Origin of the sequence: Psychrobacter sp. SHUES1 (assembly GCF_001652315.1) — a bacterium.
Classification (GTDB): domain Bacteria; phylum Pseudomonadota; class Gammaproteobacteria; order Pseudomonadales; family Moraxellaceae; genus Psychrobacter; species Psychrobacter faecalis.
Genome location: NZ_LXWA01000027.1, coordinates 1 through 55,326, shown reverse-complemented (window position 1 = coordinate 55,326; position 55,326 = coordinate 1). Strand labels below are relative to the sequence as shown.

At 40.2% G+C, this 55,326-nt stretch carries 45 protein-coding genes; 37 read left to right on the top strand and 8 right to left on the bottom strand.

Annotation, left to right across the window (positions count from 1 at the left end; genetic code table 11):
• Positions 1–244: 244 nt before the first annotated feature.
• Positions 245–1,120: a mechanosensitive ion channel family protein gene (locus A7325_RS02020; protein WP_068404162.1), complete on the top strand. Its 876-nt coding sequence runs from the start codon at positions 245–247 to the stop codon at positions 1,118–1,120.
• A 15-nt stretch (positions 1,121–1,135) separates the two neighbouring features.
• On the opposite strand, the gene ybeY is transcribed toward A7325_RS02020, so the two are convergent.
• Positions 1,136–1,792 (bottom strand): rRNA maturation RNase YbeY, encoded by a 657-nt coding sequence (gene ybeY, locus A7325_RS02015; RefSeq protein ID WP_068404160.1) that lies wholly within the window; start codon positions 1,790–1,792, stop codon positions 1,136–1,138.
• Positions 1,793–1,919: 127 nt separating this feature from the next.
• Positions 1,920–3,020 carry a PhoH family protein gene (locus tag A7325_RS02010; protein WP_180952488.1) on the bottom strand — a complete coding sequence of 367 codons (1,101 nt, stop codon included), beginning with the start codon at positions 3,018–3,020 and terminating at the stop codon, positions 1,920–1,922.
• A 619-nt stretch (positions 3,021–3,639) separates the two neighbouring features.
• Between A7325_RS02010 and A7325_RS02005 the strand changes: the two genes are divergently transcribed.
• From A7325_RS02005 to A7325_RS01990, 4 genes are all read left to right on the top strand, one after another.
• A complete protein-coding gene (locus A7325_RS02005; protein WP_197488857.1) occupies positions 3,640–4,887 on the top strand; it encodes an FAD-dependent monooxygenase in 1,248 nt (415 codons plus the stop codon).
• A 97-nt stretch (positions 4,888–4,984) separates the two neighbouring features.
• Positions 4,985–6,277 carry an FAD-dependent oxidoreductase gene (locus A7325_RS02000; RefSeq protein ID WP_068404158.1) on the top strand — a complete coding sequence of 431 codons (1,293 nt, stop codon included), beginning with the start codon at positions 4,985–4,987 and terminating at the stop codon, positions 6,275–6,277.
• A gap of 39 nt (positions 6,278–6,316) precedes the next feature.
• Positions 6,317–6,952 carry an OmpA family protein gene (locus A7325_RS01995; protein ID WP_068404156.1) on the top strand — a complete coding sequence of 212 codons (636 nt, stop codon included), beginning with the start codon at positions 6,317–6,319 and terminating at the stop codon, positions 6,950–6,952.
• Positions 6,953–7,018: 66 nt separating this feature from the next.
• Positions 7,019–7,711, top strand: a complete 693-nt coding sequence (locus A7325_RS01990; protein ID WP_082894253.1) for an OmpA family protein — start codon at positions 7,019–7,021, stop codon at positions 7,709–7,711.
• Between the two features lie 25 nt (positions 7,712–7,736).
• Here the strand turns inward: A7325_RS01990 and A7325_RS01985 are convergent, their stop codons facing one another.
• Positions 7,737–8,645 carry a lysine exporter LysO family protein gene (locus A7325_RS01985; RefSeq protein WP_068404168.1) on the bottom strand — a complete coding sequence of 303 codons (909 nt, stop codon included), beginning with the start codon at positions 8,643–8,645 and terminating at the stop codon, positions 7,737–7,739.
• Positions 8,646–8,868: 223 nt separating this feature from the next.
• Here A7325_RS01985 and A7325_RS13355 point away from each other — a divergent pair, with 223 nt between their 5' ends.
• Genes A7325_RS13355 through A7325_RS01970 form a run of 3 tightly spaced genes read left to right on the top strand, consistent with a single transcriptional unit; the run spans position 8,869 to position 13,659 of the window.
• Positions 8,869–11,640, top strand: coding sequence for an alpha/beta fold hydrolase (locus tag A7325_RS13355; protein WP_082894252.1), 2,772 nt, complete (start codon positions 8,869–8,871; stop codon positions 11,638–11,640).
• Positions 11,633–12,835: a patatin-like phospholipase family protein gene (locus tag A7325_RS01975; RefSeq protein WP_068404152.1), complete on the top strand. Its 1,203-nt coding sequence runs from the start codon at positions 11,633–11,635 to the stop codon at positions 12,833–12,835. Before A7325_RS13355 ends, A7325_RS01975 begins: the two co-directional genes overlap by 8 nt.
• Positions 12,836–12,843: 8 nt before the next feature.
• Positions 12,844–13,659 carry an SDR family NAD(P)-dependent oxidoreductase gene (locus A7325_RS01970; protein ID WP_180952560.1) on the top strand — a complete coding sequence of 272 codons (816 nt, stop codon included), beginning with the start codon at positions 12,844–12,846 and terminating at the stop codon, positions 13,657–13,659.
• 7 nt (positions 13,660–13,666) lie between these two features.
• Here A7325_RS01970 and A7325_RS01965 read toward each other — a convergent pair whose 3' ends face one another.
• The 3 genes from A7325_RS01965 to nadA all read right to left on the bottom strand — a co-directional run bounded on the left by A7325_RS01965 (position 13,667) and on the right by nadA (position 17,682).
• Positions 13,667–14,527 carry a phosphatidate cytidylyltransferase gene (locus A7325_RS01965; protein WP_227514918.1) on the bottom strand — a complete coding sequence of 287 codons (861 nt, stop codon included), beginning with the start codon at positions 14,525–14,527 and terminating at the stop codon, positions 13,667–13,669.
• Positions 14,528–14,639: 112 nt separating this feature from the next.
• On the bottom strand, positions 14,640–16,541 hold the full coding sequence (nadB, locus tag A7325_RS01960; RefSeq protein WP_068404145.1) for an L-aspartate oxidase: 1,902 nt from the start codon (positions 16,539–16,541) through the stop codon (positions 14,640–14,642).
• Between the two features lies 1 nt (position 16,542).
• On the bottom strand, positions 16,543–17,682 hold the full coding sequence (gene nadA, locus A7325_RS01955) for a quinolinate synthase NadA (protein WP_068404144.1): 1,140 nt from the start codon (positions 17,680–17,682) through the stop codon (positions 16,543–16,545).
• 331 nt (positions 17,683–18,013) lie between these two features.
• Between nadA and A7325_RS01950 the strand changes: the two genes are divergently transcribed.
• From A7325_RS01950 to A7325_RS01925, 6 genes are all read left to right on the top strand, one after another.
• Entirely contained in the window at positions 18,014–19,048 is a 1,035-nt protein-coding gene (locus A7325_RS01950; RefSeq protein ID WP_068404142.1) for an NUDIX hydrolase, read from the top strand.
• A 203-nt stretch (positions 19,049–19,251) separates the two neighbouring features.
• Positions 19,252–20,112 (top strand): carboxylating nicotinate-nucleotide diphosphorylase, encoded by an 861-nt coding sequence (gene nadC / locus A7325_RS01945; RefSeq protein ID WP_068404140.1) that lies wholly within the window; start codon positions 19,252–19,254, stop codon positions 20,110–20,112.
• Positions 20,113–20,281: 169 nt separating this feature from the next.
• Positions 20,282–20,893 (top strand): IS607 family transposase, encoded by a 612-nt coding sequence (locus A7325_RS01940; protein ID WP_068404139.1) that lies wholly within the window; start codon positions 20,282–20,284, stop codon positions 20,891–20,893.
• Complete coding sequence (locus tag A7325_RS01935) at positions 20,890–22,044, top strand: RNA-guided endonuclease InsQ/TnpB family protein (RefSeq protein WP_068404137.1); 1,155 nt, start codon at positions 20,890–20,892, stop codon at positions 22,042–22,044. Before A7325_RS01940 ends, A7325_RS01935 begins: the two co-directional genes overlap by 4 nt.
• Before the next feature lie 352 nt (positions 22,045–22,396).
• Positions 22,397–23,038 (top strand): MarC family protein, encoded by a 642-nt coding sequence (locus A7325_RS01930; RefSeq protein ID WP_082894251.1) that lies wholly within the window; start codon positions 22,397–22,399, stop codon positions 23,036–23,038.
• A 335-nt stretch (positions 23,039–23,373) separates the two neighbouring features.
• A complete protein-coding gene (locus tag A7325_RS01925; protein WP_068404135.1) occupies positions 23,374–24,756 on the top strand; it encodes an NAD(P)-binding domain-containing protein in 1,383 nt (460 codons plus the stop codon).
• Between the two features lie 88 nt (positions 24,757–24,844).
• Here A7325_RS01925 and A7325_RS01920 read toward each other — a convergent pair whose 3' ends face one another.
• Complete coding sequence (locus A7325_RS01920) at positions 24,845–25,447, bottom strand: LysE/ArgO family amino acid transporter (protein WP_068404134.1); 603 nt, start codon at positions 25,445–25,447, stop codon at positions 24,845–24,847.
• On the opposite strand from A7325_RS01920, the gene A7325_RS01915 reads away from it, so the two are divergent.
• From A7325_RS01915 to A7325_RS01900, 4 genes are all read left to right on the top strand, one after another.
• Complete coding sequence (locus A7325_RS01915; protein ID WP_068404133.1) at positions 25,446–25,637, top strand: hypothetical protein; 192 nt, start codon at positions 25,446–25,448, stop codon at positions 25,635–25,637. The genes A7325_RS01920 and A7325_RS01915 overlap by 2 nt on opposite strands.
• A gap of 3 nt (positions 25,638–25,640) precedes the next feature.
• Positions 25,641–26,411, top strand: coding sequence for a hypothetical protein (locus A7325_RS01910; protein WP_227514917.1), 771 nt, complete (start codon positions 25,641–25,643; stop codon positions 26,409–26,411).
• Between the two features lie 323 nt (positions 26,412–26,734).
• Positions 26,735–27,388, top strand: a complete 654-nt coding sequence (locus A7325_RS01905) for a hypothetical protein (protein ID WP_068404129.1) — start codon at positions 26,735–26,737, stop codon at positions 27,386–27,388.
• A 71-nt stretch (positions 27,389–27,459) separates the two neighbouring features.
• Entirely contained in the window at positions 27,460–28,020 is a 561-nt protein-coding gene (locus A7325_RS01900) for a hypothetical protein (RefSeq protein WP_068404128.1), read from the top strand.
• Between the two features lie 98 nt (positions 28,021–28,118).
• Here A7325_RS01900 and rluB read toward each other — a convergent pair whose 3' ends face one another.
• Positions 28,119–29,045 (bottom strand): 23S rRNA pseudouridine(2605) synthase RluB, encoded by a 927-nt coding sequence (rluB, locus tag A7325_RS01895; RefSeq protein ID WP_068404127.1) that lies wholly within the window; start codon positions 29,043–29,045, stop codon positions 28,119–28,121.
• Positions 29,046–29,412: 367 nt separating this feature from the next.
• Between rluB and A7325_RS01890 the strand changes: the two genes are divergently transcribed.
• From A7325_RS01890 to A7325_RS01800, 19 genes are all read left to right on the top strand, one after another.
• Positions 29,413–30,519, top strand: a complete 1,107-nt coding sequence (locus A7325_RS01890; protein ID WP_068404126.1) for a polysaccharide biosynthesis/export family protein — start codon at positions 29,413–29,415, stop codon at positions 30,517–30,519.
• A 34-nt stretch (positions 30,520–30,553) separates the two neighbouring features.
• A complete protein-coding gene (locus A7325_RS01885) occupies positions 30,554–30,985 on the top strand; it encodes a low molecular weight protein-tyrosine-phosphatase (protein WP_068404123.1) in 432 nt (143 codons plus the stop codon).
• Positions 30,986–31,030: 45 nt separating this feature from the next.
• Complete coding sequence (locus tag A7325_RS01880) at positions 31,031–33,295, top strand: GNVR domain-containing protein (RefSeq protein WP_068404121.1); 2,265 nt, start codon at positions 31,031–31,033, stop codon at positions 33,293–33,295.
• Between the two features lie 52 nt (positions 33,296–33,347).
• A complete protein-coding gene (locus A7325_RS01875) occupies positions 33,348–35,309 on the top strand; it encodes a polysaccharide biosynthesis protein (RefSeq protein ID WP_068404119.1) in 1,962 nt (653 codons plus the stop codon).
• Between the two features lie 64 nt (positions 35,310–35,373).
• Positions 35,374–36,651, top strand: coding sequence for a Vi polysaccharide biosynthesis UDP-N-acetylglucosamine C-6 dehydrogenase TviB (gene tviB / locus A7325_RS01870; protein ID WP_068404118.1), 1,278 nt, complete (start codon positions 35,374–35,376; stop codon positions 36,649–36,651).
• A gap of 23 nt (positions 36,652–36,674) precedes the next feature.
• Complete coding sequence (locus tag A7325_RS01865; protein ID WP_068404117.1) at positions 36,675–37,718, top strand: NAD-dependent epimerase/dehydratase family protein; 1,044 nt, start codon at positions 36,675–36,677, stop codon at positions 37,716–37,718.
• Positions 37,719–37,728: 10 nt separating this feature from the next.
• On the top strand, positions 37,729–39,528 hold the full coding sequence (locus A7325_RS01860) for an ABC transporter ATP-binding protein (protein ID WP_068404115.1): 1,800 nt from the start codon (positions 37,729–37,731) through the stop codon (positions 39,526–39,528).
• A 448-nt stretch (positions 39,529–39,976) separates the two neighbouring features.
• A complete protein-coding gene (locus A7325_RS01855; RefSeq protein ID WP_068404113.1) occupies positions 39,977–41,029 on the top strand; it encodes an NAD-dependent epimerase in 1,053 nt (350 codons plus the stop codon).
• Positions 41,030–41,312: 283 nt separating this feature from the next.
• On the top strand, positions 41,313–42,119 hold the full coding sequence (locus A7325_RS01850; protein ID WP_082894250.1) for an ATP-grasp fold amidoligase family protein: 807 nt from the start codon (positions 41,313–41,315) through the stop codon (positions 42,117–42,119).
• 84 nt (positions 42,120–42,203) lie between these two features.
• On the top strand, positions 42,204–43,244 hold the full coding sequence (locus A7325_RS01845) for a glycosyltransferase (RefSeq protein WP_068404111.1): 1,041 nt from the start codon (positions 42,204–42,206) through the stop codon (positions 43,242–43,244).
• A 318-nt stretch (positions 43,245–43,562) separates the two neighbouring features.
• A complete protein-coding gene (locus tag A7325_RS01840; protein WP_068404110.1) occupies positions 43,563–44,396 on the top strand; it encodes a hypothetical protein in 834 nt (277 codons plus the stop codon).
• A gap of 75 nt (positions 44,397–44,471) precedes the next feature.
• Positions 44,472–45,638, top strand: a complete 1,167-nt coding sequence (locus tag A7325_RS01835; RefSeq protein WP_068404109.1) for a nucleotide sugar dehydrogenase — start codon at positions 44,472–44,474, stop codon at positions 45,636–45,638.
• Between the two features lies 1 nt (position 45,639).
• Positions 45,640–46,599 (top strand): glycosyltransferase family 2 protein, encoded by a 960-nt coding sequence (locus A7325_RS01830; RefSeq protein ID WP_197488855.1) that lies wholly within the window; start codon positions 45,640–45,642, stop codon positions 46,597–46,599.
• Between the two features lie 52 nt (positions 46,600–46,651).
• Positions 46,652–47,692: an EpsG family protein gene (locus A7325_RS01825; protein WP_068404106.1), complete on the top strand. Its 1,041-nt coding sequence runs from the start codon at positions 46,652–46,654 to the stop codon at positions 47,690–47,692.
• A gap of 2 nt (positions 47,693–47,694) precedes the next feature.
• Positions 47,695–48,564, top strand: coding sequence for a glycosyltransferase family 2 protein (locus A7325_RS01820; protein ID WP_068404105.1), 870 nt, complete (start codon positions 47,695–47,697; stop codon positions 48,562–48,564).
• A gap of 460 nt (positions 48,565–49,024) precedes the next feature.
• On the top strand, positions 49,025–50,611 hold the full coding sequence (locus A7325_RS01815; RefSeq protein WP_068404104.1) for a hypothetical protein: 1,587 nt from the start codon (positions 49,025–49,027) through the stop codon (positions 50,609–50,611).
• Between the two features lie 65 nt (positions 50,612–50,676).
• Complete coding sequence (locus A7325_RS01810) at positions 50,677–51,816, top strand: glycosyltransferase family 4 protein (protein WP_068404103.1); 1,140 nt, start codon at positions 50,677–50,679, stop codon at positions 51,814–51,816.
• Positions 51,817–51,876: 60 nt separating this feature from the next.
• The gene (locus A7325_RS01805; RefSeq protein ID WP_068404101.1) at positions 51,877–53,397 is read left to right on the top strand and encodes a hybrid nucleoside-diphosphate sugar epimerase/sugar transferase; all 1,521 of its coding nucleotides are present in this window, start codon (positions 51,877–51,879) and stop codon (positions 53,395–53,397) included.
• A 237-nt stretch (positions 53,398–53,634) separates the two neighbouring features.
• Positions 53,635–55,113, top strand: coding sequence for a capsule assembly Wzi family protein (locus A7325_RS01800; protein WP_068404099.1), 1,479 nt, complete (start codon positions 53,635–53,637; stop codon positions 55,111–55,113).
• Positions 55,114–55,326: the final 213 nt, after the last annotated feature.

The following is a 55,326-nucleotide window of genomic DNA, read 5'->3' as shown; positions in this document are numbered from 1 at the left end:
GCGGTAAAGGTCGCCCGTTGAAACAGAAAACTTGTGACATTCGTGAGAAAGTCGCCTAAGAGCGTTTGCTTTTAGAATTCCCCACTTGAGCTTGGCGAAAGTGGTGGGAGTATGTCAATAACTTTGTTTAAATTTAGTGCCGGTCTTATATAGTTATTATGCATTTTTTAAAAAAGGTTAAATGATAATAAACATTAAAAAGACAAAAATTAATGATAAAACAGTTTGGGAATAAAGAGCCAGTATGGAATTTTTAGGTTTTACCGTCGATCTTGCTACCTTAACAGAAAATGCGATTAGCATTGCGCTTAAAATCGCATTTGCCTTATTAATATTTATGATAGGGCGCTGGTTAGCAAAGAAAATCGTCGCCATTAGTAATCGCATTATGCTACGCAGCCATTTAGAGGCGACAGCGGCCAATTTTTTAAGCCGCGTATTATATGGCATGTTATTGGTCATCGTGATTTTGGCTGCGCTTAGCAAAGTCGGCGTGCAGACTACTTCGGTCGTTGCTATCTTGGGCGGCGCGGCGGTGGCGATTGGTTTGTCACTGAAAGACCAGCTATCGAATTTTGCCGCTGGTATCATGATTGTGACCTTTCGTCCGTTTGTGCGCGGCGATTATGTACAAATTAGCAGCTATACTGGTACGGTCACCGAGATTACCTTGGTCAATACCCACTTGACGACCATCAATAATCACGACATTATCATTCCAAATGGTGATATCACTACCTCGGCGGTGATTAACTATACGGCGTTACCCAACCGCCGCGTCGATATCACTGTTGGTATTGGTTATGACGCCGATATCAAAACTGCCAAAGATATTATGCTAAATTTGGCAAAAAACAATCCAATGGCCTTTACGGATCCAGCGCCTGTGATACGCGTGACCAATTTGGGCGATAATTCAGTCGATTTAACCTTGAATGTCTGGACCACCAATGATGATTGGTGGGCGATGCAGTGTGATTTATTAGAACAATTCAAAAACGCGCTTGATGATAACAAGATTGACATCCCATTCCCGCAGCGCAGTGTGCATGTCAAAGGCTTAGATCAGATGATTAATCAGATGGATCAAGCGCAAAAAACCATGTTAAAGAAAGGTTAAACAAGGCTAAAAATCTTAGAGATAAGGGTTTGGTAGGCCTAGCCCTGCCAAAATAGCAATCTCAAAGCTTTCCATCTCATCTTGCTCAGCTTGTCCGAGCTCATGGTCAAAGCCCAGTAGGTGCAGTATACCGTGTATCAATAAATGGCTGATATGCTGTGCCACGGTCTTTTTTTGCTCAGCCGCTTCACGTACCACCACAGCATGACAAATCACCAGCTCGCCTAGCGGCAACGTTGGCATCAGCCCAATGATTGCCGCTGGCAAGTCGCTTGGGTAGGATAAAATATTGGTGGCATAATCTTTGCCGCGCGCCTCTAAATTTAGCTCTTGACCTTCGAGGGCATCGGTAATATAAATATCGAGCGCTTTGGTTTTTTCCTGCCATATCTCACTATCGATATCAGCAAAGTAAGGTAGCGTCAGACCATGGTTAATACGCTCATCGATATAATCCAATGTCGCCATCATGACTTTTAACAGTTTTTCGCGATTATAAAAGCTCTCAAGTATCTCGTCATCGATGCTATCGGCGGCGCTAATATCAAGCACGGCTAAGTTCTCATCATTATTAAATGCGGCTAATTTTTCATCGTTCTCATTATTATTAAAACGGCTATTGATGTTCTCGTCTAAGTGATTGTCAGTATCATTATGTTCGGCTGGGCTCATGCCACCCTCCTTTTTATGTCAATGTGAAAATATCTGAGATTGATTAACTAGCAATAAATGATTAACACTAAAAAACCGGATATCAAATCCGGTCTTTTCGTATATAAATATGTATTTTTAAAATAGATTATAACTTTGCGGCGGCATCAGAAATGGCTTGTTTACGCTCTTGTTCTTTCATGCGCTCAAACTTACGCTTTTCTTGTAAGGCAAGTTGCTCTTCATCAAAGACATCATAAGCTTCAACGATTTTTTGCACCAACTGATGGCGCACGACGTCTTTTGAGTCAAACTTAGTGATATGAATCTCTTCAATACCGCTTAAGATATCCATCGCTTGCGCCAGACCTGATTTGTGCCCACGCGGCAAATCGACCTGAGTAATATCACCAGTAATAACTGCCCGCGAGCCGAAACCTAAGCGCGTCAAAAACATTTTCATTTGCTCAGGCGTGGTATTTTGCGCTTCATCTAAGATAACAAACGAATTGTTTAGCGTACGACCGCGCATATAAGCAAGGGGGGCGACCTCAATGATTTGCTTTTCGAGCATTTTACCGACTTTATCAAAGCCAAGCATCTCATACAGGGCATCATATAAAGGGCGCAAATAAGGGTCAATTTTTTGAGTCAAATCCCCAGGTAAAAAACCCAGTTTTTCGCCAGCTTCTACCGCTGGACGCACCAATAAAATACGCTCAATCTCGTTGCGCTCAAGCATATCGACCGCACAAGCAACAGCAAGGTAGGTCTTACCCGTACCAGCAGGCCCAATACCAAACGACACATCAGAGGCTAAAATATCTCTGACATAACGCTGCTGATTACCACCGCGCGGAATGATTTTACCTTTACGGGTACGCAGACTAATTGGGGTAAAGTCAGTAGCGGCTTCCAAATTATCAGCATCTTCCTCGGCAGCCGATTGCTTATCAGCCTCTAAGTCTTCATCACGGGCGATGCTCGATTGAATGATTAAGTGCAGCTCTTCGGCGCTGATATCTTTGGTGTTTTGCGCTTCATCGACCATTTTATAAATGATGCGTTCGCCGCGCTCAACGCCCAAAATATCGCCACTTAAACAGAAGTCGCCTTGGCGTTGGCTGATTTTAATATCGAGGCGTTCTTGGATGTATTTCATGTGGTTATTATATTCGCCGAGCACGGTTTTCAGCTGTGCTGGGGTCAACGATTCAAAATGTATACGGCGGCTTATGGAATCAGTCAAGCGATTATCCTTGTATTTGGTTGCCCGCTGCTATGGCTGCTTCTGTACATCATTACTTTTATGCATGATAGTCGAGCGGGCTTTAGAGATAAAATTGTGAGTCGTGTTTCAATACTTTTTAATGGCGTTTATAACGGTTATGTAAATACTAAAAGTCGTACTAATAAATATGACGGTAAAATTTTGCTAAAAATAGTTGTTGATAAGATGACAGTAATAAGTAAATGCCCTGTCTTCATTATGGTAGATAGAATTTAAAATTCAAGCCATTTACAGGCGGGCAGGGCTTTGTTTTTGTATGGTGATTGCAACTGTAGATGATACACCTTACACCGGAAACGGCAACAAAACTGTTTAGCCACTATGGTTATGGTCGGGGGCACAGAACAAGGGATAATTTGTGGTAATCTAGAGCTTAGATAATGGCGCTGTAAAAGCTAAGTTTGTAAAGGTAGAAGAACAAGATATTTTTTAGAAAAATAATATTTTTTGAATGTAAAGTCATCGCGTCTAAATACATGCTAAATGGGTCATAATAGGAATAATAACCATGCAACATACTGAAGCAACTTTATCAACAACCAGTCATGTTAAATCTAGTCTTGCTAATAAAGCGGCTATGACTGAGCAGCAAGTCCTTATCGCCGGCGGCGGCCATGTCGGTTTGTCATTTGCGCTGTTACTTGCTCATCATGGTATCGCCAGTACCTTGCTAGAAAAGAACAGCTATCCAACCATCAGCCCCAATGACGACGCTAAACGCACGCACTATTTAGACAGTCGCAATACTGCCCTGTCACGGCGTACGGTACAGATTTATCAAGAGATTGGGCTATGGTCTGAGCTGCAAAGCCATGCTTGCCGAATTGATGCGGTAAAGATCAGTGAGCAAGGTAGCTTTGGGCGCGCGCAATTAAATAAAGCTGAGGAGCAAGTCGAGTCATTTGGGCAAGTGATGGAAAACGCGTGGCTTGGACGCAAGTTGTTATTGGCTGCCCAGCAAGAACCGCTGATTACCCTAATTGATAATGCCAATGTAATAGCCGTTAGCCAACAAAACGACGGCGTGACGCTAAGCTTTAGCTATTACGGTGAAGAAGAGCATGAGCAGCAATTGCAAGCCAGCGTATTAGTCGCTTGTGATGGTCGTGATTCTACCGTGCGTCAGCTATTAGGTATCAGCACTACGACTTATGATTATAAACAAACCGCTATCGTTGGCGTGGTAGAAACCGATCAGCCACACGAGCATATCGCCATTGAGCGATTTAGTCCGGCAGGGCCGCTTGCAGTGTTGCCATTGACCGATCCAGAAGGCGACGGCAATGATGAGTATCAAAAAGGCTATAGACGCTCAGTGGTTTGGGTTTGTCCAACGGGTGAAGAGACACAATATCTAGAAGATGATGTGCATTTCTTGGCAACCTTGCAGCAAGCCTTTGGCGCGCGCGCTGGCACGTTTAAAAAAGCCGGTCGCCGCGGCGCTTATCCACTGACACGGGTACTAGCAGATAAACAAGTCGATGGTCGCTGCGTCATCATGGGTAACGCGGCTCATACCTTGCATCCAGTCGCTGGACAAGGTTTTAATCTATGTATGCGTGATGCCCATGTACTGGCACAAATGATGAGTCGGCAGGTGCTAAAAGGTGAAGATATCGGTAATCCTACTTTGCTAAAGCGCTATGAAAAAGCCCGTCAAACCGATCAAAAACGCGTGATTCGCTTTTGTGATGCCGTTGTTCATGGCTTTACCCATCCAAATCCAGCGGTGAAGCTGGCACGTAACGTGGCTTTGGTAGCCTTTGATAAACTGCCAAATATTAAGCCATTGATTGCCAGCTATGCGATGGGCTTGAAATCTTAGTATTTATCAGCCTTTAAAAATAAAATCCAACATTTCAGCTGCTGCTAAATCCTATCAATATGGCAGATAGCATGAATAACGCGACAAAGGATGTTTTATGAAAAATAACCATACGCTCATTATCGGCGGCGGTATCGTCGGTGCAACCCTGGCGCTAAAACTGGCACAAGCTGAGATGCCAGTGACGCTTATTGATGCGCGCCCTAAACGTAGCGAGGCAAATTGGCAACAAGTGCTTGGCAAGCGGGATGCGCGCGTTTATGCTTTAAGCCTTGCCAGTATTGGTTTGCTGAAAGACGTGGGCGCTTGGCAAAAGATAGCGGCATCAGAGCGTAAAGCCGATTATACCCAAATGCAGGTTTGGCAGTTAAACGGTCGCGGCGAGTTACTGTTTGGTGATAGTGATGATGCTAATAATAGTAATGACGGCAATAACAGCAATCAAAACTCTGAGCCAAAAATGCTCGGTAGTATGGTTGAGCCAGCAGTCATTGAGCACGCATTATGGCAGCGTTTATCTGCATCTGATGTCAGTCAATATTTAACCGTTATCGATGGGCACAAGGTTGTCGACATGGACTGGCTTGGCAGCGCACAAGGTTACCGTGTGACGCTAGACAATGGCAGGGTGATTGACGCGCGTCTATTGGTTGGTGCTGACGGTCGCGGCTCGTTTGTGCGTAAGCAAGCAGGTATTGAGCTCGATGTGCTTGATTATAACCAAACCGCGATTTGCTGTGCCATTCAAACCGACAAGCCGCATCTGGCTACTGCTCGCCAAGCGATGCTACCGACCGGTACATTGGCATTGTTGCCGTTAGCCGATATCACGGATGAAGATAACGCCAATCCAGAGCACTGGCAGTCGATTGTATGGACACTGCCGCGCAATCAAGCATTGGCATTGTTGGAAGAAACGCCGCGCTATATCGCTGATAAACTGGCTGCTGCTAGCAATTATGAGCTGGGCGCTATCCGCGAGATTGAATCCATCGCCAGCTTTCCATTAGCTGCGCAGCAAGCAAAAAGCTACGTCGCCGATAATTTAGTCTTAATTGGGGACGCCGCCCATGGTGTGCATCCGCTGGCAGGTCAGGGGCTAAATTTGGGCATGCTTGATGTAAAGGCATTAAGTGAGCAACTCACCCATGACTATGCGCGCAGTGGCAATAAGCTGTGGGGTACGAACCAAACCTTGCGTAGCTATGAGCGTCTGCGTCGTCCGCATAATAGTCTGATGATGCACAGTTTTTCGGCGCTTAATTGGCTGTTTGCCGGCTCGCTTGCGCAGATGCGTCCGATTCAACAAATTCGTAATGAAGGTATGTATCGCGTCAGCAAAATCAAACCATTGATGCGTCTGTTTGCTAAGCAAGCGAGTGGGGTTTAGCGTTTTAATTGAAGCTAATAATTGAACTAAGGATGGCGTATGAAAACTAAGTTATGGATGACGATAAGAGTGGTAATAGCTAGTTTTATGTTAACTTCTTGCCAATCCGTACCAACAAAAGGTTTAATCCACAAAGAATCATATAACATCCCTAAAGTCATGATAGAGCCACATGCAGATACAGACAATGATGGTGTCCCTGACATCATAGATAATTGTCCGAACACTCCTGAAGGGGTCAAGGTTGATCCGTATGGTTGTCCTCTTACCACTATTGGAACTGGCTTACAAATGGAGTATCGTGCCTTTTTTGCTAAAGGTAGCAGTGAACTAACCTCTAAATATCAGGCTGAACTGGATAAAGTAGCCGCAAGAATGAAAGAGTATGATACCGCTATTTTTAAAATTGAAGCGCACATTTCAGAGGATGAAATTAATAAAGAGTTAAGCTCATTACCTAAAAACAGAGCACTGATAATCAAAAACTACCTTTTATTAAAGCATAGTATAGAATCTAGTCGATTGATGACTTTAAATTGTGACGCTAGAGCGCCCATTGCACCTAATGAGACTGAGGAGGGCAGAGCTTTTAATCGTCGGGTTTATGGTTTATTAACTGAGCCTGACAGTGACTATCCTATCAATTTAAAAGACGGAATCTGCGTTGAATTTTAATGATAAATAGCTGTCATCTCAACATAAACAAAGAATTGTTTTTGAAGGTATTCAGAGAGGGTAACCATGCGAATGAATAACTGTAGCACTTTATTGCTGCTAGCAACATCTATAGCGTTAGCTGGCTGCCAAACCACTTCAACTGCGCCGTCTAAAGAGTTACCTCAACATGAAAACATCAGGACGATGCAAGCAGCGATTGATCCAGATGGCGATGGAGTGCTTGATGATATAGACGAGTGCCCTGACACGCCACCTAACGTAGTGGTCGATGCGAAAGGCTGTCCAGTAGAGGTTTATACAGGTTCGCTAGAAATGCAGTTGCAAGGATTTTTTGAACCGATGAGCAGTCAATTATCTGACGAATATGATCAAGCATTTGCAATAATTGAAGAAAACCTTCATGAGCAACCAGATGCCAAGGTTTTTATTTTTGGTCATGTAGCATCAAACGAGCTTGCGATAACGCCTAATAAAAATAATTTATCGCGTAACCGTGCCATTAATATCAGGAATAGGTTAGTAGAAAAGCATCACATTACCTCTGATCGTATCTCCACTTATGATTGCTCAGATAGATATCCGTTTATAGCTACAGACTTTAGCGAAAGTGATCTTGCAGGTATAGAGTCGAAAGATAGAAGGGTAACTGTCAAAGCAAGTACGCAAGTCAACGACCTAGCCAATATAGAAAACCCAAGTGATTGGAAAAACTATGAACCATATCTAAAGCGCTGCGAGATATTTAAATCTGAATAATAACGTCAAAAAAAACGGTTGATTTTTAAAAAGCCGAAAACAGCACCATCAACACTGGCGAGACAATATTAATAATAAAGCCAAAACTAATCGCCAGTGGCACAACTTTTAGCCCGCCTGATTGTTGAATAATTGGTAAGGTAAAATCCAAGCTGGTCGCACCGCCAAGACCAACCGCTGCTGATGGATATTTGCGCATAAAGACGGGGATAAATAATAGCGCAAAGAACTCACGTACCAAGTCATTAAATAGCGCCACACTGCCCCAAACCGCGCCATAAGCATCGGTCATGATAATTGCTGATAGCGAATACCACCCAAACCCTGATGCTAGTGCCAAGCCTTTCGTCCATGACACATCGCTAAACATTAGCGCAAAGATAAGCCCGCCGACCAATACCGAGAGCGTAAAGATCACGCTCATCTCAACACCGCGTTTATTGAGTAATACTTCTTTTAAGGTAATACCCGAGCCTTTGAGGCCAATACCAACAAGCAAGATTAATATCATCAACATGGCGGTCATAGTGTTTTCGGGTGGCATATAATCGGCTGGCAAGAAATAGCCAATCACAAAACCGATCGCCACGCAAAATACTTGTGCTAGACTGCCGCGAATACTGACACGGTGCTCTTTAGATTTGACGCTGGGTTTTTTGGCATGCCATGGACGCAGACGGTCAAACAGCATCAGAGCAAATAAGCCCGTGCCAATCGTCAGTATCGACAAGATAGTGACATAAAGCGCAATTTCGCCTACTTGGCTACCAAGCCCTTCGACTTGTGCCAGCTCAATACCAATCAAACCTAAGATGATAAAGACCAAATAAGACAAGCCTTTATCGGCAAGCATAGTCATGGTTGGATTTGAGGGAATGGCAAAGCCAATAAACATAGGCATTAATACCAAAACAAGGGTAATCAGGCTTTGCATGTCGGCAGACTCGTCATTTTTAAACAAGGCGTTTTTGGGAGGGCATTTCTCAGAAGCTGGGGATTGTATCATATTAGCTCGTAAATACGGCTATCAGCACATCATATTCATCGCAAAATATGACGGTTGTTTGAGTAGTAAATGACCTCTAAGTGGCTGGTTATTCTTTACCTGACAAACTTTTGTTGCTACATTGAAGGCATCAAACGTTTTGGCACGTATTATGTCGCTATATCAACTCAAGTCTCAATTCCAAGATCAATTGCGTCCTATAAGCGATACTCTAGCTGGGCAAGGCGTTACCGCCAACCAAGTGACGGTTTCAGCAGTATTGTTGAGTGTGGGAACGGCCTATGTGATAGCTAAGCCCGCAGCCAGAAATCAAGCGCTATGGCTGTTAATGCCGTCATCATTGTTTGTGCGTATGGCGCTCAATGCTATTGATGGTATGATGGCGCGTGAGCACGGGCAGGCATCCAAACTTGGTGCAGTGCTTAATGAATTGGGCGATATTGTTGCCGATACAGCATTATTGGCCAGTCTGTTGCCGCATATTGATAATCAAGAAACGCCCGTTGGGCTGATAAATATCGCAGAAAACCTATCTCACAGTCAGCGCCATATTGTCGGTTTGATTGGTTTTAGTATTGGTACCGAGCTACTGGGCATAGCCAGTAATACAGCGCTAGGTACTCGAGCCAACCATGGGCCATTAGGCAAAAGTGACCGTGCTTTTTTGCTGGGTGTGCTTGGCATCTTGGTTGGTGTCAAAGTACCGTTATCGCTATCACCTATAAGAATAGGGCAGCTGTGCCTACTGACAGAAGCAATGCTCTTAAAAACTTGCCTCAATCGCTTGCGTTATATGGTGAATTTATACGTAATGCGTAAACCGCCAGTGCCTAAATCAACACTGAGTGCCTTAAATACTTGTCATCATTCAAACATTTCCAACCATGCTGAATTTTCTCCTAGCGTCATTGATGGTTTCATCGCTCATAACGCTTTACCTCATTCTTCTACTAATGCTTTTCTTTTGGAATCCAATATTATGTCAGCGACCTCTAATAGTGCAGAAAATAAAATAAATCTGCTTAACGATAGTAATCATAAAGACCCATCCCAAAAGACGTCATCAAAGAAACTCTCATCAAAGCAACCTTCATCAAAGCAGTTCTCACCCAAAACTATTCATGGTGAAAGTAGTTATAACGCTTATGATGGCACGGCAATATATTATCGTTACTGGCTGACGATGCCTCTAGAGGCTATAAAACAAATCAGTCAGCAACACACACAACAGCGCCAAGTCATTCTGTTACATCGTGGTCATGAGCATTCAGGACGATTGGAAGAGTTAGGACAGCAGTTTGCTGCGGCTGGCTATCAGGTATTTGCTTGGGATGCACGCGGTAATGGGCGCTCAGGCGGTATCAAAGACCATGCCGAGAGCGTCACCGAGCTAGAGCGCGATTTAAACGACTTTGTGCAATTGGTCGTTGCTCAAACTGGCATTGCCATTGACGATACTTTACTCATCGCCAGTAGTATCGGTGCGGTACTCGCGGCAGCATGGGTACATGATTACGCGCCCAATATCCGCGGGATGATTTTGGGTACACCTGCATTGAAGATTCGTTTGTATCTACCCTTTGCCATACCGTCGTTAAAGGTGGCTCGCGCGCTTGGACTGATGTCACGCGTGAGTAGCTACGTCAAAGCGCAAGTGCTGACCCATGATAAAGACGCACAGCACGCCTACAATGCCGACCCGCTTATCTCCAATAGCATCTCGACTGACTTGCTCATTGATACTCATGCGACGGGTCAACGCTTGCTCGATGATGCTGGTGCCATTACCGTACCGACGTTTGTATTGTGCGCAGGCAAGGATTATGTGGTCGATAAGCAGGCTGAACGCGATTTTTATGACGCGATTAATACGACTACTAAGCGTTGGCAATTATATCCAGACAGCTATCATGCGATCTTTCATGAAACCAATAAAGCAGACGTCTTCGCTGATTGTATCGAGTTCGCTGAGCAGGTATTCAGTACGGACGTTAAAGCATCGGATTTGAGCGCCGCTCATCTAAACAGTGCCAGTAAGGATAAGGTTGATCGCTTAGCGATTAAACCTTTTAACCCAAGCTTTGCCATTACCCGATTTGCCATGCAAAAATTTGGTCATGTCAGCGATGCCATTGCCACAGGGCTTGCGCATGGCTTTGATTCGGGTCATTCGCTCGATCATGTCTATTACAATCAGCCGAGTGGTCAGAATAAATTTGGACAGGCAGTCGATAAATTTTATCTCAATAATATCGGTTGGCAAGGGATTCGTATCCGCCGTGAGCATATATTAGAGCTAACACGTCAAGCTTTAGCAGATATTGAAAATAAGAACCAAAATAGTGCTAAGTCATACCAACCAAGATTGCTAGATATTGCTAGTGGGTATGGCTTTTATGCGTTTGATTTGTTGACAGAATTTGCAGACTTGCATGCTGAGCTACGTGATTATGAGCAGCATAATATTCAAGCGTTACAGTCGAAAGCGCAGCAGCTAGAAATTACTGATCGCGTGATTGCCTGTCAAAAAGATGCCTTTGACCCTGCCAGTTATGTTAATGAGCAGAAAGAGACTGGCAGTGCCGATGAAACAAAGTTCGATATCGCCATTGCCTCTGGTGTTTTTGAATTGTTTTCTGACAATATGCTACCAACGACGGCTTTGGCAGGCATTTACGATAGTTTAAAATCTGGTGGTTATTTGCTTTATACCAATCAGCCTTGGCATCCTGAACAAGAATTTATCAGTAAAACCTTAAACAATCATCGTGGCAGCAGTTGGGTGATGCGTTGTCGTTCACAAGCAGAGATGGATCAGTTGGCTGAGAATGCTGGCTTTCAAAAAATAGCGATGCGTATTGATCGCTTTGGTATTTTTACCGTGTCATTGGCAATTAAAGTCGCCTCAACCAATCATGAATAATACGCATGCCAAACCCTATGAGCGTGTACAGCTTTTTTCAGGGGGCGGTTCACGTTTTGGCTATTATTTAGGTAGCTATGCAGCATTGGTGGCTCATGATTTGACGCCGGATATGATTGTTGGCACCTGCGGTGGTAGTCTATCGGCTTATTTGGTTAATTTAGCGCCCGATCCCAAGGATTTGCAGGAGCTCATGTGCAGCCGTGAGTTGTATCGTGTCATTACTGCCATCAGACATGTCGCGCCAGCCGAAGCAAGTAAGCGATTAAAAATACGTTGCATGACTCAGGCTTTCAAGCGCTGGCGACTCACAAAACAAAAAGCTAACGGACAAAGACAGCAGCAAGCAGATAACTATGAGCGGATTTTAGATGAATTACAGCAGCTAGCGATATTTCGAGTCGATAATGAGGAACAATGGCTTGACGAGTTGTCTGGTTTTTCTCTCAAGCAAAATAATAATTTGTGTAATCCTACCGCGCCAGAGATAGCCATTATCGCCAGTCGCCTGCATCCAACAGCTAGCCAAGGGACTACTGTTGATAATGCTTTTCACAATGATTTTAGGCTACAAGAATTATTATTTGCTCCGCCGCGATTGGCAGCATTAGATCTCATTGCAGAAAAACTGAATTCACCGGCTCATACATTTGCTACTGGACGTATAACTCAGTCTGTCAAAACGCTGACCAAATGGGATTTTGCCCCTGCGATTCGTGCTTCTATGGCAGATATGTATTACCTACCACCGACGCATATTGCAGCGCTTGGTTGGTGTTTAGGTGGGGTGATTAATCTCACGCCCATTGAGCTGGCGTGTCAATTGGGTCATAGCGTATTTGCAGAAACCAAGGCAGGTTATGATTCATGGCTTGCCGCACCAGCCATTCAACGTGTTTTTGGTTTTGACCCCAACGAGCGTTTGGCACAGGTGCAGGGTTTGGATTCAACAGAAACGTTAACCCGCGCTGATTCTGTTGAAACCAGTCCTCGAGTGAATCAACTCCATTGGTTACCTTTTGCAGATAATGCTCAGCAGTTGGCAAGGCAGCATGTACAAAAGCGTTTTAACATCAGACAAATGACCGTTGAGCTCATTCACAGTGACTATGATGGCTTTGTGCAGCAAATGCAGGCGCAATGGCAGTATGGCTATCAGCGAACCACTGACTACATACAGCAGCACGGGCTATGAGTTCGCAAATGAAAGACCTTACACAATCTACTTCAGCTCATAAGTCATCGCATATCATCGTTTTCGGCGGTACGAGTGGACTTGGTTTGGCACTGGCGCTGCATCATCAGGCGCTTGGCTGGCAAGTGAGCGTGGTTGGTCATAGTATGGAGAAGATAGATAATACCAATAGTCAGCATCCTAACATTATTACTTATTGCTGTGATTTGACTGATAACGTGCAAACACAAAGTTTGTTAGAGAGCTTGTCAAATATCAGTTTTCAAAGAGTGATTTATAGTGCGGGTAGTTATACCAATGAGCGTGTTCACCATCTGAGTCAAGCGGACAGCGATCAAATGCTAGCAATTAATCTGCAAGCGTTTGAGCAGGTTTTTAGATGGGCAAGTGAGCAATTAAGGCGGCAAAGCTGTGCGTTGGATTTCAACGAAAACAGCAGCCTAAGCCTAATTTGTATTGCTTCTATCGCCGGTACAATGGATTATCCTTACGCCAGTCTTTATGCCAAAAGCAAACGCGCGATGATTGCCAATGCTAGCGCCTATCGTGCAGCACTTGCGCCTTATGATATCCAAGTAAACTGCATCGCCTCAGGCTATATCGATACCCAAGCATTACGTGATTTAAATAATGGTGATGCTAGCCATAAGCCATTCATAATAAAAACACAAACGGCGGTTGAGAAGATTATGCAGGCAATTGATAAAGATATTGAGCTGGCCATATTTCCACGCTCTATGGGCTATATCATTCGGGCGCTAAACCATTTACCTAAGCCTTTGCTTAACTGGATATTGCGTAGTAAATTGGATAAAACCACTTGATAACAGCTTAGCCAAGCAGCCAATAAAACAAGGTAAATAATGGCACACCAATCAGCAGACTATCTATTCTATCCAATACGCCGCCATGTCCAGCGAGCATAGTACCCGTGTCTTTTACTCCGTGCTGACGTTTAAAGGCGGATTCTAATAAATCTCCAGCGATACCACTTACCGCTAAACCATAGGCGGCCAATAAGCAAATCCACCAGCTAAAAGAAGTGAGCCAGATGCCTAATAGTGTGGCCAATATCGCTGCTAATACACTGCCAAAGAGAGCACCTTCGATACTTTTATTCGGGCTGATAGTTGGAGCAAGACCGCGCTTAAAGATTTTGTGACCAAGCAATCGTCCGCATAAATACTGGGCAATATCATTAAATTGGCTGGCGAATAATACAAAAAACAAAATGCCATATTGTTCGCGCTGCCACGTTAATTGCTGTAAGGCAATCAAGCTGATAATCAATGCGATAAAGACAGAACTAAACAGCAAGTCTAGGAATTTTAAACGTGTATAGGCTCGCTTAGAATCACAAGGGGTTTTGATAAAAGGCTGAGTATTTGGTTGCAAGCCACGCGCTTGAAGTTTACTAATAAGCCTAGCTTTACTAGGTAGGTGCCATAATCGTTTAATCTCGTAGCCGCCACGCACACCAATTAACAAGAAAAAAGCGATCAGCAACCACTGATAGGGGTATGTGCGAGAGTGTAGGTGTTGACTATTATCAGTTATCTTAGCGATAACATAACAAGCGCAAAGCGCTGCTAACATGAGCCACCATGAGCGTGCTATCAAGTAGATTTTCGGTAAGCGCTGACGCAAGCTAGGTAGGGCAAGCATAGCCCAAACCGAACTCACGACTATCATTAGAACCATCACAAACCGTAAGTCAGAAGCCATGTTTTTAGCACTTTGAGGTCGATAGAGAACGGTAACCCACCGTTTTTTTTATGGCTGAAGTGGCAACGCTTAATTGCTGTTAGGCGTTAGCAACTGTATATACCGATTCAGCCTCTGTATCATCGATTATAGGCTGAACCAACCAATCGATACCACCCTCTTTCAACTTTGATAATGGTTCAATCACACTGGTCCGAGGTGTGCTCGTTAAGTTGAGATAGTCTTTTCGGTAATGGCCACCGCGGCTCTCAAGTCGTTGATAAGCGGACTCGATAACTAAGGTCGCTAATTGCAACTGTCTGGCTAACTGAAAGTAGGGCAGCTCATTTAGAATAGTAGGGTTATCTTTATTATCGATATCTAACTGATTAGAGTCATAGCCGTTAAGCTGCTGTTGCCATTGCTGTATTTGCAAAAGTGCTTGTTCTAATTGTTTAGCATCCCGGGTAATGCCCATATGAGACGTCATCAAAGCTTTTAATCCTGCGGTTATTCCAGTGATATCAGCATTTATATTGACGTGGATGTTGTGATTGTCATTTTTATTACAGTTACTTTCATATTCAACAGACGATGGCAAAGTAATGCGCTGACTATTTTTAAGCGTTGGCGCTGTCCACGTATCATAGATTGATTCATTTAAATCAGAATCAGGTAAAGTTGTTTCTAGCGTTCCTATTGCTGCTAAATTACGCGGTAAATCAGCAGCGATATTGCGCCCAACCACCACACATTCCAACAATGAGTTACTTGCTAAGCGGTTTGCTCCATGCAGACCTGTATAAGCGACTTCACCCGCCGCATAAAGTCCTACCACATCGGTTACGCCATTGGCATCTGTGACCACACCACCACAACTATAATGAGCGGTCGGCGCAACGGGGATAGTGTGTTTTGTAATATCAATACCGAGTTCGAATAGGGTTTTATAAATCTGCGGAAAATGCTCGCGCAAAAACTCCGCTGGCAAGTGACTGACATCAAGATTGACGTAGCCTAGACCGTTATCGTTGATTTGCTCAGCGATGGAACGCGCAACAATATCTCTTGGAGCTAGTTCTGCGCGCGCATCAATATCAAGCATAAAACGCTTACCAGTTTGCGGGCAATATAATCGTCCACCTTCGCCGCGTAGTGCTTCAGATATCAAAAAGCTACTATCGCCAAATGCCAAACCAGTTGGATGAAATTGGATAAACTCTAGATTTGCCAAACGGCAACCCGCTTGCCATGCCATCATAACACCATCGCCGACACAGACGTTCGGCGCGCTGGCACGCTTAAATAATTGCCCCAAGCCACCACTGGCTAAGACAACCGCGCGACTATAAAAGGTAAGTTTACGTTGATGTATATGATCAAAAACAAGCGCACCTTGGCACTGATTATTTGGATTGGCGCTATTTTTTAACAGGCTTAGTGCTTCATGATAGGGCAAGATAGTAATATTGGACGCAGCTTGCGCTTTTACAATCAAGGCTTCCATAATATGCCGACCAGTTGCATCATCGGCGTGGGCGACCCGCCGACAGCCATGACCGCCTTCTTTGGTTAAATGCAAATTACTGGTCTGTAATGTCGCTATAGAGTTTGTATTATCATGCTGGTGTCTCTCCTGCTGGGGAATCATGGTAAAGGGCACACCTTGTTCACAAAGCCATTGCACCGCTTGCTGTCCAGCGCTTAAAATACTGCTGGTATTATCAGCTTCGCATAAACCTGCGCCTGCAATGAGTGTGTCAGCGATATGGTCAGCGACACGGTCATTCTTATCTAGACTGGCTGCAATGCCACCTTGGGCATAATGGCTTGAGCAAACATCCAGTGCCGCTTTGCTGAGTACCGTAATGTTTAGCGATTTCGGCAAAGCAAGGGCGGTGGTTAATCCTGCAAGGCCAGCGCCAATGATAAGTACATCTGTCTGGATAGTATCCGTAGAATTATGAGTATTCACCTTATCCGCTAACCATGCCTCGCTCATATTATGCCGCTCCCACATTGGCAAACAATTCGCGGTCTTTGACGATATCACCGCTCGCAGTCACACGTTGTTTTTGCGCTTCGGCAAAATCAAGCATGCGTTGTAAAGGTTTTCTAGCTGCTGCTGCCAGCTCAGGCGTCATCAGGACTTCACCGCTACGATTGCTCAAGCACTGTTCAATACCTCGTAGACCATTCATTGCCATCCATGGACAAAAAGCACAGCTTTTGCAACTGGCGCTTTCACCAGCCGTTGGCGCCGCTAAGAAACGCTTATGTGGCGAGCGCTTTTGCATCTCGTGCAAGATGCCTAAGTCGGTAGCGACGATAAAGGTCTCAGCATCCATCTCATACGTTGATTGCAACAGCTTACTCGTCGAGCCGACCACATCAGCCAGTGCCACGACGCTATCAGGCGATTCAGGATGCACCAATACTTTGGCGTTTGGGTGCTCCTCTTTTAATTGCAGCAGCTCAGTGGCTTTAAACTCGTTATGGACCAAGCAAGACCCTTGCCAAAGCAACATATCGGCGCCAGTCTCTTGCGCGATGTATTTACCCAAATGGCGGTCAGGACCCCAAATGATTGGTTCACCTTGAGCATGCAAATGACGGACGATATCGATACCAACCGAAGACGTTACGACCCAATCAGCGCGGGCTTTCACAGCAGCGCTAGTATTGGCATAAATCACCACCGTACGCTCAGGATTGGCATCACAAAAGGCAGAGAATTCATCAGCAGGGCAGCCCAAATCGAGCGAGCACTCGGCTTCCAAGTCTGGCATCAGCACCGTTTTTTCCATACTTAATATCTTTGCCGATTCACCCATAAAGCGGACGCCAGCGACGACCAATGTCTGTGCACTATGAGCTTGACCAAAGCGTGCCATCTCAAGCGAATCACCCACACAGCCGCCGGTTGACAAGGCCAAATCTTGGATAAAAGGATCAACATAGTAATGCGCAACCAATACCGCATTATGCTCTTTTAATAGCTGCTTAATATTCTCTTCAACCGCAAGTCGTTCCGCACGTGGCAAATCCGCTGGGATTTTCGCTTTGGCGTATTCGATATTCATCTGAGTCGCAATGCGATTATCAGTGCTCATGATGGGCGCGTCGTATGGATAAGTTTTCATAAGTGCAAACCTTTGCTGCGATAACGGCAAACCAATAGCCGCTAAAAGTGAGTCAGTTAAATATGGTTAATAAATATGGTTAAATAACAAGTTTTAATAATTATGCTCATTTTGAGCATAAATGCAAGTATTTTTTATAATCTGCTTGTAAAATGATACATAATTCGTCAAAATTTACTTTGCAGACTATATTTTTCATTATCATTAATAATGTCTATTTACAACGGCAGGCTATGATAGTTTTCGATTCACGCTATACTAAGCGTGGTCAGAAACACTTCATTTTAAAACTCTCATTTTACGTTTAAACATAAAGGAAACCTTTAAAGCCATGACGTTGTCTTATTCGCATTCGCATCAACAAGGTAGCGGCACCACAGAAGTGGTCGCCGTGCTGGTAGCGATTACTGAGCACACCGCGCGCGTTTTAACGGTTGATCAAGGCAAGCTCTTGCCCAACGGGCCATTGATGCCATTACATCGCTCCTTGCAAGCGGGCGTACGCCAATGGGTCGAGGAGCAAACGCAGCAGCCACTTGGTTATTTAGAGCAGCTTTATACCTTTGTCGATACCAATAGACGCAATGTCGATGGCCATGCGCTTGTCTATGTGAGCTACCTAGGCTTGGTGCAAGAAGCGCAAATGCAGGAGCTGCCAAGCCAAGCATTATGGCGTGATTGGTACGATTATTTTCCGTGGGAAAATCACTTGGATGGTATGCCGAGTATGATTATGAATCATATTGTGCCGGCGTTATTAAGCTGGGCAGATAGCGCAGCAGAAACGGTTGTCCAGCAGCGCCGCCGTCAACGTATTGGTTTATGCTGGGGAATCAGTGAGGAAACTTTCGACGTTGATAGGTTTAAAGATACGGACAAAGCACCAAATGCTGATAAAGCTTATGAAAATAGAGAATGGGTTGCTGAGCATGTCTTGCTGCGTTATGAGATGCTGTATGAAGCAGGGTTAATCCCTGAAGCACCGACTTATCCGCCAAGTTACCAAATGAAGTTGCCTACAAATTGGTTGCAGTTAATAGGCGTACCGATGTATTACGACCATCGCCGCGTGATTGCCACCGCTATCTCAAGACTGCGTGCCAAGATTGAATATCGACCGCTTATCTTTGGTTTGATGCCGGACGTGTTTACCTTATCGCAGCTGCAACAAAGCGTTGAAGCGTTATCAGGCGTACCTTTACATAAGCAAAACTTCCGTCGTTTGCTAGATTCACAAAAACTTGTCATGGAGACAGGGCAGAGTAGTAGCGCTCAGCGCGGTCGCCCTGCCAAGCTTTATCGCTTCCGCCATGATATTGCGTTACAAAGTTTACTCATGGATAGTAAATTGCCTAAACGTAAATAGCACCAACTGCATAAGCCCTCCTATACTGACGCTAAATACTTATATCAAAGCGAAATCATATTGGTTAATTTTATTAATTTGCACCCTTTTCTTGCGAGGCTTTGCACTTTGCGCTATATTTATGCTCATTTTGAGTTTAATTAAAGATGTTTTACTAAGTGTATCGAACGCATATAAATATCAGGCAAAAATAAGGGTCAAATATGACAGTTAAACAAGAGCCAGCATTGGCTGAAGTATTGCTTAAACCTTTGGTGAAAGCGGCGTTAACGGAAGATTTGGGCAGGCGCGGTGATGTGACATCACAAGCGACTATTCCTGCTGATATGCGAGCGCAACTACAGATTAAGGCGCGGCAAGCGGGCGTGATATGTGGGATGGATTTGGCGCGTTTGTCTTTTGCTTTGATTGACGAGCAAATCGAGTTTATTGCCAAAGTCAATGACTGTGCAACGGTTGAGGCGGGTACGATACTAGCGACTGTCCGTGGTAACGCGCGAAATTTATTAACCGCAGAGCGTACTGCGCTTAACTTTATGACCCATCTAAGTGGGATTGCGACAGACACCAAAAAAATTGTCGATAGCGTTGCCGACTATCCGGCGCAAATCACTTGTACGCGTAAAACCATACCTGGTTTGCGCATTGTGCAAAAATACGCCGTACGCTGCGGCGGCGGGCGCAATCATCGCTTGGGATTGGATGATGCAATTTTAATCAAAGACAACCATATTGCTATCGCCGGTGACATCAAAACTGCCATTCAGCAAGCGCAAGACTTTGCCGGCCACCTGATTCCGATAGAAGTTGAAGTCGATACGTTAGAGCAGTTAGAGCAAGCCTTAGATGCCGGCGTGAATTTGGTACTGTTAGATAATATGGCACCTGACGTATTATCAGAAGCCGTCGTCATGTGTAAGGGTCGCGCCAAAACCGAAGCTTCAGGCGGTATAACCCCTGAAACCGTGCAAGCAGTCGCAAAAACAGGCGTTGATTTTATCGCGATGGGTTATTTAACCCACAGTACGACAGCATTAGATATTGGCCTCGATTTTAGCGCTTAAGATTAACGGTCGGTCTACATCGATGCTAAAGCTTTTGATTAATTTTATGGCATAAATCTCGGTTAGATAAGTTATTAAAAGGGTTGCAAACAGTTAAATAAAACATATACAAACCTACCTATTTATTACTATAATAGATAGATTATATCTATAATATAGAGAGCAAGTTATGGGGAAACTGGTTAGTATTGGGGAGGCTGCCAAACATTTCGGGGTTGCTCAATCCACATTAAGACGTTGGGATGAGGATGGTACGTTAGTCGCCAAGCGAACCGAAAACGGGCATAGGCGATATGATTTAAGTGAAATCAGACCGCATTCCTTGAATACACCACCTAAATTAGACCGAAAAACCATTGCTTATGCTCGTGTGTCGAGTCGTGATCAAAAAGACGACTTACTTCGCCAGTCTCAAGTTTTGGAACTTTATTGTGCCAGGCAAGGCTGGACTTTTGAGACGATTACCGATCTTGGTAGTGGAATGAATTATAAAAAGAAAGGCTTAAAAAACCTGCTTGATGACATACTGAGCAATAAAGTTGAACGGCTGGTAATTACCCATAAAGACAGGCTTTTACGATTTGGTGCAGAACTGGTTTTCATGTTGTGTGAGGCTCGTGACGTTGAAGTGGTAATAATCAATCAAGGTGAAGAGTTGAGTTTTGAGCAAGAATTAGCCCAAGATGTATTGGAGATTATCACCGTATTTTCAGCGAGGCTATACGGCTCTCGCAGCAAGAAAAACCAACAATTAATAGAGGCGGTTAAAAAAGCATTATGATCCGTGGACACATTATCGAACTCAAGCCAAACAACGTACAGGCAAATCACCTTGCTCGTGCTTGTGGCGTGGCGAGAAAAGCCTACAACTGGGCTTTGCATGAGTGGCAGCGGCAGTATGCGCTTGACAAAGCGTACCGTGATGCGTGTTTGGCCGCAGGCGTTGAGGTTGATACTAAAAATCTAAACAAGCCCTCACAGGCGAAGCTCAGACGCGAATTGAACGCCATTAAGCGTGAATTATTCCCCTATATGCTGGAAGTGACCAAATGCGCTCCGCAGGCGGCAATCATGCAGTTGGGTGATGCTTATAACAACTTCTTTAAAGGCTTAGCGAAATACCCAACCGCTCGTAAAAAAGGCCGTGACGATAGATTCAGTTTATCCAACGACCAATTTGCCATTAAAGGTAAATCCATTCGTATCCCAAACTTGGGCTGGGTTCGCTTAAAAGAAGCTTTACGTTTTGACGGCAAGATCATGTCAGCCACCATCTCTAAACGTGGCGGTAAGTGGTTTGTTAGTGTGGCTGTTGAAATACAAAAAGCTGTAATTCCTACTAAAAAGACAGGTAAAAGCGTTGGTGTTGATCTTGGTATTACCGACTTACTGGTTTTATCAGACGGCACTAAAATTAAAGCGCCAAAACCACTTCAAGCAAACCTTAAAAAACTAAGAACGCTAAACAAAGCGCTCAGTCGCACTAAAAAAGGCAGTAAAAACAGAGAAAAAGCGAAAACCAAGCTCTCTCGTTTGCACTATAAGATCAGGTGTATTAGGCAAGATTCTCTCCATCAAATCACAACAAGTCTGGTTAATGAGTTCGATGTGATTGCGATTGAGGATTTGAATGTCAAAGGTATGGTTAAGAACAGGCGGCTATCAAGAGCTATCAGTGACTTGGGTTTCTTTGAGTTTAAGCGACAGCTTATCTACAAAGCCACTGAGCAAGGCAAGGTTGTGAAATCAGTCGGACCCTTCTACCCAAGCTCAAAAACCTGTTCAAACTGCAATCATATCCTTGGTAAAGATGAGCTAACATTGAAAATGCGTGAGTGGTTGTGCCCTAACTGTCAGGTTTCTAATGACCGTGACCTCAACGCCAGCATCAATATTTTAAATAACGCGACTGTTATTTTAACAGCTGCATAATCCTGTTTATTGGACGGTGAGTTCCATCGCCAATTAAAAAAGTCTGTGGAGTCGTGGTCAGTCTAAATCTCAAATGAGAAATAGCGCGTGACAATGAAGCAGAAAGAAAACGTCAAACCTATCTAATAGTCAATATTGGCTAGGTTTGAGTAAGATTTTTGGAACGGCAGATTTGTACGGATATGCTATTGAATTGGTAAGGACGAGACATTAAGCGAAGTTAATGATTTAATAGGCTTATCTGGCTATGCTACAATGCCGCTGCTACCGATTATAAGGTCGTCTTTGCCTGTACTTGTGCATAGCGACCTTATCTTTTGTCCGATTTGACCAATAGATAAGCGAGCGCTCAGTGGATACTGAAATTATCAAGATAATCTTAGCCTTTATGGTACTGATTAATCCCTTTGGCGCCTTGACGTTGTTTTTGGATTCAACTCACGGCTATTCGCTAAATAATCGCCGTAAAGTGGCGCGCATCGCTTGTTTGACGATTTTTATCACCATCAGCTTTTTTACCTTAGCAGGCGAGACGTTACTTAAATTGCTTGGTATCTCGATTGGTTCGTTCCAGTTGGCAGGTGGTATCTTGGTATTTTTAATCGCCCTAAATATGATGAATGGCGAAGGTAACCCGGTTAAGCCCGATCAAGAAAACTTTGATGTTGACCATTTGCAAGGTGCGCCGCCAACGATGGCTGCTGCCGTAGTTCCGATTGCCATTCCCATGATGATTGGACCTGGCGGTATCTCGACGGTGATTATCTATTCATCACAGGTCACCGGTATTTTGCAAGTCTCTGCGATTTTGATTGCTGGTTTATTTATCAGCTTATTTTGTTATGTGGCGCTAATGGCTGCCGGTCGTATCAGTCGTTTATTGGGCGATACTGGACTTAATATCATGAGTCGTATTATGGGTATGTTGCTCGCAGCAGTTTCTATCGAGATTATCGTTAACGGCCTACGTACCTTATTTCCTGACTTAGTGTAATTGTCACCTTGCTTTTCTGCCACTTACTTCTCTAGTGGTTCTTACCTGTCTTTTTTACGCTCTTCTCTTTTAAAATATAACTGTATCCTTTTAGACCGTGTAAAAAAACATGGTCTTTTTATTATTAGGCTAAAGTCTAAAACTTCCTAAAGTAGACAAACCTTCCTAGCTGCTAAAAAATACTAATATTTATCCTAAAAGGTTGTTTAGTAAAACTTTTTCATATCTTACTAATGCTTGTACCAATTCCAATTAATCACCAAAAGTCTGCATTAAAAACGTTATCCATACAAATATGTTATGATAGGAGCACAACAATATTATAGGAGTCAGTTTTGAGTAAGAAAAGAATGGCAATTTTAGGTGCAGGTCCAAGTGGTTTGGCACAGTTACGTGCCTTTGAAGCGGCTCGTTTAGCCGGGGTAAAGGATTTACCTGAAATCGTATGTTATGAAAAGCAAAACGCTATTGGTGGTATGTGGAATTACAGTTGGCGTACTGGTTTAGATAGAAACGGTGAACCCGTGCACGGCAGTATGTACCGCTATTTATGGTCAAATGGCCCCAAAGAATGCTTAGAATTTGCCGATTATTCATTCGACGAACACTTCGGTGAACCCATCCCATCGTACCCGCCACGTGAAGTCCTAAAAGATTACATCATGGGTCGTATCGATAAACAAGATATCCAAAAATATATTCGATTTGAATGCCCCGTACGCTGGGTGTCGTTTGATGATGAAACGCAAAAATTCACTGTGACGGTAATGAATCATAAAACCGATGAGCAAGAAGTCGAAGAGTTTGATTATGTGGTGGTAGCGACTGGTCATTTCTCTACGCCAAATATGCCGTATTTTGAAGGTTTAGAAGCCTTTCCAGGTCGTATCTTGCACGCGCATGATTTCCGCGATGCGCTAGAATTTAAAGATGAAGATATCTTATTAGTAGGTAGTAGCTATTCTGCCGAAGATATTGGTACCCAGTGCTACAAATATGGCACCAAATCTGTGACCATCAGCTATCGTAGTCAACCGCTTGGTTATGAGTGGCCAGAAGGTATTAAAGAAGTGCCATTAGTGACGCATTTTGAAGACGATGTCGCGCACTTTGCCGATGGTACGAGCCAAAAGTTTGACGCTATTATCATGTGCACCGGTTATTTATTTCATTTCCCGTTTATGCCAGATGAGCTACGTTTGCAGACGCACAACTGCTTGTATCCAGCCAACTTGTACAAAGGTATCTTTTGGCAGCCAAATCCAAAGCTGATTTATTTAGGCATGCAAGACCAGTATTTCACCTTTAATATGTTTGATGCGCAAGCATGGTATGCATGTGATGTGATTATGGGTGATATCGAATTGCCCGATTTGGCAGCGCGTGAAGCAGACGAGCAAAAATGGCTCGCAACGTATGCCAAATGCGTGACGGTCAGTGATTCAATCGATTTTCAAGCCGCTTATATTCGCGATTTGACCAATGCTACCGATTATCCAGAATTTGCCGTTGAAAAACAGGGCGAGATTTTAAAAGAATGGCAAAAAGATAAAGCCGAGAACATCATGACCTTTCGAGAAAAGGCCTATCGTTCTACTTTGACGGGAACCATGGCACCTAAATTGCCAGAACCTTGGTTGGATATTCTTGATGATTCACTTGAGCACTTTTTAAACTTAACCTTTGTTAAACCTAAAAAGCGTAAAAAAGTGGCATAAATGCTCGTTGTGATAAATAAAAAACCAAATACGCCTGAGAGTGTATTTGGTTTTTTCGTTTTTAACGTTAAATGCACTGAATACATGGTTAGCTTTGGTATAAATGCCAAGCCAAATACAGCATTAATATGCCTACCAAAGCGTCTAATATATTCCAAGCTTTTGGTTTGGCAAATAAAGGTCTGAGCAAGCGCGCGCCATAGCCCAAGGCAAAAAAGAAAAAGAACGACGCACTGAGCGCACCGACTGCAAAAGCCAATTTACTACTGGCACCGGTTGAAACCATGCCGACCAGCACCAATGTATCTAGATAGACGTGCGGATTGAGCCAAGTAAAGCCAAAACATAATAACAGCGCTTTTTTTAAACTGGTGACCACTTGATCATCGACGGTGAGCGCGTGCGATAGGCGTACGCTGGCATATAAGCTTTGCAGTCCATAGCCTAATAAGAAGATAACGCCAGCAACTTTCGCGATAGTGATAACTTGCGGATATTGCGCTGTGACCGCGCCAAAGCCTGCTACCCCAGAAGAAATTAAAATCGCGTCACTGACTGCGCAAAATAAGCAGACGAAAAATATGTGCTCGCGTTTAAGCCCTTGTTTGAGCACAAAGGCGTTTTGTGAGCCAATGGCGATAATCAAGGATAAACCAAGCAAAAAACCCGCGCTATAATCGGTGAAATTCATGATGATTGGCTTATCCTTTAACAATCAAAACGGTGACTTTTACTTACTGGCAGCGCCCGAAAAAGCTGTTAAGATAAGGGATAAAATGATCGAATGCAATGTGTTTGCTGCAATAGCTGCTACCAAGTCATCAGTACTATTCAGCAATATCAGTCAGCAATTAATAAAGAATAAGCGAGGAGCAGGGTAGGTCATGGTCATAAGTCTGACAAGAATGCTACAGTCGTTTGGGCAAGCCCAAGATGACCTACCAACCATCGCTGCCAAAAATGCTCAGCAAGCTGCCGCTAAAGAAGTTTCTAATAATGCAAATAAGCATGGCAATAGTAGCGATAACCAAGAAAGCATGGATACTTCGGCTGTGAATTCTTCGCTTAGCGAGCCGCAGCGTAGCGAGCGTATTTGTGATGCCTTAGCGCAAGTGAATGATATTCGCACGCCGACGCCATTGACCGATCGCTATCTAGCCAATCGCGCCCAAATGCGCCCGACCAATAGACCTCCTTTTGACCCAGATACCTTATGGTATCTTAAACATGGACGCTGTCCGATTATGACTGAGCTTGTTGATGTGGTCGATGCAGCCACCCTAAATGCCATGCCGATTGAAGCGGTCGCCATATTAGACCGGATTAATAGTAAGCTAAAGCGTTACCGTGAGTGGAGCAGCGAGCTCAATGCCGAGCAACAGCAGCAACATAATGAGCGCCAGTTTGTCATTGATAAGCTGGTGTCTGAAAGTATCCCTGAAGCGCTGCATCATTATGAGCAGCTGCAACGCTTTAGCCCGCATCGCACTAAAAATAATGTCGTCCAAGGAAAAATGACCGCTGGCGATATGCTCACGGATTTGTTTTTAGACATCGATTACGAGCTTGACGAGTTATTAGAAGAATTACATCAAACGGTGATGAACAAACTGGCTTCAACGCACCGTTATGTCAAAAGCCGTACCCAAAGCTAACTTGAATTTAACGAGGATTATTTAAAAGTTGTTAGTATTGTTATTGTGAGTTCAGTATAAAGACGATACAGAGACACTGGAATGAATTTTTCGCAACCTCTGTCGGCGCAGGCACAGCAAGCTAGGAAAGTTTATTCCAGTGTCGCGTAAAAATTTCATGTTTCTGTTTTGTTTGAAAATAACTATAAACACAATCGGCGCAATACATAACAATATAAGGCTTTAATACAGCCTTATTTTTTTGTTTAATAATAATGATTAAGTATTATCGAAAATAACAATAAATTTGCCAATCATTTCTACTAAACAACAAGGATACCCAAATGACCCAACTGACTGCAATGTTCGTGATGTTTGTTTTATATGGCGTGCTGCCAGCAGCTGGGTTGTACCTTGGATATCGTGGTATCAAAAAAGTCACGGCGCCCAAAATGCTTGAGTATAAAGCGATGCCGCAATTGGGTTATATACCTGAAAAAAGCTTGCCAGTTGAAGTCAAAACAGCGCTGGATCAAATCAATGATAAGGGCGAGAAGCTGCGGGTAATTTATGGCGATACCAATAACGATGGTAAAATTGATGATAAAGATACTGTCAATGAAACCTACGTTATGATTCAAAATCTAATGGATAGGCATGTGCCACTAGCGGTAGCCGATTATCGCCGCTTGCATGACTTAGATGTCGGGAACGGCGCCCTTGCTGATACCACGAAAATTAAGCATTCTGATGTCACGGGTAAAGAGGCGCTATTAGAAGTGCTTAGGACGATTAATACCCAATTTGATGACTTGCTGAATGCGTCCTATCATCAAGATGGACAAAAGCTACTGGCGACCAATCGATATTTGCAGCAGCGTTTTAATAATCCAACTAGCAATTCTAGACTACAACAAATTGATAATAGCGCTGTTGAAGTCCAAGCAATTGAAAACCCAGCTAATAAAGAAACTGACGTAGAAGATATTAAGCTATAAATGAGAGATGTTAATAATATCCCGAGTCTAAATGTTTATGCTGAATTAAGTCGAAAGAAGAGTAAAGTGACATGAGTATATTATTAATAGGCGTTGGTGTGGTTACTACTGTCAGCGTCTTTTATTTGGGTAGAAAGGGCTGGCACACATTGCATAAAATGGTCGGCATTACTCCAGGCGTGCTGATTTATCAAGATAGTAATGCGCCACTGTTGTTAACTTCTCTCAATTGGCAACAACTAAATTTAAATAAAAAACACCTAGAAACTGTATCAGATAAGCAGCTACGACAATTACAGCACATTGATAAAAAGGTAGCAAACTACCACAATTATCAAAACGAGTTAGAAGCGCAAAATGTAACTTCAGCTATTAACGAGCAGCAATTTGTCTTACATAAAATACTGAATATCCGCTTACCTGAAATGTTGGCCAGTCATTATCATTTAGCAAATATCAATATAAGCAATCGTACTAAAAATGGACAGAAGCAGACTGAGGCGGGTAGGCTGTTACAAGAGGTATTGGACAGCATTGAGCAGCGCTTAGATGGGTTGTTAGAGCGAATGGAAGAGCAACATCTACAAGAATTGCGCGTGATGAAAAATTATATTCATAGTCATGACGACTAAGCCTAAAGTGAGTGATACTCTTAAAAAACGCATAAAAAAGCGGTCAATGAATCAGTCATTGACCGCTTTTTTATCAGCTAGGATTAATCCCTAATAAATTAACGCTTGTTATTACGATCGCGAGTATTACGTGAACCGCGACTGGCAGGACTGCCACTGCTTTTAGGTTTTACGCTGCTAGGACGGTTATCACTACGACTGTCAACACGGCGTGCTTTAAGCGGCTTGCTTTTGATACGTTCTTGTTTTTCTTTAGCTGCTCCATGCAAACCAGTACCGTGACGCGGTCGTAAGCTGACCAAATCGGTTAAGGTATTGATCTCTTTTTTATCGAGCTCTAAAAATCGTCCAGTACGCAGCTCTTTTGGCAGTGCAATCGACCCGTAACGCGTGCGCAACAGACGGCTCACTTTAAGACCTTGCGATTCAAACAATCGGCGCACTTCGCGGTTACGACCTTCTTTGAGCCTGACGTGATACCATTTATTGACACCTTCACCGCCGCCTTCTTTGATATCTTCAAACTGTGCCATACCATCTTCTAGCATAACGCCAGCCGTTAGAGTACGCGCGATATCAGGAGTGACTTCACCAAGTACACGTACGGCATACTCACGGGTGACTTCATTAGATGGGTGCATTAAGCGATGCGCCATCTCGCCATCATTGGTAAATAAGAGCAGACCAGTTGAGTTAATATCCAAGCGCCCAACCATTACCCAGCGATCATGAGTCAGCTTTGGTAAGCGCTCAAAAACGGTCGGGCGACCTTCTGGATCATTGGCTGAGCACACTTCGCCTTCGGGCTTGTAATACGCTAAAACACGGCGGCGCTTTTCATTTTCAGCGGTATATTTGATCTGACGACCGTCAACACGAATCTCATCGCCTTGTTCGACGCGGTCGCCGATGGTTGCGGGTCCATTATTAACGGTCACACGACCTGCTTTAATGACTTCTTCCATCTGACGACGTGAGCCCAGTCCCATGCGGGCGAGTGCTTTTTGCAGTTTTTCATCTTTCATAACGATATCCTTGAGTCGGTGGGTTTACATTTCTCAATGTATGAAATTAGACTGAGTATTATACGCTATTTATCGAAGTTATGTTTAAGATTAGCTTTTAAGGCTATTATAATTAGCCAGTAGATGATGCTTTATTAAGTATGCCTAATTGACATTAAAAATTAAAAGCTTCATAAGAAATGAATATAAACTAATTGTTACTATTGCGTAATTTTTGCCAAAAATAGCCTATTATTATTCACTATTTAACCACCTATGTTATTATGGCTTTGCTTTTTTTATGGTTGGTGTAACTTTTTAGTATGTTTGTCTTAATAGACTTATTAGTAGGCGCTGCTTATATCTGTGATTTATAAAGGTTTTTTTTATGTTCTTCAATTCATCAAAGTTATTAGGTGTGGCGTCTGTGCTTATGATAGGTCTGGTTTCAGGCTGTTCTAGCATCAACTCAGGACTACAATCTGGTGACCTGCCGCCCAGTGGATCATTCGTAGCAGCGAGTGGTATACAGTTTAATGTGCAGCCGTTAAATTTGGCGACTCTACCACCGAAGCAGGCCGTTGTTCCTAGTAGCGATTTAACGCGTTTGATCAGGACATCTGGGCAAGTTGATTACCGAATCTCGGAAGGTGATATTTTAGGTATTACGCTAGTAGGGTATCCAGAGATTGCGCCGCCTTTGACCAATAGTAGTAACACTGCTAACCCTTATGCCTTGGGTTTCCCTGTTGATCAACAAGGTTTCGTACAGTTTCCACTTATTGGACGTATTAAAGCCAGTGGCATGAGCGTGCCACAATTTACTGCCAATTTACAGAAACAACTGCAACGTTATCTTAAGTATTCAGACCCACAGGTTAAAATCGTTAACTATCGTGGCAATAAATTCTTTATTGATGGTGAGGTTAAACAACCGGGCGAGTTTGCCATTGCTGATGTGCCTGTGTCGCTCTATGGCGCAATTTCTATGGCCGGCGGGGCCACTCCGACTGGCGACTCAAATAATGTCGTGCTAAACCGTAACGGTACTAGCTATAACATCGGACTGGAGTCGCTGCGCCAAATGGGCGCTTCTGCTAACCAAATTTACCTGCGAGATGGCGATTCTATCCACGTCAATAGTCAAGATCGTAATAAGGTCTATGTTTTAGGTGAGTTCGGTCAAGTAGAGCCAGTGCCTATTTTAGAGCAAGGTATTAGTTTAGCGCAGGTTTTGGGTGAGTCTAAAGGGCTTAATTCTGCTACAGCAAATGCGGCTAAAATATATGTGGTTCGTGATAATTTAAATACACGAGCGACAGATATTTACTACGTAGATATGCAGACCATCACTAGCTTTGCGCTAGCCAACCGTTTTGAGATGCACCCGAATGATATTGTTTATGTCGATCCAACTGGCTTAACGCGTTGGAATCGTGTTATCAGCGCTATTTTACCTTCTACGTCAGCTATTAGGTCGCTCTCAGGCTTATAGGTATTGGGTTTATAAATAATAGGTAATAATTATTATGGCATTTGATAATATTTTAGTGGTGTGTGTCGGTAATATTTGCCGTAGTCCCATGGCAGAAGCGTTATTAAAACAACGTTACCCTCATAAAAATATTGATTCTGCAGGGGTAGGGGCTTTAGTCGGGCACTCTGCAGATCCTGCCGCGCTAGAGATTATGGCAGGGCAAGAAATAGATATCACTAATCATGTCGCCAAACAAATTGACGAAGGTTTGGCAAAAAAAGCGGATTTGATTTTTACTATGTCAGACAGTCAGACCAAATGGATCGAAGAGCGCTGGCCGTTTTGTCGCGGCAAGACTTTTAAGCTCGGTCATTGGCAAGACAAAGATATTGCCGACCCCTATAAACATGAGATGAGTGCGTTTCAGACAGCATATCAAGATATTGTTGTTAGCCTAGAACAGTGGGCCGATAAAATTAGCTAAATAGCTGCTATTAAACGATTAACCTTAAGTGATGACCATACAGTTATGAATACAGATTCAAAGAACTTATCAAACGCTGCTTCCAAAGAAGATAATGACGAAATTGATCTTATGGCGCTACTTTTTGCCATTTTGCGTGGCTGGAAAGTCATTGTGTTTTTTGCTGTATTAGGGTTGGTAATAGGGATTTTGTATAGCAGATACGTCAATCCTACTTTTAAGTCGGATGCACTGATCCAAATTGAAGAGAATTCTAAGGGCGTTGCCGCATTAGGTGCGGATATTTCTGAGCTGATTGGCTCTGAAGTCAGTAAAGCGCAAGCAGAGGCTGAGCTGATAAGATCGCGTATGATCTTAGAGCCAGTGGTTAATTTGTTACATCTACGAATTCGTTTGTCCGATCCTAATATTGGCGCGTTGGATAGAATCAAGAGCAATAGTACGGATACTCAAATAAATAAACCGGAAGGTGTCTCTCTTAAAACCGAAGATGGTGAAGTAAAAATTAGCCAATTTAATGTCTCACAAGAGTATTTAAATCGACCTTTTACTTTGACACGCTCCGCGACAGGATTTGTGTTAACTAATGGTTTTGATGATTTTAAAGGTCAGATCGGTAAGGCGTATTTATTTAAAGGCACAGATGGTCAGATTCAAATCACAGTCAATGATCTACCCGCTGATGGCTACTCAGTTAATATCACTAAGCAATCTCTTCAAACCACGACTGACCAGATAAATAGTGCATTATCTGTGGTTGAAAAAGGTAAGCAAACAGGCATTATTCAGCTATCTATGACGGGTGCCAATCAGCAACAAACCAGCTTGATATTAAAACAAATTGTCTTATCTTACATTGATCAAAATCAATCTCGTGGCTCTGAAGAAACCACTAAAACCATTAGTTTTATGGAAACTCAGATTCCAACGTTAAAGAAAAAACTAGAAGACTCGGAAGCAGTATTTAATGATTTCCGTAAAAAGTACGGCACTATTGATGTAGGCAAAGAAGCAGAGTTGTTATTGACAGAAAACTCGCAAATCGATGCCCAGCTCAATGAATTGAAGCTTAAAAAAGCGGATCTTACGACTTATTACACAGAAGAGCACCCTTTGGTTGTCCAGATCAATGAGCAACTGGCGGTACTTAATGCTAGAAAAAATGAGATAGACGATACTATCGCCGGTTTACCTGAGATACAAAGAGAGTTTTTACAACTGTCAGCTGACACGACGATCAATAGAGAGATTTATCTAACGCTACTTAAAAACTATGAACAGTTAAAAATCGTTAAAGCGGGTCAAATTGGTTTCGCCCGTATCATCGATTTGCCTATCAGTACTTATAAAGCTATTGCACCAAAGAAATTGCAAATTATGATATTGGCTATGCTGTTAGGAGCGATGCTTGGAACGATGCTGGTACTGCTTAAAAATATGCTTAGAAATGTGGTCAAAGACCCTGAGCGTATTGAGGGTAAAACAGGCGTCCCTGTAGTAGCAACGATTCCACGTTCGCCACTATTGACAAGACTGAGTAAGAATAAGAAAGCACCTAATCGTTTGTTGGCTTATGTTGATAATAATAGTTTGAGCTATGAAGCCATTAAGAGCTTAAGAACGAACCTAATGTTCGGCATGCCAGTAGAAGGGCGGGCTGGTCAGCGCGCCAAAGTCATTCTAATCACTGGCGAAAGCCCAGGTGTTGGTAAGTCATTTATCTCTGCGAATCTGACAGAGGTATTTGCGCAGTTAGATAAAAAAGTGCTGATTATCGACGCTGATATGCGCTTGGGTGAGCTACATAGAATGTTTAGCATGAGCCAAGATAATGGTTTAGCGGACTATTTATCACAGGATAAGACTCATTTATCAAAATCTAACGCCCAAACTACAGAAGTTATTACCAGTCAAGAGACTAATAACCTAGCAAGCTTTATTCATCCGACTGGCATAGATAATATTGACTTTATGCCACGCGGCCAGCATCCGCGTAACCCTGCTTCATTATTAGCAAATGGCAGTTTTAATCATTTAATGGCAGAGCTTAATTTGCATTATGATTATATTGTCATCGACTCGCCACCAGTATTGGCCGCTTCTGACGCTATGATATTAGCGCAGCACGCGGATAAGGTATTGATGGTCACTAGATACGACGATTCTATAGAAGGGCAGCTGGTTTATGCGGTTAATCAGATGAATAAAGCCAATATAAAGGTCGACGGTATCATTCTCAACGATGTACAACAAGGGATTATGAGCAAATATAGTTATCACTATAGCTATGCTTATGGTAATAACCAATAGTTAGCTTTTTGGAAATTCTACCAAAATTCACGTTTTCAAGTGGTTGAGTGTTATGTCTACTAATTCAAAACCGTCAAGTGATTATCCATCACTTAATGGCAAAACTGGCTGGCTACAACGTATAGCCGAATACTTGTTATCGTTGCCCCGTAGCGTTAAGCGAGCGATTTTACTCACTACAGACTTGGCAATGTCTTTAGTTTGTCTGTTCTTAGCTTTGTCGTTGCGCTATGGTGATATCGCTCATAACATTAGCCCTATCATATTATTATCTTATGGTACGCTGCCTATTGTCGGTTTATATTTGATTGGTTTCTATAAAGGGGTGGCACGTGGTTTTTTAGACACGGTTATGGGTAGTGTGGCAAAGCTGTTCTTTTTGCTTATGGTTGTCTATGAGATCATCATTTATTTAAATCCTTTAGAAGATATACCGCGCTCCGTTCCTATTATCTTTCTGTTTTTCTTATTTATCTGGTTATGGAATAGTCGTCTTACTATTCGTGAGCTTTTGATGCGCTGGAGCGGTAGAGCCCAGCGTCGCCTTAAAGACGATGGTGTTTATGATAATGTTGTTATTTACGGAGCGGGAGAGGCTGGTCGAGATTTATTAGAGGGTCTTAGAAATTCGCATAAATATAATGTTGTGGCTTACGTTGATGATGATCCACAGCTTGCTGGTGCTTATTTGCTCGGTAAAAAGATTTATCCGGCTCATGATTTAGTAAGCTTAGTAGAAGAATTAGATATTGCGCAAGTATTTTTGGCTATTCCTTCAATCAGCCGCGCTCAAAAACGTCAGATTATAGATAAGCTTTCAGGCATTGCGATAAAAATAAAAGAACTGCCCAGTCTAGAGGAAATCGCTGACGAAAAAGTGACCGTCAGTAGCATGCGTAAAGTAGATATCTTAGATGTGTTAGACAGGCAGACTGTCGAACCTGATGAAAAATTACTCCAACTAAATATTAAAGATAAGTGCGTGTTAGTTACAGGCGCTGGTGGTTCTATCGGTAGCGAGCTATGTCGTCAAGTAATCAAGAATAAGCCAAAATGTCTCGTTCTTTATGAGCTGTCCGAGTTTGCGCTTTATAGCATCCATCAAGAGCTAACCATCAAACAAGCCAATACGCCTGCTTATCAAGATATTAAAATTATTGCGGTCATCGGTAATGTCACTAATGAATCGAACCTGCTCAGAATACTAAATCTCTACAATATCCAAACGGTTTATCATGCAGCCGCCTATAAACATGTGCCAATGGTAGAGCATAATCCTTTTGAAGGCGTTATTAATAATACTAAAGGTACTTATCACTGCGCCCAAGCAGCTATTCAAGCCAGTGTTGAGACCTTTGTCCTTATCTCAACAGATAAAGCCGTAAGACCAACCAATGTGATGGGCGCATCTAAGCGTTTAGCAGAGTTGGTTTGCCAAGCGCTAAGTAAGACAGATAGCCAAACCTGTATTAGTATGGTGCGTTTTGGTAATGTCCTTGGTTCATCAGGCTCTGTTGTGCCTTTATTTACTAAGCAAATAGAACAAGGTAAGCCGATTACGGTCACCCATCCTGATGTGACTCGTTACTTTATGACGATTCCAGAAGCTGCAAATCTGGTTATCCAAGCAGGCGCAATGGCATCGGGTGGTGAAGTGTTTGTCCTCGATATGGGCGAGCCAGTTAAGATTGTTGATCTAGCACATCGAATGATTCACTTAAGTGGCTTTGATATTAAAGATGCCGACCATCCTGAAGGTGATATCGAGGTCATTTTTACGGGTCTTAGAGCCGGAGAAAAGCTCTATGAAGAGCTGATCATTGGTGAAGACAACATTGAATCGACTTATCATCCATTGATCATGCAAGCAATAGAACATAGCTTTCCATTAAATGAGCTGGAGTCGGTATTGTTTGAGTTGAACGAAAAACAAAAAGAGTTTGATGTCCCTTGGTTGAAGCAGCAATTTAAGCAGTTTGTAGTAGGCTATCAAGAAGGAACTAAAGCTGCATAACTCTGAATAAACACCCTCAATACTATTTTTCAACTAAAATTGGTTAGATGAATAAAGGAAAATTATGCTAGATATTAACAATATAAAAATAGCAGTGATCGGTCTTGGCTATGTGGGTCTGCCACTAGCGGTTGAGTTTGGTAAGCATCGCCCTGTCGTGGGTTTCGATATCAATGCTGAGCGTATTTCAGCTCTAACTGCGGGAACGGACCACACGTTGGAAGTGAGCGATGAAGAGTTAGCGCAAGCCACGCATTTGAGTTATAGCTCAGATATTCAGATGCTTAAAGACTGTAATTTCTTTATAGTGACTGTACCTACTCCTATTGATGACTACAAGCAGCCTGACCTGACGCCATTGATCAAAGCCTCAGAAGCTATCGGTAGTCTACTTAAAAAAGACGACATCGTGGTTTATGAATCGACCGTTTACCCTGGGGCCACAGAAGAAGTTTGTATTCCGGTGTTAGAGAAAGTTTCTGGATTAACCTTCAATCAAGACTTTTATGCTGGTTATAGCCCTGAACGTATCAATCCGGGTGATAAAGAGCACCGCGTTACCAATATCTTAAAAGTAACGTCAGGCTCAACCCCTGAAGTCGCTGATTTTGTTGATGAAGTATACAATTTAATTATTATAGCCGGTACTCATAAAGCAGCAAGCATCAAAGTAGCGGAAGCGGCAAAGGTGATTGAGAATACTCAGCGTGATGTCAATATTGCACTGATCAATGAGCTAGCTGTTATCTTTAATAAGATGGGTATCGATACCCAAGCAGTATTAGAAGCTGCGGGCACTAAGTGGAACTTTTTACCGTTTCGTCCAGGCCTCGTCGGTGGTCATTGCATCGGTGTAGACCCTTATTACTTGACACATAAAGCGCAAGCGATTGGCTATAAACCAGAGATTATATTGGCTGGTCGTCGCTTGAATGACAGCATGGGTGAGTATGTAGTCACGCAACTGGTCAAAACCATGATTAAAAAGCGTATTCAAGTTGAAGGGGCCAAAGTTCTGGTCTTAGGGCTGAGTTTCAAAGAAAACTGCCCTGATGTGCGTAATACCAAGGTCATCGATATCGTCCATGAGCTAGAAGAATATAATATCGAAGTTGACGTTTATGACCCTTGGGTAGATAAAGCAGAAGCTGAGCGTGAATATAATGTGACGCCTATCAGCAAGCCCGCTGTAAATAACTATGATGGTATTATCTTAGCCGTCGCTCATAATGAGTTCGTTGATCTGGGTGTAGGTCAGATTAGAGCATTTGGAAAGAATGAACACGTGCTTTACGATTTAAAGTATGTTTTCACTAAAGAAGACGCTGATATCCGCTTATAAATTGATAAAAAATACGGAAAGTAATGGTTATGACGTTAACTGCATATGAAAAAGTTCAAAAAGTATTAATTAATGAACCAAAGACATGGCTGATTACTGGGGTCGCAGGCTTTATTGGCTCTAACTTACTAGAAGAGCTATTGTTACTAAATCAAAAAGTAGTCGGCCTAGATAATTTTGCGACTGGCTTTCAGCATAATCTAGATGAAGTACAAGGTTTGGTAAATGAAGATCAGTGGCAGAACTTTACCTTTATAGAAGGCGATATTCGTAATCTAGATGCCTGTCAGGCAGCATGTATAGGCGTAGACTACGTACTGCATCAGGCGGCATTGGGTTCGGTGCCGCGCTCTATCGCTGATCCTATCAATACTAATGATACCAATATCTCAGGCTACTTAAATATGCTCGTAGCAGCTCGTGATGCTACGGTAGCTAGCTTTACTTATGCGGCGAGTAGCTCAACGTATGGCGATCATCCTGCTTTACCAAAAGTCGAAGATGCTATTGGTAATCCGTTATCACCCTATGCGGTGACTAAATATGTCAATGAGCTGTATGCCGATGTGTTCGCACGTACTTATAACTTTAAAACGATTGGTCTGCGTTATTTCAATATTTTTGGTAAACGACAAACACCTGATGGTGCCTATGCAGCGGTAATACCAAAATGGACGGCTGCTATGATCGCAGGTGATGAAGTATTTATTAATGGCGATGGTGATACCAGCCGCGACTTTAACTTTATTGAAAATGCGGTACAAGCTAATATTTTGGCAGCGACTGCTACTGAAGAAGCCAAGAACCAAGTATATAATGTAGCAGTTGGTGGTCGTACTACCCTTAATACGCTGTTTTCAGCACTTAAAGAGCATTTAAGTATTAATGGAGTTAGCTACACTCAAGAACCAGTCTATCGAGATTTCCGTGAAGGAGACGTGCGCCATAGTCAGGCTAATATTAGTAAGATCCAAAATGTGTTAGGCTATGAGCCACAGTTCGATATCATTCAAGGTATTGAGAAAGCGATGCCTTGGTATGTTCACTCACTTCAAAATAAACTGTAGTTGAAATTATATGTTAAGCGTCATAAAAGAGCTATTTTCTTTACTTTCTGAGAAGCAACGTAAGCATTTTTACATATTACAGTTTCTAGTCATTCTTATGGCCTTTACAGAGCTATTAGGTATTGCCTCCATTGCTCCCTTTATGGCATTAGTAGGTGATATAAGTTTACTACAACAGGAAGGTGTTTATTCCAAGCTATATCAGCTTTCAGGAATAAGTAATCCTATCGATTTTTTATTTCTTGCAGGCTGCCTGGTACTTTTAATGCTTACAATATCTACTGTAGTTTCTATGCTCACTACTTGGCGATTAGCGGTGTATGGGGCAAGCGTAGGTACAGAGTTAGCAGACCGCCTATACTCTTACTATATGCAGCAGTCTTGGCTATTTCACGCCAGTGGTAGTAGCGCCCAGCTTACCAAGCAAGTATCTACTGAAGCTAATAGAATCAGTGGAGGTATTATTCAGCCTTTGATGAATCTTAATGCTAAGCTAGTATTGGCCTTATTTATTTCAATCAGTATATTTATATATAACCCTATTATCGCTGTAGTGGGTATTTCAGCCTTTGTTTTAGCCTATATGATTATGTATAAGTTGGTGCGTAAGTCTCTCATACTTAATGGTCGTAGACTATCAGATGTTTCTACGCAAAGATTTAGATTAATGAATGAAGGCTTTGGTGGTATTAAGGATGTATTGCTATTAGACCGTAAATATGACTTTATAGATAGGTTTACTGAGCAGGGCGGACTACAAGCTCGTGCTCAAGGAACCAACAATACGATAAGTCTAGTGCCTAGATTTTTTGTTGAGCTGCTAGCTTTTGGGGCTATGATTAGCTTAGTACTCGTCTTAATAAAAAGTTATGATGGAAACTTAGGACAGGTTCTTCCGGTATTAGCTATTTATGCTTTAGCTTGTTTTAAACTATTACCTGCTTTACAGCAAATTTATGCTAGTGTTACACAGATTAAAGGTAACTGTGCAGCTTTTGAAGCTGTTAAAGAAGATTTGCAGCAGTCAGAAACAGCTCAGAATAAGCTGAATGAAAAGATAACAATACCTAAGTTAAAGCTTGAGCAACAAATTAGGCTTGATGATATTAGTTTTACTTATCCAAACAAAGAGAAGTACGCTCTTAATAATGTAAGTATCTCTATTCCTGTCAACCATGTCATAGGCATTGTGGGATCTTCAGGTTCAGGTAAGTCCACTTTAATTGATATTATTCTGGGATTACTTCCTCCTCAATCTGGCAACATATATATTGATGATACACTTGTCACTAAAGACAATATCAGTGGCTGGCAAAATAACTTAGGCTTTGTCCCGCAGAGTATCTTCTTAAGTGAAGGTAGTATTGCTGAAAATATTGCTTTTGGAATACCGGCTGATGATATTGACTATGATCAAGTTATGAAAGCCATTAGCCTTGCTCACTTAACAGAGCTTGTTGAAGAGCTTCCTGAAGGTATCATTACTAAGGTTGGTGAGCGTGGGGTTCAGCTATCTGGTGGTCAACGCCAGCGTATCGGTATTGCACGGGCCTTATACAATGAGGCAGATATCTTAATATTTGATGAAGCTACTAGTGCTTTAGATGGCATTACTGAAAAAATCATTATGGATGCTATTCATGACTTCACTGGTCAAAAGACAATTATCATGATTGCTCACCGCCTAAAAACAGTTCAGAAGTGCGATACTATCTATTTAATGGAAAAAGGTAGAGTGATTGACCAAGGCACCTACCAACAGCTTGTAGATAATAATTCTAAATTCAGAGAAATGGCTAAGCACTCGTAACTCCAACACACTAACTTATCACATACCAGAAGAAGGGCTCTTTTAACAAAAACTATATTAGCTAAAGCAGACATACCTCTCAAAGAGCGATGGACTTAAATATAGTATAGTATTGGTAGCTCAATTTTTTATAAATGGAAGGGCAAATACAGTGGTATAGAGGCTTTTAATATCAAGCATTTGAAAAAGAGCAATTATCCAAAACATTAATGCTAATTTAAAAAGTTGAGGAAAATATTTTTTATAATTAAAACCAATCTAAACATTAAGTGAATTTTAATTAGCGATTAATATATTAAAACTCTTTATATATAGTTTTTCTTAAAGCCTTATTATTAAAAATAATAACTTTAAGGTTGTATGTAGGTGTTAGTAAAGAATACTATTGATTATGTCACTCATTTTTTAAGTAACGTTCTTAGAAAAAGTATATTTAAGAGACAATTAAATGAAAATTTTAGTAACAGGTACTGCAGGATTTATTGGGTTTCATCTAGCAAAAAAGTTATTAGCTAGAGGGAACGAGGTTATTGGGCTGGATAGTATTAATGATTATTACGACACAAACCTAAAATATGCAAGATTAGAGCAACTAGGCATTTTGAAACAAGAAATAGAAACTAACAAGTTGATAAGCTCTAATACTTATAGTAATCATAAGTTTATAAGAGCTGATTTATCGGATAACGAAATTATCTCTAAGCTTTTTAATAGTGAAGGCTTTGATGCAGTTTGTCATCTAGCTGCTCAAGCAGGTGTTAGATACTCTTTAGAAAACCCATATGCCTATATAGACTCAAATATAAAGGGTTTCATGAATATCTTAGAAGCATGTAGGCACAGCCATACTAAAAATCTCGCCTATGCAAGCTCTTCATCAGTGTATGGCTTAAACAGATCTCAACCATTTAAAACCTCTGACCACACTGATCATCCCGTTTCGTTGTATGCTGCTACTAAGAAATCTAATGAAGTGATGGCTCACGCTTATTCGCATCTTTATGACATACATACTACTGGACTGAGATTTTTTACGGTATACGGACCCTATGGTCGTCCTGATATGGCGCCAATGTTATTTGCGGATGCAATATCAAACAATCAATCTATTAACGTTTTTAATCATGGGAATATGAGTAGAGACTTTACTTATATAGATGATATTGTCGATGGAATAATAAAAGTAATCGATAATCCAGCACAGCCATCGACTAATTTCGATGCTACTCAACCTAATCCATCAATATCAACTGCCCCCTATAAAATATACAATATTGGTAACAATGCACCCGTTAAGCTCATGGACTTCATTTCTATATTAGAAAGTGAAATGGGCAAAGCCTCTAAGAAGAACTTTATGGATATGCAGGCTGGAGATGTACAGTCCACTTATGCCGATACTAAAGATTTAAACAGTGACTTATCCTATCAACCTTATACTGAACTGAGACAAGGGATAAATGAGTTTGTAAAGTGGTATAATGACTATTATTCTAAATAATATATCAACTAGCAAATAATAGCTGTTTTATATCTGGGAGAAATAGAGTTTTTAAAAAAATAAACTAATAATAAGCCTTGGTTGTACTTAATTGTGTCTTCAAAAGCTAAACACTTTATTTTCGACCCAAAATATTATTTCTATGCTTTTTTAAAATCTGAGTATTAAAATGAAAAAACTAATGAAAGACAGCATGAAAAAGAATTCTCTCTATAAGATATACCTTGATCTTCGGGTAAGATATGAGAGACAAAAAATCTGCTTAACCCCAAAAGAGTAATATATAAAAGATAGATGGGAAAGTACGTTCAATAAAAAGCTTAACCTAGAAAACCCTACGACCTTTAATGAAAAGATACAATGGTCTAAATTATATGCTAATAATGACTTAGCAAAGTTGTGTGCAGACAAAATAAAAGTCTTAGATTATGTACAGGATAAAATAGGCAGTGAATATATTAATGAGATTATTGCTATTTATCCTAATACTAAAAATATAGATTTCTCTAAGCTTCCTCCACAATTTATTCTAAAAGCTAACCATGATAGTGGTTCTGTTTTAATAGTTAAAGGTCGTAATAATATAGACTTTGAAAAACTAAAGAAGATAGAACGTAATTTAAAACTAAACTATGGTCGCTTTTCTAAAGAATGGGTTTATGATAATATAAAACCGCAAATTATAATAGAGAAGCTTTTAGAAAGCGAAGACGGAAAGTCTCTAAAAGACTATAAAATCTTCTGTTTTAATGGACAACCAAAGATTATTCAAGTTGACTTAGAGAGATTTGAAGGGCATAGAAGAAATTTATATGATACTAACTGGAATAGACTAGATTTAGAAATTGAGAACCCCAATGCATATTATGATGTGGAAAAGCCTGAATTATTAAATGAAATGCTAGAAATGACTAAAGTTTTAGCTAGACCATTTAATCATGTAAGAGTTGACTGGTATATCCATAAAGGTAAACTAGTTTTCGGCGAAATGACTTTTTTTCATGGTAGCGGGTTTCAAAAATTTAATAGTATTGAGTGGGAAGAAAGAATGGGTAGTTGGTTTGAAGTATCTGAGGATTTAAGTTATTAGTCCCAATTACTCTTTATCTCATACCTTTAACCTTGAGATGAACATGCACCATAATTATTAATTTTCACATTTTGGTATAACAATATGACAAATCTAGAAACTCCTTTAATCAGCGTAGTGATGTCTGTATATAATGGTGAAAAACATCTAGCTGAAGCAATTGACAGTGTTCTATCACAGTCATATAGTAATTTTGAATTTATTATAGTTAATGACGGGTCAACTGACAGTAGTATCGAAATTATTTACGAATATATCAATAAAGATGACCGTATAATAGTTATTGATAGAGAGAACAAGGGCTTACCTTACTCTCTTAATGAAGGCATAGCTAAGGCAAGAGGCGAATATATAGCGAGAATGGATGCGGATGATATTTGTTTACCTGACCGATTCGAGAAGCAAATCAACTACCTTAATACAAATAATTTAGACTTGTGTGGAACTTTTATTGAAGCTTTTGGAGAAAATATTAATAATTCAATCTTGACATATCCAATATATCATAATGATATTAGATTCAGGCTCTTATTCAGGTCAGCCTTTGCTCATCCAACGGTTATGTTAAAAAAAGGAGTGTTTAATAACATTCAATATAAATCTGAGTATAAGGTTGCACAAGACTATCAGCTTTGGATAGATATTATAAACTCAGGATTTAGGGTTGGTAATTTACCAGAAGTTTTAATGAAGTATAGGCTACATGAAGAACAAGCTAGTAATACTAAACTTATATTACAGCAGGAAACTGCAAAAGAAATCAGAAAAAACTATCATAAAAATCTGAGCTCGGAGGATGCTTCCTTAGTGCACACATATATCGCACTAGAAAAAAGAAAGAAAGTTAGCTTAAGAGAATTAGATTCATTACTAATTAAATTTCAAAGGTTGGCAGAAAAATTCAAAGTTTCCGAAGAATTGATAGCATATTACTTAAGTAACCTGTATAACCTATCTGCTCCAAAATCCCCTTTTCGTTATTTAATATATAGAAAGAGAACCTCAAAATACAAAAAAGATCTTAAGGCCGAGACTAGAATGTTTGTTAGATCTTTAATTTTAGTAGATAGTAATTCAAAAACATTCCAGGCATTAATAGTAGTAGCAAAAAAATTAAATTTATAAGCTTAGCAAAGCAGGTAATTTACTGTAAGGTGAATTAAGCATTATAGTATTTATCGCCCTCTTTATTCTTTTAATAATCTTAAATATGTCTGTTCACAGACATGTAGCTTAACTATTCTGTAATGACATGCACTAAGATTTGAGTATTCAGGCTACTAATAAAAGTCTTTTCAGAGTCCTTCAAATTAATCTAAGGTAGCTAAAGAAGATAATTTAATTCTAATGAATATATTAATATAAAGGACTTTTCAAGCAATCCAAAATGCGAATATTTTTATAAACTTAGTCAAAGATAATTAAATTACATACAGGTGTATCTTGAATAATATAATAATCAGTTTAACCACAACGTCTAACAGGCTTCATCTTTGTAGAGCAGCATTATATTCGCTTGTCACACAGAGTTTAAGGCCTCATAAGATAGTACTCAACTTATCTTCACACCCTTATCTAAAAGATGAAGGCATTCAAAATACAGATGTCTTTTTTTATTTAACTCAGGGAATAGAAGATGAACTAAAAAAGATTATACATATTGAATGGGTAGAGAATACAGGACCCTTTAGAAAGCTTATGCCCACACTGCAAGCAGCGGGATTAGACGACATTATAGTTACCGCTGATGACGATATCATATATGGTCAACAATGGTTAAGCTCCCTTTTACAAGATTTTGATCCTGAGAGAATGCTTATTCATGCTAGCAGAGTACGCAAAATTCAATATAGTAAGTTAGGTCACGAAACAGGCTATATCTATTGGCCCATAGTACAGAAGAAAACTATTATAGATAAAGACTGGATTATCACTTATGGAGGCGGTGCAGTGCTTTATCGGGGTTGGTTTACCAGAGATTTAGTTGATGATAACGGCTATCTAAGTGTCGCACCTACTGCTGATGATCTTTGGTACTCTAAAATCTGCAAAGTAAGTGGCTTACAAGTTAGAGTGATTCCAGAAGCATTGAAGTCACTCAACTTTATTAAGCACAATAATGGACTCGAAAATGAGAATCTACCTCGTGTGAAGAACAATAAGTTAATCTCTAGAGTTAAGCATCGTTTTATCGATCATCCACTTAATTATTATAGGGTTACTAGATTTGGTAATGACTTTGCATATGATTCTATAGAGAAGTATTTTGAAAGTTAATAAGTATATCATTTACTCAAAATTCTAATTTCTTAGCCCACTTTTCATTGAATCATTCTTAGAGAGCACTAAATAATGAAAATAGCAGTAGCAGGCACAGGTTACGTAGGTTTATCAAATGCTATGCTGTTAGCTCAGCATAACGAAGTTATAGCCGTAGATATTGTTGAAGAAAAAGTTGCCTTATTAAATAACAAGCAATCTCCAATTGAAGATGCAGAGATCACTGACTTTTTGTCCAAAAAACCACTCAATTTCACAGCAACTCTAGATGCAACCAGTGCGTATAGTCAGGCAGACTTTGTGATTATTGCTACCCCTACAGACTATGAACCTCAAACTAATTATTTTAATACTGATAGTGTCGAGTCAGTAGCTAAAACTGTCTTGTCTATTAATCCTAATGCAGTAATGATTATCAAATCTACTGTGCCAGTAGGATACACTGAGCAACTTAAGCAAAAACTTGGTACTGATAATATAATCTTTTCTCCTGAATTCCTTAGAGAAGGCAAGGCGCTATATGACAACCTTTACCCTTCTCGCATAATTGTGGGAGAACAGTCTGAGTGTGCCAGAATCTTTGCTAACTTACTACTACAAGGGGCTATCAAAAAAGAGGTTCCTGTCTTATTCACTGATTCGACAGAAGCCGAAGCAATTAAGCTGTTCTCAAATACTTATTTAGCGATGCGAGTCGCTTACTTCAATGAGCTCGATACTTATGCTCAAACCTTTAACTTAGATACTAAGCAGATTATTGAGGGAGTTGGACTAGACCCACGTATCGGTAGTCATTATAACAATCCTTCTTTTGGCTATGGTGGGTACTGTCTCCCAAAAGATACTAAGCAGCTATTGGCTAATTATGACAATGTTCCTAGTAACTTGATAAAGGCTATTGTTGAGTCTAATCGCACTCGTAAGGATTTTATTGCTGACTCTATAGCAGCCAAGAACCCTAAAGTAGTGGGGATTTATCGTTTAGTGATGAAGTCTGGTTCAGATAACTTCCGAGCATCTGCAGTTCAAGGTGTTATGAAACGATTGAAGGCAAAAGGTATTGAGGTGGTTGTCTATGAGCCTGTTTTAAAAGAGGCCCATTTTTATAACTCTACTGTCATAAAGGATTTGGAAAATTTTAAGTCCATTAGTGATATTATTGTTGCAAATCGACTGGTAGATGAAATAAAAGATGTCGAATCAAAGGTATTTACTAGAGACTTGTTTGGGAGTGACTAATTTGAAAGAATGTGAAGACCTGAGCGTTTCAGTAGTAGTACCCTTCTTTAATCGATCACGATTTTTAAAGCGCCTTTTAGACTCTGTTGCAGCGCAAACCCTTGCTGCCGATAGAGTTTACATCATTGATAATGGCTCTAGCTTAGAAGAGTCTTTAAACGCATGGAAAATTATTAGAAGTCATACCTTATATGATAAATGCGTCTTTACTAGTAGTATTGGTCGAGGTAATGCTAACTATGCTAGGAACTTAGGTTATAAACTTGCTGAGACAAGATATGTAGCTTTTCTTGACTCCGATGATTGGTGGCAAGCGGATCATCTTTCTAAAGCAATTAAATTATTAAATAAGAGTGATAAAGTGGCAACTTATAGTGGGGCTAGAGTACACACGGCAAACGGTGTCATATTAAATAACTCTAAAGATATAAAACTATTCGATGACCCCTTTTCCCTGATCATGTCACCACGGAATTATTTAGCTCAGACATCTTCATATGTAATAGATAAATCTAAGGTTAGCCTCAATGTGCTCTGGGATGAGTCTTTAAAAAGACACCAGGATTATGATTATTTCGCAGTCATATATTACAATACTTGTGGATGGTGTTATAACCCAAATATTACATCAAATATTGACTGGAATGAAGGCGGCCATAAGTCAGCTTTAGATTTCAACTCTTTGATAAAATTCTATGAAAAGTGGGAAGATTCTATACCTTACACCATTAAAAAATCCTACTTAGCTAGTATGCTATACCAATCATATTTTTATAATGCTAATGATAATATCAAAATTTATTACAAAGAAAAAATCACTCAAGAAATATTTTTTAAAAGCAGTTTATACAGGGTAAAAACTAGCGACCTATGCTTAGCTCTAAAAATAAAAGCTATTAAGATACTTGATGAATTACAAATAAAAAATACTATTAAAGATATATTAAATAAAAGACTTTAGGAAAAAACTGGTTTTTATCCGAAAAGTAGTAGAAAAACAGGTAGCTTAGTCAATGACCCCCTATATAATCTTATTAGTATTTATATCATTATGGATATCTGTTGAAAAAGCGGCAATCCACAGGAAGTCTTTTTGGATTCCATTATTGATTTTATCTGTGTTTTCTGGTATTAGAAACTATACAGTCGGTACTGACTCTCCTAACTATACAAAATATTTTCGTTATAACTTAAATCCTTATAACTTTTCTTTTAATGAGAACGTTGAGTATGGGTATCAACTTTTTACTTATATACTCCTCAACTTAACTCATAATTATTTCTGGCTTTTTTTTATATCTTCATTAATAGTAGTAGGCTGCTATCTAGTGAGTATACGCAAACTAAGCGTTAACTATACTCTATCTGTTTTTATATTTATTACATTGGGAACCTATACTTTCTTTTTCAATGGATTAAGACAAGGTATAGCAATGGCTTTAATCGCACTAGCAACACCTGCCTTAATAAGTAAACAGCTAATACCTTTCTTACTAATTGTGATCTTAGCTTCTTCTTTCCATATTTCTGCATTAGTATTACTGCCTGTATATCTCCTTTTGCATAGCAAAATACAGAATTACTATAAGTTTCTTATCTCTTTTTTAACATCAATGATAGGAAGTCAACTTGTCATCGGGTATTTGGCAGAAGATAATATCAGATACCAAGGTTATACTCAGGAAAGTGAAAAATCAGGTGGATTAGTAACTCTTGGTTTTTACTCTATAATTATGATAGCCCTACAGATCATCAAGTATTTCTATAAAATCAAGAATCAAAAATTTGAAATCTTACTAACTTACTATTCCATCGGAATATTTCTATTAGTACCAATAGCTCTAGTAGGAACTAATCCATCTGGACCACAGAGAATTCTATTTTACTTCACTTGGTCACTGGCCCTACTAGTCCCAATGGCACTAAAGAGAATTAATAATTTATTTATTTATATTTTAACAGTTATATTCTGTCTCACTTATTTTTTGCTAACTACTACACGTTTCAGCAACCTTACACCCTATACTATTAACCCATTATTTAAGATATTTTAACTATGAATCACCAATATATATCGATCGGAATCCCTATCTATAATGCAGAAAAGTATTTAAGTTTTGCTATACAATCTGTTATAAATCAAACTCATCAAAACTGGGAGCTTATCTTAATTGATGATGGTTCAACAGATGGGTCTTTAGATATCGCTAATAGATATGAGGCTTTAGATAGCAGAATTAGGGTCATATCAGATGGAAAAAATATGAAACTACCTTACAGGCTCAATCAAATTATTGACGAATCTAATTATGATCTTATTGCTCGTATGGATGCTGATGATGCTATTCATCCAAATAGACTGAGCATTCAATTGAAATTTTTAGAAAATCATCCTGATATTGATATTGTATCCACTGGTCTTATATCAATTGATAATGACAATATAGTGTATGGGTATCGCTATCCAGAAACGATTTTTCATAATATCACAAAGGTTCAACATAGATACCCTATCACTCATGCAACTATTCTAGCTAGAAAATCTTGGTATATAAGAAATAGATACGATACTAACTACCCTCGATCTGAAGATTATGCGTTATGGTGTAAAGCTGCTACAAAAAAAGATCTACATGTGGCTACTTTACCCGACCTACTGTACTACTATCGTGAGGCAGGAAATATAGATGCAACGAAGATGATTAATTCATATATAGATCACTATAATGCTTTTTCCAAATATACTACTGAGTATCGTCTCCCAAGCTACCTCAAAATGCTAATCAAAAAGCAAATTATAAAAATATTAGATAAAACAGGAAGCTTGCAAAGGTTAGCTCTGAAGAGAAACCAACAGAAAATTGATAAAGATGTTATTAATCAGCATCAACAAGTAATTGATAAATTAATAAAAAGTATTAATTAACAATTAAAGTTAAGTTTACATAAAAACATGAGCTGAAAATATTTAATAATTTACTCTGCTTCTTTTTAAATCGATAAGACAGAAGTATTTACAAGTTTAAAAACTACTCTCATTAGCTTAATTTTTAAGTAATTAATGAAGTATAAGGCAAATAAACTAATCCTTTAAGCCTAATATAGAGAAATTTAAGTCAGCTTAGAAATACGTGAATAAATATGATGGCTATTTTTAATATTATGAAATTGACATAGACTATTAGTCAATACTAGAAGCTTAAATTTAAAATACCCTTAGTACAAATCTAAGCCCATAGAATTGAAGTAAATAAGATTCCAGATAGGGTTGTAGGTATTTCAAAAAAGAGAGTCGGAGCCTCTAGTTAATGAAGAAATGGAATAAAGGGTATCTTTCTCTCTATACCGTCCCTGTGTAAAACTAAAAAATTTTAAAGGTTTTTACTATGAGCAAAATCAGAGCCGCTTTAATTGTAGATAACTTGTCTATAGCACATTGGCAGAAGGAGTCTCTTAAGCAAGCCTCTGACTTGTTAGATATCCAGTTAGTTTTAAGCTGCCAGAATACTAAAATAAAAAGAGATATTAAAAAGCACTTTTCATATTATGCATTGAATTTATTTACTTTAAAAAATACTTATTCAAAAAAGGAAAGCCTGGAGTTTAATAATATAAAAATTCTAGATTTTAAGAGCATTTATACAGGAAACTGGCAATCAATACCAATTACAATCTTAGATGAGATTTTAGATGAAGGTATAGATATTATTATCAAGTTTGGTATGAATTTGTTAAAAGTTGATGAGCGGTTAGAAGATATACCGATTCTTTCATACCATCATGGTAATCCAGCAAAATTTAGAGGACGTCCTGCTGGCTTTTATGAGCTCTTTCAAAATGCTGATAATCAGGGCATTATCGTACAGAGCTTAACAAATGAACTAGATGCAGGTAAAGTTTATGCTTATGCCGAGTCTAAACTAGTACATTACTCTTACCGTAAGACTGCTGAAAACTTTTATCAACAATCAAAGTATCTTCTACGTAAAGCAATAATAAATATCATTGAGAACAAGCAGATAGATATTGATACTAACGGTAAAAACTATCGATTACCTAGTAACTTAACAGTATTTAGTTTTGTAAAACGGCTTACAGAAAATAGAATTAAACACTTAACATACGGTCTGCTTTTTGAAAAGAAGTGGAAAGTGGGTACAGTTAGGTTTTCTCTTAATCCATACCATAAAAATACAATAACACTAAGAGATATTGATGAGCTACCAATAGAGCCTCAGTACTCGTTTTATGCAGACCCTTTCTTTTCCATAGATCGTAAAAAAATTAGACTAGAAGCTTTAGATAAAAAAACAGGCTTAGGCGATATTATTGAGATAGATACTGAAGATAAGATTCAAGATAAGATTATCTTAAGTAAACAGCACTATTCTTACCCTTTTTCATTTATGCTAGATGGTAGAGAGAAATTACTACCAGAGGTCGCTTCACACTCCTCTCAGTATTTTATCGACCTTCAAGATAATAGTAATACCCATAGTCCTATTAAAGGATTGCAGGATAAGCGTATAGTAGATGCTACATTGCTTGAACATAATAATAAATGGTATTTATTTTTTGGAGAAAGCCACTCTGCTCATTCAGTGCTTAACTTGTGGGTTGCAGACTCAATGGATGATAGTTTTGAAGCACATCCTAGCAGTCCGATTACTTTGTCACCTTCATCAGCGAGAATGGCTGGTCGTATATTGAAAACTGAAAACGGAATATTTCGATTTGGCCAAAACAACAATAGGGGGTATGGGTCTTCTATTATGATTGCTGAGATTACTGAGCTAACTGCTCATAGTTATAATGAAAATATCTGTGGTTCTATTAGTATTGATAAAGCATTAGGTCCACACAGTATTGATTTTGATGCAGATAAGGGTTTAGCCCTTATTGACTACTATAGTGATCAGTTTTCTTTATTTGCTGGGGTCCGTCGCATCAAGGCATTGCTATCTAGAAAATAAGCTTTAACCTAACAGCTTCGTAAGTACTACATAATAATACTCTTAATTATAAAGAACTAAAGACTATGAAATTTTTAATATTCGCTAACTACCTACCTCATGTCCTTAACTTTAGAGGTCAACTTTTAAAGGATGTTGCAAACCTGGGTTATGAAATACATGTAGTAGCGCCTAACTTAAAAAATCATAGTGATGAGTACCAACACCTAGCAAGCCTGGGATACCAACTACATAATATATCCATGCAGCGCACTGGAACTGACCCAGTAAGTGATGTTAAGACTTTAATATGTTCTTATAAGTTACTACGCCAGATCGAACCGGATTTTATTTTGTCTTATACTATTAAGCCCATTATTTACGGCACACTAGCTGCTTGGCTAGCTAAGGTGCCGAGTCGCTTTGTTCTACTTTCGGGACTAGGGTACGCTTTTCAGAACTCAGACAACAACAATAAGCCTAATAAATTACAACAAGTAGTTTATAGCTTATATAAACACTCACTTGCAAAATCCTCTAAAGTTTTTTTCCAAAATCCAGATGACCTAAACCTATTCAAGCAGCTTAAACTAATTAATAATAAAACATCTACTGTCGTTGTAAATGGATCAGGTGTTGATACTAATAAGTTTAGTCCATTACCTCTGCCCCAGGATGGTTCAGGAAATACTAAACCGTCTTTTTTATTAGTAGCCAGGCTATTAAAAGACAAAGGCATAGTAGAATACGTTGAAGCAGCTAAAATAGTAAAACAACAATATCCGACAACAGAGTTCCATCTAGTTGGCTGGATTGATGAAAATCCAGCTGCTATTTCTCAAGCTCAATTAGATGAATGGATAGCTTCAGACGTTATAACTTATTGGGGAAAGCTTAATGATGTCCGTCCTGCAATAGCTACTTGTTCCGTGTATGTTCTACCTTCATATAGAGAAGGAACTTCGCGTTCTGTACTCGAAGCAATGGCTATGGCACGACCTATTATAACTACAGATGCCCCAGGCTGTCGTGAGACAGTAGTAGATGGTCAAAATGGTTATCTTGTCCCTGTTAAATCTATTGACGATCTTGCTAATACTATGATTAAGTTTATCGAAAATAATAGCTTATATGAAGAAATGGGCCGGGCCTCTAGAAAGATGGCCGAAGAAAAATATGATGTAAAAAAAGTAAATGCTCATATGATCAAAGAAATGAAGCTTTAAGTATTAGCATACGATTATATTTAAATATTACCTAACAACTACTTACTATACGGATCTTTAATGAATATTCTTGTTACCGGTGCGAATGGCTTTATAGGCCAAGCTTTAGTAAAAAACCTTTTAGAAACTAAGCACAACGTTATTGCATGTGTACGTCAGTCAGTTAAACCTACTTTAGATTGTGAGTATCGCTTTATCGATAAGCTTGACTCTAACACTGATTGGAAACAAGTCTTACAAGGTATTGATGTAGTTATACACTGTGCAGGTAAAGCCAGTGTATTAAAGGATGATAAAAATAACCCCTCGAAGTCTTTGAAAGAGGTCAATACAGCAGCAACATTGAATCTAGCAAAGCAGGCTGTGGATATGTGTATTCAAAGATTTATTTTTTTGAGCTCAATCAAGGTCAATGGCGAATATAGCCTACCTAACCATCCGTTTACACCCGAAGTGACGATTCCCCCCTCAGACCCTTATGGCTATAGTAAGTATAAAGCAGAGCTAGGACTAAAAGAAATTGCGAATAACTCCACTATGGATTATGTCATTATTCGTCCTACTTTGGTTTATGGCGAAAATGTTAAAGGCAACTTTAATGCTTTAATGAAATGGACTTATAAAGGCATTCCTTTACCTTTAGGTGGCATTAAAAACAATTTGCGCAGTTTGGTTTCTGTTAAAAACTTAACTGATCTTATTGTTAGTAGTATTGATACTCCCGACGCTAAAAACCAAGTGTTATTAGTATCAGATGACAGTGATATATCAACTGCGATGATGCTCGATGAAATTGCTTCTGGTTTAGGTGTTAAGAACAAAGCACTACCTGTTCCCCCTAGCCTCATAAAAATCGGCGCTAAATTAGTAGGTAAAGAACATATAGCACAAAGACTATGTGGCTCGTTACAGGTTGATATTTCGGATACTAAAGAGCTGCTGAATTGGGAACCTAAGATTTCAACCTCAGAAGCCATTCAGAACACTGCTAAATTCTATGTATCTAACCAAACTGTTTCAAAAAAAAATAAATGGCAAAGACCTCTAGATATTACATTTTCAGCGACTGGTTTAGTTGCAGCTTCACCTTTATTAATTGGTACAACCCTAGTTGGGTATCTTGACACAGGTTCTCCATTATTTATTCAAGAACGTGTTGGAAAGAATAAAAAACCTTTCAAACTTGTAAAGTTCCGCACTATGAAATTAGATACAGCTTCAGTAGCTAGCCACCTAGCAAACAACAGCTCAATTACTAAGCTTGGTAAAATACTACGTAAAACCAAACTAGATGAATTACCTCAGTTGATAAATGTATTAAAGGGTGAAATGAGCCTCGTGGGTCCCAGACCTAATCTATATAATCAACAAGAGTTAATCGAAGCAAGAGACGCTCAAGGTGTGTATGATGTTTTGCCTGGTATTACTGGATTAGCCCAGATAAGTGGTATAGATATGTCTACGCCAGAGCTATTAGCAGAAACTGATAAAGAAATGATTGATAACTTAACCCTGAAAAAATATTTCAGCTATATCATCCGTACTGCCTTAGGAAAAGGTAGTGGCGATGCGGTTAAGTGATTTAATCGACCTAAGGAAAACTAAGCGTTTGATGACTTAATTCTAGTTTTATTTAGCCTCTTTATGTTATAAAAAAAAGAGGCTTTTTATACAACGCTTCCCTCTGTAAATACTCTTAATACTTAAGTGTTATAATCATGCTTAATGCTTAAGTTGATAAATTATTATCAAAAAGATTACTTAGAGTCTATATCCCGTTACTTTCTATCGCCCTTTTTACTTTAGAGCACTCCTATTATGAAACTCTCAAAGCCTGCATTTAAAACCAATAAGCTAGCCAGCTTATTACTAACAGCTGGTTTATTAAGTAGCCTAGCTAGTGCCCAAAACCTCCAAATAAATGACATGAGCTTAAAGTCAGAGCTGGATTGGTTAAGAGCACAAGGGGTGATTCAAATCAGCACCAGCACTTGGCCATTGACAGCTAATGAGATTAATAGAGCCTTATATAAAGCTGATATTCGCACTGCTGAGCAACAGCAAATTGTGCAGTCTATTCGCTATACACTAAGTAAAGAACCAAAGTCTTTAGTCAATACTAAAGTCTCAGCTTATGCCCAAACTGATAGAGAGCAGCTGCCTCAAAGCTTCGCTGATGATAAAACAGCCAGTTTTCAAGCTACTGCTCAAGCAAGCTTAAGAGAAGAAGATTGGGAAGTTAATCTTCGTGCCAATGTCAAAGACAAAGACATGATTAATGACGAGGGTTTAAGCTTTGAAGGCTCATATTTAGCGGGTAAATATGCCAATCAGTGGCTGATTGCTGGTCAAATCCCTACTTGGTGGGGGCCAGGGCATGATGGTAGCCTGATCCGTGGTGATGCCAGTAAGCCTGTAGCGGGTATTACTTTACAACGCGATACACAAGCTGCACCAAACCATCCATACCTAAACTGGATTGGTCCTTGGCAGTATCAATTGTTTGCCGGTCAACTTGATGACTATAAAGCAATTCCTGATACCAAATTAATCGGCATGCGATTAACAGCTAACCCTACAGATTGGCTAGAATTAGGTGCTTCTCGAACCTTCATGTGGGGTGGTGAGGGAAAATCTGAATCATTAAGTTCTTTCTTCGATGCTCTTACAGGTACCAAAGATAATGTTTATGATGCAGATGAAGATATATCTGATCAATTGGCAGGATTTGATGCTCATATCAACTTAGCGCCGTTAACTAATAACAATCTCCCAGTAAGTATCTATGGTCAATACGTGGGTGAGGATGAAGCAGGTTATCTACCTGCTAAGAATATGTATTTGGCTGGTATTGATTATGCCTCTACCCTAAATACTAAAAAATCAGGAGGTATGCCCTATCAACTTTACACTGAATGGACGGATACTCGAAGTAGCGGGGATGTCAAAGGCGTTTCTTATAATCATTACGTCTATAAAGATGGGAACTATCAGCATGGCTATCCCTTAGCCTATTCATTAGGCGGAGATACTGAGAGTATTGCTGTGGGTGGCAAGCTTTGGGTCGACAATCAAAACTTTATCAATGCAAAAGTACAACATGCTAAGGTAAATCAGTCCAACCGAGCTACTAACCAAGCGTTCCCAGAGTCGGACAAGCTAACCGTCTTAGATGTGGCTTGGGAGCATCAATACAATCCAAAGACGCTGATATCTAGTAGACTTTGGGCAGTTGACTCTGATACCCAGTCCACTGATGTTGGGGCTGGTGTAGGTATAGAATTTAATACTTATTAAATGACTGTTTAATCAGTTTAAGGAAGTTTTCGAACATAAAAAGTCGGTCTATTATAATTAGGGGCTGTATAGAATTGAGAAACCATTGAAAAACATAAGCAACGCCTTACTCTACTGTTTACCACAACAAAGAAATAAGGCATCACTTATGACTCGCACCAAGCTCAACGATGAACTTTGGCACAAGCTATTTATTATATTGCGACAAATTAA

Bases quoted from the DNA above. Each gene is read 5' to 3' on its own strand.
- A7325_RS02020 (WP_068404162.1), top strand. From the start codon at position 245: ATGGAATTTTTAGGTTTTACCGTCGATCTTGCTACCTTAACAGAAAAT.
- ybeY (WP_068404160.1), bottom strand. From the start codon at position 1,792: ATGAGCCCAGCCGAACATAATGATACTGACAATCACTTAGACGAGAAC.
- A7325_RS02005 (WP_197488857.1), top strand. From the start codon at position 3,640: ATGACTGAGCAGCAAGTCCTTATCGCCGGCGGCGGCCATGTCGGTTTG.
- A7325_RS02000 (WP_068404158.1), top strand. From the start codon at position 4,985: ATGAAAAATAACCATACGCTCATTATCGGCGGCGGTATCGTCGGTGCA.
- A7325_RS01995 (WP_068404156.1), top strand. From the start codon at position 6,317: ATGAAAACTAAGTTATGGATGACGATAAGAGTGGTAATAGCTAGTTTT.
- A7325_RS01990 (WP_082894253.1), top strand. From the start codon at position 7,019: ATGCGAATGAATAACTGTAGCACTTTATTGCTGCTAGCAACATCTATA.
- A7325_RS01985 (WP_068404168.1), bottom strand. From the start codon at position 8,645: ATGCAAAGCCTGATTACCCTTGTTTTGGTATTAATGCCTATGTTTATT.
- A7325_RS13355 (WP_082894252.1), top strand. From the start codon at position 8,869: ATGTCGCTATATCAACTCAAGTCTCAATTCCAAGATCAATTGCGTCCT.
- A7325_RS01975 (WP_068404152.1), top strand. From the start codon at position 11,633: ATGAATAATACGCATGCCAAACCCTATGAGCGTGTACAGCTTTTTTCA.
- A7325_RS01970 (WP_180952560.1), top strand. From the start codon at position 12,844: ATGAAAGACCTTACACAATCTACTTCAGCTCATAAGTCATCGCATATC.
- A7325_RS01965 (WP_227514918.1), bottom strand. From the start codon at position 14,527: ATGATAGTCGTGAGTTCGGTTTGGGCTATGCTTGCCCTACCTAGCTTG.
- nadB (WP_068404145.1), bottom strand. From the start codon at position 16,541: ATGAGCGAGGCATGGTTAGCGGATAAGGTGAATACTCATAATTCTACG.
- nadA (WP_068404144.1), bottom strand. From the start codon at position 17,682: ATGAAAACTTATCCATACGACGCGCCCATCATGAGCACTGATAATCGC.
- A7325_RS01950 (WP_068404142.1), top strand. From the start codon at position 18,014: ATGACGTTGTCTTATTCGCATTCGCATCAACAAGGTAGCGGCACCACA.
- nadC (WP_068404140.1), top strand. From the start codon at position 19,252: ATGACAGTTAAACAAGAGCCAGCATTGGCTGAAGTATTGCTTAAACCT.
- A7325_RS01940 (WP_068404139.1), top strand. From the start codon at position 20,282: ATGGGGAAACTGGTTAGTATTGGGGAGGCTGCCAAACATTTCGGGGTT.
- A7325_RS01935 (WP_068404137.1), top strand. From the start codon at position 20,890: ATGATCCGTGGACACATTATCGAACTCAAGCCAAACAACGTACAGGCA.
- A7325_RS01915 (WP_068404133.1), top strand. From the start codon at position 25,446: ATGATGATTGGCTTATCCTTTAACAATCAAAACGGTGACTTTTACTTA.
- A7325_RS01920 (WP_068404134.1), bottom strand. From the start codon at position 25,447: ATGAATTTCACCGATTATAGCGCGGGTTTTTTGCTTGGTTTATCCTTG.
- A7325_RS01910 (WP_227514917.1), top strand. From the start codon at position 25,641: ATGGTCATAAGTCTGACAAGAATGCTACAGTCGTTTGGGCAAGCCCAA.
- A7325_RS01905 (WP_068404129.1), top strand. From the start codon at position 26,735: ATGACCCAACTGACTGCAATGTTCGTGATGTTTGTTTTATATGGCGTG.
- A7325_RS01900 (WP_068404128.1), top strand. From the start codon at position 27,460: ATGAGTATATTATTAATAGGCGTTGGTGTGGTTACTACTGTCAGCGTC.
- rluB (WP_068404127.1), bottom strand. From the start codon at position 29,045: ATGAAAGATGAAAAACTGCAAAAAGCACTCGCCCGCATGGGACTGGGC.
- A7325_RS01890 (WP_068404126.1), top strand. From the start codon at position 29,413: ATGTTCTTCAATTCATCAAAGTTATTAGGTGTGGCGTCTGTGCTTATG.
- A7325_RS01885 (WP_068404123.1), top strand. From the start codon at position 30,554: ATGGCATTTGATAATATTTTAGTGGTGTGTGTCGGTAATATTTGCCGT.
- A7325_RS01880 (WP_068404121.1), top strand. From the start codon at position 31,031: ATGAATACAGATTCAAAGAACTTATCAAACGCTGCTTCCAAAGAAGAT.
- A7325_RS01875 (WP_068404119.1), top strand. From the start codon at position 33,348: ATGTCTACTAATTCAAAACCGTCAAGTGATTATCCATCACTTAATGGC.
- tviB (WP_068404118.1), top strand. From the start codon at position 35,374: ATGCTAGATATTAACAATATAAAAATAGCAGTGATCGGTCTTGGCTAT.
- A7325_RS01865 (WP_068404117.1), top strand. From the start codon at position 36,675: ATGGTTATGACGTTAACTGCATATGAAAAAGTTCAAAAAGTATTAATT.
- A7325_RS01860 (WP_068404115.1), top strand. From the start codon at position 37,729: ATGTTAAGCGTCATAAAAGAGCTATTTTCTTTACTTTCTGAGAAGCAA.
- A7325_RS01855 (WP_068404113.1), top strand. From the start codon at position 39,977: ATGAAAATTTTAGTAACAGGTACTGCAGGATTTATTGGGTTTCATCTA.
- A7325_RS01845 (WP_068404111.1), top strand. From the start codon at position 42,204: ATGACAAATCTAGAAACTCCTTTAATCAGCGTAGTGATGTCTGTATAT.
- A7325_RS01835 (WP_068404109.1), top strand. From the start codon at position 44,472: ATGAAAATAGCAGTAGCAGGCACAGGTTACGTAGGTTTATCAAATGCT.
- A7325_RS01825 (WP_068404106.1), top strand. From the start codon at position 46,652: ATGACCCCCTATATAATCTTATTAGTATTTATATCATTATGGATATCT.
- A7325_RS01820 (WP_068404105.1), top strand. From the start codon at position 47,695: ATGAATCACCAATATATATCGATCGGAATCCCTATCTATAATGCAGAA.
- A7325_RS01815 (WP_068404104.1), top strand. From the start codon at position 49,025: ATGAGCAAAATCAGAGCCGCTTTAATTGTAGATAACTTGTCTATAGCA.
- A7325_RS01810 (WP_068404103.1), top strand. From the start codon at position 50,677: ATGAAATTTTTAATATTCGCTAACTACCTACCTCATGTCCTTAACTTT.
- A7325_RS01805 (WP_068404101.1), top strand. From the start codon at position 51,877: ATGAATATTCTTGTTACCGGTGCGAATGGCTTTATAGGCCAAGCTTTA.
- A7325_RS01800 (WP_068404099.1), top strand. From the start codon at position 53,635: ATGAAACTCTCAAAGCCTGCATTTAAAACCAATAAGCTAGCCAGCTTA.